At 31.7% G+C, this 57,671-nt stretch carries 54 protein-coding genes and 2 pseudogenes (1 of these 56 cut by a window edge); 49 read left to right on the forward strand and 7 right to left on the reverse strand.

The genetic code is table 11. From position 1 onward, the window contains the following. The 13 genes from pnp to rny form a co-directional block, all read left to right on the forward strand. A protein-coding gene (pnp, locus tag AC1RRU_RS00955) for a polyribonucleotide nucleotidyltransferase (protein WP_016930685.1) crosses the window boundary here: on the forward strand, positions 1–613 show its 3' portion. Its footprint begins 1,490 nt before the window's first position; 613 of the gene's 2,103 nt are visible here — the last part of the coding sequence; the start codon falls outside the window, past its left edge; its stop codon occupies positions 611–613. A gap of 207 nt (positions 614–820) precedes the next feature. Beyond that, positions 821–2,494 (forward strand): ribonuclease J2, encoded by a 1,674-nt coding sequence (gene rnjB, locus AC1RRU_RS00960; protein ID WP_016930684.1) that lies wholly within the window; start codon positions 821–823, stop codon positions 2,492–2,494. Between the two features lie 235 nt (positions 2,495–2,729). Then, on the forward strand, positions 2,730–5,147 hold the full coding sequence (locus tag AC1RRU_RS00965) for a DNA translocase FtsK (RefSeq protein WP_011275923.1): 2,418 nt from the start codon (positions 2,730–2,732) through the stop codon (positions 5,145–5,147). Positions 5,148–5,150: 3 nt separating this feature from the next. Next, positions 5,151–5,867, forward strand: coding sequence for a GntR family transcriptional regulator (locus tag AC1RRU_RS00970; RefSeq protein ID WP_011275922.1), 717 nt, complete (start codon positions 5,151–5,153; stop codon positions 5,865–5,867). A 25-nt stretch (positions 5,868–5,892) separates the two neighbouring features. Further along, on the forward strand, positions 5,893–7,167 hold the full coding sequence (gene yfmF, locus AC1RRU_RS00975) for an EF-P 5-aminopentanol modification-associated protein YfmF (RefSeq protein WP_011275921.1): 1,275 nt from the start codon (positions 5,893–5,895) through the stop codon (positions 7,165–7,167). Next, positions 7,167–8,456 carry an EF-P 5-aminopentanol modification-associated protein YfmH gene (gene yfmH, locus AC1RRU_RS00980; RefSeq protein WP_016930682.1) on the forward strand — a complete coding sequence of 430 codons (1,290 nt, stop codon included), beginning with the start codon at positions 7,167–7,169 and terminating at the stop codon, positions 8,454–8,456. Before yfmF ends, yfmH begins: the two co-directional genes overlap by 1 nt. Next, entirely contained in the window at positions 8,456–9,160 is a 705-nt protein-coding gene (gene ymfI / locus AC1RRU_RS00985; RefSeq protein ID WP_011275919.1) for an elongation factor P 5-aminopentanone reductase, read from the forward strand. Before yfmH ends, ymfI begins: the two co-directional genes overlap by 1 nt. 173 nt (positions 9,161–9,333) lie before the next feature. After that, positions 9,334–10,164 carry a YmfK family protein gene (locus tag AC1RRU_RS00990; RefSeq protein ID WP_016930681.1) on the forward strand — a complete coding sequence of 277 codons (831 nt, stop codon included), beginning with the start codon at positions 9,334–9,336 and terminating at the stop codon, positions 10,162–10,164. A gap of 21 nt (positions 10,165–10,185) precedes the next feature. Further along, on the forward strand, positions 10,186–10,578 hold the full coding sequence (locus AC1RRU_RS00995; protein ID WP_016930680.1) for a helix-turn-helix domain-containing protein: 393 nt from the start codon (positions 10,186–10,188) through the stop codon (positions 10,576–10,578). Positions 10,579–10,611: 33 nt separating this feature from the next. Next, positions 10,612–11,187, forward strand: coding sequence for a CDP-diacylglycerol--glycerol-3-phosphate 3-phosphatidyltransferase (gene pgsA, locus AC1RRU_RS01000; RefSeq protein ID WP_011275916.1), 576 nt, complete (start codon positions 10,612–10,614; stop codon positions 11,185–11,187). 154 nt (positions 11,188–11,341) lie between these two features. Continuing rightward, entirely contained in the window at positions 11,342–12,484 is a 1,143-nt protein-coding gene (locus tag AC1RRU_RS01005) for a CinA family nicotinamide mononucleotide deamidase-related protein (protein WP_011275915.1), read from the forward strand. A gap of 175 nt (positions 12,485–12,659) precedes the next feature. Then, complete coding sequence (gene recA, locus AC1RRU_RS01010) at positions 12,660–13,706, forward strand: recombinase RecA (protein ID WP_011275914.1); 1,047 nt, start codon at positions 12,660–12,662, stop codon at positions 13,704–13,706. A 386-nt stretch (positions 13,707–14,092) separates the two neighbouring features. Next, a complete protein-coding gene (rny, locus tag AC1RRU_RS01015; RefSeq protein ID WP_011275913.1) occupies positions 14,093–15,652 on the forward strand; it encodes a ribonuclease Y in 1,560 nt (519 codons plus the stop codon). Positions 15,653–15,923: 271 nt separating this feature from the next. On the opposite strand, the gene AC1RRU_RS01020 is transcribed toward rny, so the two are convergent. Next, positions 15,924–16,139 carry a hypothetical protein gene (locus tag AC1RRU_RS01020; RefSeq protein WP_011275912.1) on the reverse strand — a complete coding sequence of 72 codons (216 nt, stop codon included), beginning with the start codon at positions 16,137–16,139 and terminating at the stop codon, positions 15,924–15,926. Between the two features lie 158 nt (positions 16,140–16,297). On the opposite strand from AC1RRU_RS01020, the gene AC1RRU_RS01025 reads away from it, so the two are divergent. The 17 genes from AC1RRU_RS01025 (at position 16,298) to hfq (ending at position 36,205) form a co-directional block, all read left to right on the forward strand. Next, on the forward strand, positions 16,298–17,092 hold the full coding sequence (locus AC1RRU_RS01025; RefSeq protein WP_011275911.1) for a TIGR00282 family metallophosphoesterase: 795 nt from the start codon (positions 16,298–16,300) through the stop codon (positions 17,090–17,092). A 134-nt stretch (positions 17,093–17,226) separates the two neighbouring features. Then, positions 17,227–18,987 (forward strand): 2-oxoacid:acceptor oxidoreductase subunit alpha, encoded by a 1,761-nt coding sequence (locus AC1RRU_RS01030; protein WP_016930678.1) that lies wholly within the window; start codon positions 17,227–17,229, stop codon positions 18,985–18,987. Continuing rightward, positions 18,988–19,854: a 2-oxoacid:ferredoxin oxidoreductase subunit beta gene (locus AC1RRU_RS01035; protein WP_011275909.1), complete on the forward strand. Its 867-nt coding sequence runs from the start codon at positions 18,988–18,990 to the stop codon at positions 19,852–19,854. A gap of 226 nt (positions 19,855–20,080) precedes the next feature. Further along, positions 20,081–20,692 carry a poly-gamma-glutamate hydrolase family protein gene (locus AC1RRU_RS01040; RefSeq protein WP_011275908.1) on the forward strand — a complete coding sequence of 204 codons (612 nt, stop codon included), beginning with the start codon at positions 20,081–20,083 and terminating at the stop codon, positions 20,690–20,692. 60 nt (positions 20,693–20,752) lie between these two features. After that, the gene (locus AC1RRU_RS01045; RefSeq protein WP_493196417.1) at positions 20,753–21,049 is read left to right on the forward strand and encodes a thiamine-binding protein; all 297 of its coding nucleotides are present in this window, start codon (positions 20,753–20,755) and stop codon (positions 21,047–21,049) included. A 298-nt stretch (positions 21,050–21,347) separates the two neighbouring features. After that, positions 21,348–22,892, forward strand: coding sequence for a tRNA (N6-isopentenyl adenosine(37)-C2)-methylthiotransferase MiaB (gene miaB, locus AC1RRU_RS01050; RefSeq protein WP_011275906.1), 1,545 nt, complete (start codon positions 21,348–21,350; stop codon positions 22,890–22,892). Then, the gene (locus tag AC1RRU_RS01055; protein ID WP_011275905.1) at positions 22,893–23,258 is read left to right on the forward strand and encodes a YlbF/YmcA family competence regulator; all 366 of its coding nucleotides are present in this window, start codon (positions 22,893–22,895) and stop codon (positions 23,256–23,258) included. It abuts the gene before it with no gap. A gap of 21 nt (positions 23,259–23,279) precedes the next feature. Continuing rightward, positions 23,280–23,771, forward strand: a complete 492-nt coding sequence (thiW, locus tag AC1RRU_RS01060; protein WP_011275904.1) for an energy coupling factor transporter S component ThiW — start codon at positions 23,280–23,282, stop codon at positions 23,769–23,771. A gap of 266 nt (positions 23,772–24,037) precedes the next feature. Beyond that, on the forward strand, positions 24,038–26,689 hold the full coding sequence (mutS, locus tag AC1RRU_RS01065; protein WP_011275903.1) for a DNA mismatch repair protein MutS: 2,652 nt from the start codon (positions 24,038–24,040) through the stop codon (positions 26,687–26,689). A 12-nt stretch (positions 26,690–26,701) separates the two neighbouring features. Beyond that, complete coding sequence (mutL, locus tag AC1RRU_RS01070; protein ID WP_016930677.1) at positions 26,702–28,729, forward strand: DNA mismatch repair endonuclease MutL; 2,028 nt, start codon at positions 26,702–26,704, stop codon at positions 28,727–28,729. A gap of 15 nt (positions 28,730–28,744) precedes the next feature. Then, positions 28,745–29,278, forward strand: a complete 534-nt coding sequence (locus AC1RRU_RS01075; protein ID WP_011275901.1) for a glycerol-3-phosphate responsive antiterminator — start codon at positions 28,745–28,747, stop codon at positions 29,276–29,278. Positions 29,279–29,504: 226 nt separating this feature from the next. Continuing rightward, the gene (locus AC1RRU_RS01080; protein ID WP_011275900.1) at positions 29,505–30,323 is read left to right on the forward strand and encodes an MIP/aquaporin family protein; all 819 of its coding nucleotides are present in this window, start codon (positions 29,505–29,507) and stop codon (positions 30,321–30,323) included. Between the two features lie 130 nt (positions 30,324–30,453). Continuing rightward, the gene (gene glpK / locus AC1RRU_RS01085; RefSeq protein ID WP_011275899.1) at positions 30,454–31,953 is read left to right on the forward strand and encodes a glycerol kinase GlpK; all 1,500 of its coding nucleotides are present in this window, start codon (positions 30,454–30,456) and stop codon (positions 31,951–31,953) included. A 152-nt stretch (positions 31,954–32,105) separates the two neighbouring features. Continuing rightward, positions 32,106–33,779 (forward strand): glycerol-3-phosphate dehydrogenase/oxidase, encoded by a 1,674-nt coding sequence (locus AC1RRU_RS01090; protein ID WP_016930676.1) that lies wholly within the window; start codon positions 32,106–32,108, stop codon positions 33,777–33,779. A 292-nt stretch (positions 33,780–34,071) separates the two neighbouring features. Then, on the forward strand, positions 34,072–34,995 hold the full coding sequence (locus AC1RRU_RS01095; RefSeq protein ID WP_011275897.1) for an alpha/beta fold hydrolase: 924 nt from the start codon (positions 34,072–34,074) through the stop codon (positions 34,993–34,995). Positions 34,996–35,010: 15 nt separating this feature from the next. Next, positions 35,011–36,009 carry a tRNA (adenosine(37)-N6)-dimethylallyltransferase MiaA gene (gene miaA / locus AC1RRU_RS01100; protein ID WP_011275896.1) on the forward strand — a complete coding sequence of 333 codons (999 nt, stop codon included), beginning with the start codon at positions 35,011–35,013 and terminating at the stop codon, positions 36,007–36,009. Further along, positions 35,963–36,205 carry an RNA chaperone Hfq gene (hfq, locus tag AC1RRU_RS01105; protein WP_011275895.1) on the forward strand — a complete coding sequence of 81 codons (243 nt, stop codon included), beginning with the start codon at positions 35,963–35,965 and terminating at the stop codon, positions 36,203–36,205. Before miaA ends, hfq begins: the two co-directional genes overlap by 47 nt. Before the next feature lie 192 nt (positions 36,206–36,397). Here hfq and AC1RRU_RS01110 read toward each other — a convergent pair whose 3' ends face one another. Further along, the gene (locus tag AC1RRU_RS01110; RefSeq protein ID WP_033079986.1) at positions 36,398–36,874 is read right to left on the reverse strand and encodes a glutathione peroxidase; all 477 of its coding nucleotides are present in this window, start codon (positions 36,872–36,874) and stop codon (positions 36,398–36,400) included. A 109-nt stretch (positions 36,875–36,983) separates the two neighbouring features. Between AC1RRU_RS01110 and hflX the strand changes: the two genes are divergently transcribed. From hflX to AC1RRU_RS01160, 10 genes and pseudogenes are all read left to right on the forward strand, one after another. Further along, the gene (gene hflX, locus AC1RRU_RS01115; RefSeq protein WP_033079987.1) at positions 36,984–38,222 is read left to right on the forward strand and encodes a GTPase HflX; all 1,239 of its coding nucleotides are present in this window, start codon (positions 36,984–36,986) and stop codon (positions 38,220–38,222) included. A 19-nt stretch (positions 38,223–38,241) separates the two neighbouring features. Beyond that, complete coding sequence (locus AC1RRU_RS01120; protein WP_011275892.1) at positions 38,242–39,480, forward strand: methionine gamma-lyase family protein; 1,239 nt, start codon at positions 38,242–38,244, stop codon at positions 39,478–39,480. A gap of 202 nt (positions 39,481–39,682) precedes the next feature. Beyond that, entirely contained in the window at positions 39,683–40,048 is a 366-nt protein-coding gene (locus tag AC1RRU_RS01125; RefSeq protein WP_011275891.1) for a MerR family transcriptional regulator, read from the forward strand. A 20-nt stretch (positions 40,049–40,068) separates the two neighbouring features. Next, a complete protein-coding gene (gene glnA / locus AC1RRU_RS01130) occupies positions 40,069–41,409 on the forward strand; it encodes a type I glutamate--ammonia ligase (protein ID WP_011275890.1) in 1,341 nt (446 codons plus the stop codon). A 291-nt stretch (positions 41,410–41,700) separates the two neighbouring features. Continuing rightward, positions 41,701–42,992 (forward strand): annotated as a pseudogene (locus tag AC1RRU_RS01135) (minor capsid protein). Beyond that, on the forward strand, positions 42,989–43,183 hold the full coding sequence (locus tag AC1RRU_RS01140) for a hypothetical protein (protein ID WP_011275887.1): 195 nt from the start codon (positions 42,989–42,991) through the stop codon (positions 43,181–43,183). Before AC1RRU_RS01135 ends, AC1RRU_RS01140 begins: the two are co-directional and overlap by 4 nt. A 76-nt stretch (positions 43,184–43,259) precedes the next feature. Continuing rightward, a pseudogene (locus tag AC1RRU_RS01145) lies at positions 43,260–43,353 on the forward strand (hypothetical protein); the annotation flags it as partial. After that, on the forward strand, positions 43,344–43,562 hold the full coding sequence (locus tag AC1RRU_RS01150; RefSeq protein ID WP_011275886.1) for a hypothetical protein: 219 nt from the start codon (positions 43,344–43,346) through the stop codon (positions 43,560–43,562). The pseudogene AC1RRU_RS01145 and the gene AC1RRU_RS01150, both read left to right, overlap by 10 nt. A 118-nt stretch (positions 43,563–43,680) precedes the next feature. Further along, a complete protein-coding gene (locus AC1RRU_RS01155; RefSeq protein ID WP_080366936.1) occupies positions 43,681–43,854 on the forward strand; it encodes a capsid assembly scaffolding protein Gp46 family protein in 174 nt (57 codons plus the stop codon). Between the two features lie 383 nt (positions 43,855–44,237). Beyond that, on the forward strand, positions 44,238–44,480 hold the full coding sequence (locus tag AC1RRU_RS01160; RefSeq protein WP_041615161.1) for a hypothetical protein: 243 nt from the start codon (positions 44,238–44,240) through the stop codon (positions 44,478–44,480). A 563-nt stretch (positions 44,481–45,043) separates the two neighbouring features. On the opposite strand, the gene AC1RRU_RS01165 is transcribed toward AC1RRU_RS01160, so the two are convergent. Continuing rightward, positions 45,044–46,069 (reverse strand): threonine aldolase family protein, encoded by a 1,026-nt coding sequence (locus AC1RRU_RS01165; RefSeq protein WP_493196418.1) that lies wholly within the window; start codon positions 46,067–46,069, stop codon positions 45,044–45,046. 212 nt (positions 46,070–46,281) lie between these two features. Here AC1RRU_RS01165 and AC1RRU_RS01170 point away from each other — a divergent pair, with 212 nt between their 5' ends. The 6 genes from AC1RRU_RS01170 (at position 46,282) to AC1RRU_RS01195 (ending at position 51,489) form a co-directional block, all read left to right on the forward strand. Next, the gene (locus AC1RRU_RS01170; protein ID WP_011275881.1) at positions 46,282–46,476 is read left to right on the forward strand and encodes a hypothetical protein; all 195 of its coding nucleotides are present in this window, start codon (positions 46,282–46,284) and stop codon (positions 46,474–46,476) included. A 38-nt stretch (positions 46,477–46,514) separates the two neighbouring features. Continuing rightward, positions 46,515–47,996 (forward strand): cardiolipin synthase, encoded by a 1,482-nt coding sequence (gene cls, locus AC1RRU_RS01175; protein ID WP_011275880.1) that lies wholly within the window; start codon positions 46,515–46,517, stop codon positions 47,994–47,996. Positions 47,997–48,184: 188 nt separating this feature from the next. Next, positions 48,185–49,051, forward strand: coding sequence for an ABC transporter ATP-binding protein (locus AC1RRU_RS01180; protein ID WP_011275879.1), 867 nt, complete (start codon positions 48,185–48,187; stop codon positions 49,049–49,051). A gap of 3 nt (positions 49,052–49,054) precedes the next feature. After that, positions 49,055–49,792, forward strand: coding sequence for an ABC transporter permease (locus AC1RRU_RS01185; RefSeq protein ID WP_011275878.1), 738 nt, complete (start codon positions 49,055–49,057; stop codon positions 49,790–49,792). Beyond that, positions 49,793–50,890, forward strand: coding sequence for a sensor histidine kinase (locus AC1RRU_RS01190; RefSeq protein ID WP_011275877.1), 1,098 nt, complete (start codon positions 49,793–49,795; stop codon positions 50,888–50,890). Continuing rightward, positions 50,887–51,489: a response regulator transcription factor gene (locus AC1RRU_RS01195; protein WP_011275876.1), complete on the forward strand. Its 603-nt coding sequence runs from the start codon at positions 50,887–50,889 to the stop codon at positions 51,487–51,489. The genes AC1RRU_RS01190 and AC1RRU_RS01195 overlap by 4 nt, the downstream gene beginning before the upstream one ends. Before the next feature lie 153 nt (positions 51,490–51,642). Here AC1RRU_RS01195 and AC1RRU_RS01200 read toward each other — a convergent pair whose 3' ends face one another. Both AC1RRU_RS01200 and AC1RRU_RS01205 read right to left on the reverse strand, forming a co-directional pair. After that, on the reverse strand, positions 51,643–51,822 hold the full coding sequence (locus AC1RRU_RS01200) for a hypothetical protein (RefSeq protein WP_011275875.1): 180 nt from the start codon (positions 51,820–51,822) through the stop codon (positions 51,643–51,645). Positions 51,823–52,061: 239 nt separating this feature from the next. Further along, complete coding sequence (locus AC1RRU_RS01205) at positions 52,062–52,253, reverse strand: hypothetical protein (RefSeq protein ID WP_037558044.1); 192 nt, start codon at positions 52,251–52,253, stop codon at positions 52,062–52,064. Between the two features lie 167 nt (positions 52,254–52,420). Between AC1RRU_RS01205 and nucI the strand changes: the two genes are divergently transcribed. Continuing rightward, complete coding sequence (gene nucI / locus AC1RRU_RS01210) at positions 52,421–52,957, forward strand: thermonuclease NucI (RefSeq protein WP_011275873.1); 537 nt, start codon at positions 52,421–52,423, stop codon at positions 52,955–52,957. A gap of 61 nt (positions 52,958–53,018) precedes the next feature. Here the strand turns inward: nucI and AC1RRU_RS01215 are convergent, their stop codons facing one another. Further along, positions 53,019–53,876, reverse strand: coding sequence for a hypothetical protein (locus AC1RRU_RS01215; RefSeq protein ID WP_011275872.1), 858 nt, complete (start codon positions 53,874–53,876; stop codon positions 53,019–53,021). 285 nt (positions 53,877–54,161) lie between these two features. Between AC1RRU_RS01215 and AC1RRU_RS01220 the strand changes: the two genes are divergently transcribed. Then, positions 54,162–54,743 (forward strand): hypothetical protein, encoded by a 582-nt coding sequence (locus AC1RRU_RS01220; protein ID WP_011275871.1) that lies wholly within the window; start codon positions 54,162–54,164, stop codon positions 54,741–54,743. A gap of 65 nt (positions 54,744–54,808) precedes the next feature. On the opposite strand, the gene AC1RRU_RS01225 is transcribed toward AC1RRU_RS01220, so the two are convergent. Then, positions 54,809–56,191 carry an aspartate kinase gene (locus AC1RRU_RS01225; RefSeq protein WP_053021263.1) on the reverse strand — a complete coding sequence of 461 codons (1,383 nt, stop codon included), beginning with the start codon at positions 56,189–56,191 and terminating at the stop codon, positions 54,809–54,811. A gap of 198 nt (positions 56,192–56,389) precedes the next feature. On the opposite strand from AC1RRU_RS01225, the gene AC1RRU_RS01230 reads away from it, so the two are divergent. Then, on the forward strand, positions 56,390–57,667 hold the full coding sequence (locus AC1RRU_RS01230; RefSeq protein ID WP_053023101.1) for a homoserine dehydrogenase: 1,278 nt from the start codon (positions 56,390–56,392) through the stop codon (positions 57,665–57,667). Positions 57,668–57,671 lie beyond the last annotated feature (4 nt).

The following is a 57,671-nucleotide window of genomic DNA, read 5'->3' on the forward strand; positions in this document are numbered from 1 at the left end:
TAAAGTTGCAGGTACAAAAGAAGGTATCACTGCGATACAAATGGACATTAAAATTGATGGTTTAACACGTGAAGTCATTGAAGAAGCTCTAGAACAAGCTCGACAAGGTCGATTAGCGATAATGGATCACATGTTACAAACAATTGATCAACCTCGTAAAGAATTAAGTGCTTATGCTCCTAAAGTGGAAATAATGCATATTAAACCTGAAAAAATTAGAGACGTAATTGGACCAGGTGGTAAGAAAATTAATGAAATCATTGATGAAACTGGGGTTAAATTAGATATTGAACAAGATGGTACAATCTTCATAGGTGCAATCGATCAAGACATGATTAACCGTGCTCGTGAAATTATTGAAGATATCACACGTGAAGCGGAAGTAGGCCAAGTTTACAATGCAAAAGTTAAACGTATTGAAAAGTATGGTGCTTTTGTTGAATTGTTTGCCGGTAAAGATGCTTTATTACACATCTCTCAAATTTCAAAAGAGCGTATTAATAAAGTAGAGGATGTATTAAGTATAGGCGATTCAATTGAAGTGAAAATAACTGAAATTGACAAACAAGGTCGCGTAAATGCTTCTCATAAAGCATTAGATGAAAATAAATAATAATTTTAAGACTAGGAGATTATCATCCTAGTCTTTTATTAGTTTACAGAAATCATTAAAATTAAGAATTATATAATATCTAATACTAAATTCGATTGTTACTATAATGCCTTAAGAAATACTTTAATAGTGTACATCCAACATAAATTAAACTATAATAAATTATGAGTTTATATGGACGGGGATTTTATAATAGGAGGTAACATTTTGAGTTTAGTGAAAAAAAAGAATGACGATATTCGCATCATTCCACTTGGTGGTGTCGGCGAAATCGCAAAAAATATGTATATCGTTGAAGTAGACGATGAAATGTTTATGTTAGATGCGGGGTTAATGTTCCCAGAAGATGAAATGTTAGGTGTAGATATTGTAATTCCTGACATTCAATATGTCATTGAAAATAAAGAAAAACTAAAAGGTATCTTTCTAAGCCATGGTCATGAACATGCTATTGGTGCAGTTAGCTACATTTTAGAACAAATTGATGCACCAGTATATGGCTCTAAATTAACGTTAGCACTTGTTAAAGAAAATATGAAGTCACGTAATGTTAAAAAGAAAGTACGTTATTATACTGTAAATCATGATTCAGTAATGAGATTTAAAAATGTTAATATTACTTTCTTTAACACTACACACAGCATTCCTGATAGTTTAGGAATTTGCATTCATACTTCATACGGTTCAATCGTTTATACAGGTGAATTTAAATTTGATCAAAGTTTACAAGGACACTACACGCCAGATATCAAACGTATGGCTGAAATAGGTGAAGAAGGTGTCTTCGCATTAATCAGTGACTCTACAGAAGCTGAGAAACCAGGATATAATACACCTGAGAATGTTATAGAATCACACATTTACGATGCTTTTGCGAAAGTAAAAGGACGCTTAATTGTGTCATGCTATGCTTCAAACTTTATTAGAATTCAACAAGTTTTGAACACTGCAAGTAAACTAAATCGTAAAGTTTCCTTTTTAGGTCGTTCGCTTGAAAGTTCGTTTAATATTGCACGTAAAATGGGATATTTTGACATTCCTAAAGACTTGTTAATCCCTATTAACGAAGTTGGAAATTATCCTAAAAATGAAGTCGTAATTATTGCCACTGGTATGGAAGGCGAACCTATCGAAGCATTGAGCCAAATGGCCCAACAGAAACACAAAATAATGAATATTGAAGAAGGCGATTCAGTATATTTAGCAATCACAGCATCAGCTAATATGGAAGTTATCATTGCTGATACACTAAATGAATTAGTGCGCGCAGGTGCATATATTATTCCTAACAATAAAAAGATTCATGCATCTAGTCATGGTTGCATGGAAGAATTAAAAATGATGATTAATATTATGAAACCTGAATACTTTATCCCTGTTCAAGGTGAATTTAAAATGCAAATTGCGCATGCTAAATTGGCTAACGAATCTGGTGTGGCGCCGGAGAAAATTTTCTTAGTCGAAAAGGGAGACGTTATTCATTACGATGGTAAAGATATGGTATTAAACGAGAAAGTTAATTCTGGCAATATTCTTATCGATGGTATTGGTGTAGGAGATGTCGGTAATATCGTATTGAGAGATCGTCATTTACTTGCAGAAGATGGTATTTTTATTGCAGTTGTTACATTGGATCCGAAAAATAGACGAATTGCTGCTGGTCCTGAAATTCAATCACGTGGCTTTGTATACGTCCGTGAAAGTGAAGAACTAATGAAGGAAGCAGAAGATAAGGTTCGTGAAATTGTTGAAGCAGGTCTTCAAGAGAAACGTATTGAATGGTCTGACATCAAACAGAATATGCGAGATCAAATCAGTAAATTACTATTTGAAAGTACAAAACGTCGTCCAATGATTATTCCAGTTATTTCAGAAATTTAAGATATATACAATCAAAAAGAGGTCGGGACAACATCACAGTTGTGTAATAATTTAAAAGGTTATGTAAACTCATTACTTAAATTATTCACTTTAGTTTATGACGATAAGTCTAAATGTGGTTGGTATTGTTCCAACCTCTTTCATACTTTTAAAAATACTATTAATACATATCGGAATACTATAAATATTTGTATTTGAAGAAATATTAAGTGAGAAATAAAGAAGGTGTACTATTTTGCCACAAACTAAGAAAAAAACAACAACTCGTAAAAAGGGTGCAATAGCTCGTAAATCGACTAAGAAAAAGCAACAGAAAAAAGATAGCTCAATTCGCTATATCGTTGCAATCATTATAGTCATTTTGTCGGTTTTGGGAATGTTCCAATTAGGAATTGTTGGTCGAATGATTGATAGCTTTTTCAATTATTTGTTTGGAATGAGTCGCTATTTAACATACATATTACTAAGTTTGATTACAGTCTATATTGCAATGCAGAAGAAATTTCCTAAAACAAGACGGACTTTTGGGTTAATATCATTACAATTTGTCTTATTGATTACAACACAAATTATTTATCATTTTCAAAAAGGTGCAGCATCTGAAAGAGAACCTGTTTTATCCTATGTGTATAAGGCTTATGAACATAGTCATTTTCCGAATTTTGGTGGGGGATTAATAGGATTTTATTTACTTAAAATATTTATTCCACTCATTTCAATTGCCGGTGTCATAATCCTTACATTAATTTTATTAAGTTCTAGTATTATTTTATTGCTTAAACTTAGACATAGAGATGTTGTTAAAGCATCAATTGATAAAATGAGAAACTCAAGTCAAAGTGCATCATCTAATTTCAAAGTAAAAAGAGAGCAAAACAGACTTAAAAAAGAAGAACGTCAACGTGAAAAAGAAGAAGAGCGTGAACGCCTAAGACAACATCAATTAGAACAAGAACAACTTGAGTCAGAACAAATCAAAGATGTTAGTGACTTCCCTGAAGTTAGTACTGAACCAGAAGATATTCCTATATATGGACCTAGTGAATCGCAAGAAAGTAAACAAACAACTACTAATAAACGTAAGAAAAGACGTTTTGGTTTAAATAGTGAAGATATTGATAAAGAGAATAGTAGTAACGATGGAACAAATCTAGAGGATGAAAATTTACCAGAGTCGAATTCAAATGATAATCATCAAATGAATGGAACAATTTCCGAAGCTGGTGAAGAGTCAAATGTGGCATATCACATTCCTCCATTATCATTACTTAATCAGCCAGCTAAGCAGCAATCTACATCTAAGTCTGAAGTTCAACGTAAAGGCCAGATACTCGAATCAACAATGAAAAATTTTGGTGTAAATGCAAAAGTTAAGCAAATTAAAATTGGTCCAGCTGTTACACAATATGAAATCCAACCAGCCCAAGGGGTTAAGGTTAGTAAAATTGTTAATTTGCATAATGATATTGCACTCGCTTTGGCAGCAAAAGATGTACGAATTGAAGCACCAATTCCAGGTCGCTCAGCTGTTGGTATAGAGGTACCAAATGATAAGATTTCTTTAGTTACGCTTAAAGAAGTTCTTGAATCTAAATTCCCAGCGAGTAATAAGCTGGAAGTTGGACTTGGTAGAGATATTTCTGGTGAACCAATGACAATTCAATTAAATGAAATGCCCCACCTATTAGTTGCAGGATCAACTGGTAGTGGTAAATCAGTATGTATCAATGGCATTATTACTAGTATTCTTTTAAATGCAAAACCTCATGAAGTTAAACTTATGTTAATTGATCCTAAAATGGTGGAATTAAATGTTTATAATGGGGTGCCACATTTATTAATACCGGTAGTTACAAATCCACACAAAGCTTCTCAAGCATTAGAGAAGGTAGTTGCTGAAATGGAACGACGATATGATTTATTCCAGCATTCATCTACACGTAATATTGAAGGGTATAATAAATTTATACGCCGTCAGAATGAAGAACTTGATGAAAAACAAGCAGAATTACCTTATATAGTAGTCATTGTAGATGAGTTAGCTGATTTAATGATGGTTGCAGGAAAAGAAGTAGAGAACGCAATTCAACGTATCACTCAAATGGCTAGAGCAGCAGGTATTCATTTAATTGTTGCTACTCAAAGACCATCTGTAGATGTAATCACTGGTATAATCAAAAATAATATACCATCACGTATTGCGTTCGCAGTAAGTTCTCAAACTGACTCTAGAACAATTATAGGCTCTGGTGGAGCTGAGAAATTACTTGGTAAAGGTGATATGCTATATGTAGGAAATGGTGAATCAGCTCAAACGCGTGTACAAGGTGCTTTCTTAAGTGATCAAGAAGTGCAAGATGTAGTTAACTATGTTGTTGAACAACAAAAAGCAAATTATGTGAAAGAAATGGAACCAGATGCGCCAGTAGATAAATCAGAAATGAAGAGTGAAGATGCTTTATATGAAGATGCATATATATTTGTAATTGAACAACAGAAAGCTAGTACTTCACTATTGCAACGACAATTTAGGATTGGCTATAATCGTGCTTCTAGATTAATGGACGATTTGGAACGTAACCAAGTTATCGGACCACAAAAGGGCAGTAAACCTAGACAAGTATTAGTAAATTTAGATGATGAAGAGGTGTAAATGATGACAGAGTTAAACTCAGCTTTTAAAGTGAAAGAATATATTCTTAAGCAGATTAAAGAACAATCTTTAAAACCTGGTGATAAACTACCTAGCAATTTATCGATTGCTAGAGAATTAAATGTAAAAACTGATGATGTCTATGAAGCGATTGGTGAACTCATAACTGAACAAGTTTTGACAGATAACTTTGAAGAAGGACCAAGCGTAAAAACATTGCACCCTTTCTTCTATCCATTGAATAAATTATTTAGCATCAACGATATGATCAAAGAAGCTGGCTACCACTCAGGTACGGAATATTTAAGTTTAGAGCAACAGCCTGCCTCCATACTGGATGCACAAATGTTAGGTATCAATGATAAACAACCTATTACAATCATTGAACGATTGCGTACTGCCAATCATCAACCAGTAATTTATTGTTTAGATAAAATCGCAGAAGATTATCTAACATGTTCAGATTATCAAGTGAGCGATGGTTCTATGTTAAATGCAATAGAGACTAATACGGGACATAAAGTCGCTTCAGCTGAAACAGAGGTTGAAGCCATTAGTTATGAACCACATATTTCTGATATTCTAAACGCATATCCACATGAAGGTTTAATGCTATTAAAGGTTGTACATTATGACGAAATGGGTAAACCTATTTTATACTCATTAAATTATGTGAAAAGCAGTCTAGTTAAATTTAAACTGACGCGCACAAAAATATAGAAACAATATTAAGGAGTGTGGATGAATGATAGAACAACAAACCAATAATGAGCATCAAATACATATTGATGTGTTACCTACAGATAAATTTAAGACAACTATGATTACCTTTAAATTTATGGCACCTTTAGAATATGAAACTATTACAGCGCGATCATTGTTAAGCAAGTTGTTAATACGTGCTACAAAAAAATGGTCCACGGATAAAGCATTTAGTAAACATCTATCTGAACTATATGGTGCATACATACATAGTTTTGTCTCAAAATTTAAAGATAAACACGTTATCACTATCTCGTTAGAAATAGTTAATGAACGCTATTTAAAAGATTCAACACCTCTATTTGAAAAAGGGCTAAATGTACTATATGAAGTGATAATGAATCCACTTATAGAGAATAATGCCTTTAACACAACGTTTGTAAATCAAGAAAAATCATTATTATCAAAGAAAATTGAAGCTGTAATTGATAATAAAGCACAATATTCTTTCTTGAATTTATTAAAATATATGTTTAAAGATGAACCTTATCGTCACTTAGCGACAGGTCAGATTGAAAAAATAAGTACAATCACACCTGAAAATTTGTATGATACATATCAAAACATGATTAGTAATGACCTATGTTCCGTTTATGTAGTAGGTAACGTAAATAAACAAGAAGTTGAACAATTAATTCAATTTAAATTTACGATTAATCCATTTAAAATGGCGAAAACTAATCAACTTAATTTAAAAGATACAAGTTCTGAAACACAATATATAGTTGAAGAAGATGAAGTCGATCAAGCTAAATTAAATATGGGTTATCGTTTTCCAACACGATTCGGGTCAAATGATTATTATGCATTGGTTGTATTAAACACGATGTTCGGTGGCGATCCATCATCTGTATTATTTAATGAAGTGCGTGAAAAGCAAAGTCTAGCATATTCAATACACTCTCAATTAGATGGTAAAAACGGTTATCTTTTTGTATTAAGCGGTGTTTCAGCAGATAAATATGAACTTGCTAAAGATACAATTTTAGAGGAGTTTGATAAGTTTAAACGTGGTGAATTTGACGTGGATAAATTAGAACTTGCTAAAAAAATTATTATTTCACATAGACATGAAATTGCTGATCGACCGAAAAGTATTATCGAGGTCATGCAGAATCAATTGCTTTTAGATTATGAGCAAACAGATGAAAACTACATAGATCACATTCAAAAAGTAACAAAGGATGATGTGATATCAATGGCTAATAAAGCAGAACTAGATACCATATATGTACTTACAAAGGGGGATCATTCTTAATGAGGGAAACATACTATGAACTGATTGATGAACGTGTTTTTGAACATGAATTAACTAATGGTTTACGTTTATTTGTTATCCCCAAAAATGGATTCCAAAAGACATTTGTAACGTATACTACTCAATTTGGCTCTCTTGATAATACTTTCAAACCTCATAATCAAAATGATTTTGTGACCGTACCAGACGGTGTCGCTCACTTTTTAGAGCATAAGTTATTTGAGAAAGATGATACTGAAGATTTATTCACTGCATTTGCCAATGACAATGCTCAAGTAAACGCATTTACTAGTTTTGATCGCACTAGCTATCTGTTCAGTGCAACAGATAATGTTGAAAGGAATATTTTAAGATTACTAGAAATGGTTGAAACGCCTTTCTTTTCTAAGGAAACGGTAGATAAAGAAAAAGGTATTATTGCTGAAGAAATAAAGATGTATCAGGAGCAACCTGGTTATAAAATTATGTTTAATACTTTACGTGCTATGTATCAAAAGCACCCTATTAAAGTTGATATAGCAGGAAGCGTTGAAAGCATTTATAACATTACTAAAGATGATTTATATTTATGTTATGAAACATTTTATCATCCATCAAATATGGTGTTATTTGTCGTCGGAGATGTCAATCCTGAAAACATACGTGACATAGTTGAAACTCATGAAAATAAAAGGGATAAGACGAACCAGCCTAGCATTGAACGAGCAACTGTTGATGAACCAACAAATGTTATAACACCTTTTGTTTCAGAAGAAATGAAATTACAATCTCCTAGATTAATGTTAGGTTTTAAAAATGAACCAACTGAAGCGTCACCACATGAATATGTACAACATGATTTAGAAATGACACTATTTTTCGAATTAATATTTGGTGAGGAAACTGAATTTTATCAGACTTTATTAAATGAAGATTTGATAGACGAAACTTTTGGATATCAATTTGTACTCGAACCTACATATTGTTTTTCAATTATTACAAGTGCAACGCAATATCCAGATAAGTTAAAAGAAGTGTTGTTAAGTGAGCTAAACAAGTATTGTGGTAATCTTGATGATCAAGAAGCATTTGAATTGTTGAAAAAACAATTTATTGGGGAATTTATTTCAAGTTTGAATTCACCTGAATATATTGCAAACCAATATTCTAAATTATACTTTGAGGGCGTCAGTGTATTCGATATGTTAGATATTATAGATAATATAACATTAGATAGTATTAACGAAACTGCCACTAAATTTTTAAATATCAATAATATGGTTGATAGTCGATTGGAGCCTAAAGCTTAATGAGAGCGTTAGTACTTGGTGGGTCAGGCACTATTGGAACAGCAATTGTAGAGCGTTTATTAGAAGAAGGTAATGAAGTAATTATTCAATATTTTCAATCAGATTTAAAAGCATTACAAGATAAGTACAAAGGGGAAGCAGTCGAATTTATACAAGCTGATTTGACGCAAAATATTGATTTGGAAACTACCTTTGCTCATATCAAATATTTAGATTGTTTGATATACAGTAGTGGTACAGCTTTGTATGGCTTATTGCAAGATATGTCAGATATAGATATTGATCTTAGTTATAACATTCATGTTAAGCAGTTAATTAGATGTTGTCGTTATTTTATAGACTTAATACGTCAAAGTGAGTTTGGTCGAATTATTGTTATTTCATCCATTTGGGGTGAAACAGGTGCGAGTATGGAAACAATTTACTCGGCAATGAAAAGTGCACAAATCGGTTTCGTCAAAGCGTTAAGTCAAGAATTAGCGATGACTAATGTCACTGTTAATGCTATCACGCCTGGTTTTGTAAGTGGGAATATGTCACAAGTTTTTAATTCAGATGAATTGAAAGCTATATTAGAAGAATTACCTCAGCAAAGAATGATCAATCCTTGTGAAATTGCGCATACGTGTGCTTATCTATGGAATCCTTTGGCGAAAAGTATTACTGGAACTGTTCAAAAAGTAAACGGCGCTTGGTACATTTAAGTTGTGACAATTGAGGATGTGATAGCATTTAACGTCACTATTCTATTAGCTATAGTAAATTTCCCTTACACATTAAAAAAAGATTTTTGAACCAAGTTCTAAATGCTATAATATGATTACTAATTTTAATATTCCGATGGTAGGTTACCATTTAAAACAAGGGGCGGATATTGATGACAGTAGCCGAAAAGAAAGAATGGTATCTTGAATATGAAATCACAGTTAACCGAGCAGGTTTACTGGGTGATATTTCGAGTTTACTTGGTATGTTAGGTATAAGTATCGTTACGATTAACGGGGTTGATCAAGGTCGACGAGGGTTATTAATTAAAACGGACAGTCTTGAGAAAGTTAATCGCTTTGAACATATAATCAATGAGCTTAGTGAGATAGAAATTACTAAATTAAGAGTACCTGAATTACGTGATAGATTGGCTGTTAGACATGGACGTTATATTGAACAAGACGCCGATGATAAAAAAACTTTTCGTTTTGAACGTGAAGATTTAGGTTTATTGGTAGATTTTTTGGCAGAACTTTTTAAAGAGGAAGGTCATAAATTAATTGGTATCAGAGGTATGCCACGTGTCGGAAAAACGGAATCAATCGTAGCAGGAAGTGTATGTGCGCATAAGCGATGGCTATTTATTAGTTCTACATTGATTAAGCAAACTGTACGAAGCTCTCTTATTAAAGGAGAATATGATTCTAACCATGTTTATATTATTGATGGCGCTGTCACTGCTAGAGAATCAAACCCTAAGCATCAAGAATTAGTGCGTGAAGTAATGACCTTACCATCAATCAAAGTGGTTGAACATCCAGATTTATTTGTGGAATCGGGTAATTATAGCATGGATGATTTTGATTATATTATTGAATTAAGAGAAAATGAAAATCAAGAAATTGAATATGATCAAATGAAACAACAAACAGTTAAAAGTAAAAACTCGCTAGACTTTGGAGAAGACATGTTTGGCGGAGGATTTGGATTTTTTGAATAGTGGTTGTGGAGGCTTTTAAAAGTGAAGACAATTGGTGAAACATTAAAAGGTAGACGTGAAAGGCTAGGAATGACGTTAGCAGAATTAGAAGAGCGCACTCAAATTAAACGTGATACGTTGAAATTAATCGAACAAAATCAGTTTGATAAATTAGCTAAAGTTGATTACGCAGAGGGTTTTATTCGACGTTATGCGAGTGTGGTAAATATTGATTCACAACAACTGATTCAAGCGCATCAAGAGGAAATACCAGATAGTCAACATCAATTGAATGAACTTTTATATAGATATCATAATGATGACGCGCCTACATATCGTACTAAGAGTAAAGAATATTTACAATTAATGATAATTATTGGTGGCATTATTATAATAACTTTTATCTTATGGGTCTTAGCTGTGTTACTATTATAAAATGAGAGATAAATTTAGAAATGAGGCTTTAACATGAATATTCCAAATCAAATTACGGTTTTCAGAGTAATATTAATTCCGCTTTTCATATTATTTGCTCTAGTAAACTTTGGATTTGGCAATGTATCTATTTTAGGTGGATTTGAAATCCGTATTGAACAACTTATTGCTGCTATCATTTTCATTGTAGCTTCTTTAAGTGATTTCCTAGATGGGTACTTAGCTAGAAAATGGCAACTTGTAACTAATATGGGTAAATTCTTAGATCCCCTAGCTGACAAATTATTAGTTTCCAGTGCATTAATTGTTATGGTTCAATTAGGACTTACAAATTCAGTAGTAGCAATCATTATAATTGCACGTGAATTTGCTGTTACAGGATTACGTCTATTACAGATTGAACAAGGGTTTGTTAGTGCTGCTGGTCAATTAGGTAAAATTAAAACTGCTGTAACTATGGTTGCAATTATTTGGATTTTATTAGGTGATTTGTTAGCAACATGGATAGGCATTCAAATTGGACAAGTATTACTTTATATTGGTGTTTTATTCACGATTTTATCTGGTATTGAATACTTTTATAAAGGTAGAGATGTTTTCAAACATTAAATTAGTGAAATATAACCAAGAATGATAATGATAGAAAGATAATTCTATTCCTATTTATTCTTGGTTTTTTAGTTCAATTTTTAGAATAAATGTCATACTTTGCATTATAATGATAGATGTTGTGCAAGAATTATCGTTAGGGGGATAAATGGACATGAATATTTCAATAATAGCTGTTGGATCTGAGTTATTATTAGGACAAATTGCTAATACGAATGGACAATATTTATCAAGATTATTTAATAGTATTGGTAAAAGCGTAGTCGAACATACTGTGATTGGCGATAATCCTCAAAGATTAGAGTATGTTATCAAAGAGGGGTTAAAACGTTTTGATACACTCGTGTTTACTGGGGGATTAGGACCTACAAAAGATGACTTAACAAAGCATACTGTTGCGAAGGTGCTTGGTAAAAATCTTGTGACAGATACGAATGCATTAGAATATATTGAGAATTATTTTAAAGAACAAGGACAAGAAATGACGCCCAATAATAAGCAACAAGCTTTGGTTATTGAAGGTGCAAAAGTATTACAAAACAATTATGGGATGGCACCTGGTATGTTGGTGGAATATGAAGATAAGAAAGTCATTTTGTTACCTGGCCCACCAAGTGAAATGCAACCAATGGCAAAGAATGAGTTATTACCTTATTTAATGGATGAAGATAGAGTTATACACTCAGAACAATTAAGATTCGCTGGAATTGGAGAATCTAAAGTTGAAACAGAGTTAATGGATTTAATTGATAGTCAAGAAAATCCAACTATTGCTCCATTAGCTGGTACGCATGAAGTTTATATTAGATTAACTGCTAATGCCAATACAGAAAATGAATGCAAAAAGTTAATTGAACCTACTAAAGAGAAGATTCTTGCAAGAATAGGTGACTATTATTACGGTTCGGATGATATCGTTATAGAACAAGCTTTGATGAATATTATAAATAAAAGTTTCAGTATATATGATGGTGTGACAAATGGTGCACTATATACACGTTTGAAAAACCAAGATTTAAATCATTTATTGAAAGGACAACTACCTGATTCATCAGTCTTTGTTTCTGATTTTGATGATATTCTAGATAAATTAAAATATGTATCTCAATATGTAAAAGATTTATATAAAACTGATTGGGGTATAGCGTTATTACACAATCAAGAACAAGTTTATCTTGGGTACTATGATGACAGTGTGTTTAAATATGAGACATTTAAAATGCCTCTAAAACGAAATATTTTAAAAAGCAGAAGTCAAAATTATGCCATGATAAATTTAATAAATTGGTTTAAATAGTTAATATTTTTGAAAACTAGAGCACTTATTTAGTACGTTTGTTCGATTTTGTCTTGTATTTTATCGTTAAAAGCGAACAAATATTCGCAAAATACTTGTAATTAGATTCAATTAAATGTATAGTATTAATTAAGATATTAATACGATGATTAACTCGTTAATAGGAGGTTTCGCTTTGGATAATGATCGTCAAAAAGCTTTAGATACAGTTATAAAAAATATGGAAAAATCATTCGGTAAAGGTGCCGTTATGAAACTAGGCGATAATAAAGGACGCCGTGTTTCAAGTGTTTCAAGTGGTTCAGTTACATTAGATAACGCATTAGGTGTAGGTGGCTATCCTAAAGGTAGAATTATAGAGATTTATGGACCTGAAAGTTCTGGTAAAACAACAGTAGCTTTACATGCTATTGCAGAGGTACAAAAGAACGGTGGCGTTGCTGCATTTATCGACGCTGAACACGCGCTTGATCCGGTATATGCAGAAGCATTAGGTGTAGATATTGATAATTTATATCTATCACAACCAGACCATGGTGAACAAGGTTTAGAGATTGCTGAAGCTTTCGTTCGAAGTGGTGCGGTTGATATTGTAGTAGTTGACTCTGTTGCCGCATTAACACCTAAAGCGGAAATTGAAGGTGAAATGGGCGATACGCATGTAGGACTTCAAGCTCGCTTAATGTCACAGGCGTTACGTAAATTATCTGGTGCAATTTCAAAATCAAATACAACAGCTATTTTCATTAACCAAATTCGTGAAAAAGTTGGTGTAATGTTTGGTAACCCAGAAACTACACCTGGTGGACGTGCATTAAAATTCTATAGTTCTGTTCGTTTAGAAGTTCGTCGTGCTGAGCAGTTAAAACAAGGCCAAGAAATTGTTGGTAACAGAACTAAAATTAAAGTTGTCAAAAACAAAGTTGCACCGCCTTTTAGAGTCGCTGAAGTAGATATTATGTATGGTCAAGGTATCTCTAAAGAAGGTGAAGTGATTGATCTTGGTGTTGAAAATGACATCGTAGATAAATCAGGTGCATGGTACTCATATAATGGTGATCGAATGGGTCAAGGTAAAGAGAATGTAAAAACATATCTCAAAGAAAATCCTCAAGTTAAAGAAGAAATCGATCGTAAGTTACGAGAAAAACTAGGTATTTTCGATGGAGATGTTGATGAAAAAGAAGAAGATGCACCTCAAACATTATTCGTTGAAGAATAGTATGTACAATTTTAATTATTGAAGTGAATATTTCGCTAACTATATAGCGATAAAGTTTTAGTAAAATACATCAGTTCACTAAAATTCACTTTTAGTATATGAAATAAGCCTGCTACATTTGATAAGCTACTCCAGTATTAAGCATTGAATAAATGAAATACTAGGAGTCAGTTTTTATCACTTAACATTGTAGTAGGCTTTTTGTTTTTATATAAACTTACATAAAATAAGTAATGTATGTAAATTCGAAATACAGTGCAATTTCATATCTTGACACTAACAAGTTAATAAACGTACAATTAATATGTATAATTATTATACATTTATAAAAATCATGAAGAGATTTTGATATACAAAGCAAATACCTAGAAAAAGGAGGTGTTTATGTGAATTTATTAAACCTCCTACTCATTTTGCTGGGGATTATTCTAGGGGTTGTTGTGGGGTATTTTGTAGCCCGAAATTTATTGCATCAAAAGCAATTACAAGCTAGACAAACTGCTGATGATATTATTAAGCAAGGTCAAAAAGAAGCAGATAATATCAAAAAGGAAAAATTATTAGAGGCAAAAGAAGAAAACCAAATCATAAGAGAACAAACTGAATCAGAACTACGTGAAAGACGTGGTGAGCTTCAAAGACAAGAAGCCCGACTTCTTCAAAAAGAGGAAAATTTAGATCGAAAATCTGATCTTCTCGATAAAAAAGATGAGATTTTAGAACAAAAAGAATCTAAACTTGAAGAAAGACAACAACAAGTAGATGCAAAAGAGAGTAGTGTTCAGACATTAATAATGAAGCATGAACAAGAATTAGAACGCATCTCCGGTCTCACTCAAGAAGAAGCTGTAAATGAACAACTTCAAAGGGTTGAAGAAGAACTGTCACAAGATATTGCAGTACTTGTTAAAGAAAAAGAGAAAGAAGCTAAAGAAAAAGTTGATAAAAAAGCAAAAGAATTATTAGCTACTACCGTTCAAAGATTAGCTGCTGACCATACAACTGAATCAACAGTTTCAGTAGTTAATTTACCAAATGATGAGATGAAAGGTCGTATCATTGGTAGAGAAGGTAGAAATATTAGAACTTTAGAAACATTAACAGGTATTGATTTAATCATTGATGATACACCAGAAGCGGTTATTTTATCTGGTTTTGATCCAATTAGACGTGAAATCGCGCGTACAGCATTAGTTAATTTAGTCTCAGATGGACGCATCCATCCAGGCAGAATTGAAGAAATGGTAGATAAAGCTAGAAAAGAAGTAGATGACATTATTAGAGATGCTGGTGAACAAGCAACATTCGAAATCAATGTTCATAATATGCACCCAGACTTAGTTAAAGTCTTAGGTCGTCTAAATTATAGAACTAGTTATGGTCAAAACGTCTTGAAACATTCTATTGAAGTGGCGCATTTATCTGGAATGCTAGCTGCTGAACTAGGAGAAGATGTTAGCTTGGCCAAACGTGCTGGATTACTTCACGATGTTGGTAAAGCGATAGATCATGAGGTTGAAGGTAGCCACGTAGAAATAGGTGTTGAATTAGCTAAAAAATATGCAGAAAATGAAACTGTAATTAATGCTATTCACTCTCATCATGGTGATGTTGAACCTACTTCTATTATTTCAATTCTGGTAGCAGCTGCTGACGCATTATCTGCGGCTAGACCAGGTGCTCGTAAAGAAACGCTTGAAAACTATATACGTAGATTAGAACGCTTAGAAACACTTTCTGAAGGTTATGATGGTGTAGAAAAAGCATTCGCTATTCAAGCAGGTCGAGAAATTAGAGTTATTGTTTCCCCTGATGAAATAGATGACTTGAAGTCATACAGACTGGCTAGAGACATCAAAACGCAAATAGAAGATGAATTACAATATCCTGGTCACATCAAAGTGACAGTTGTAAGAGAGACAAGAGCAGTAGAGTATGCGAAATAATTTTTAACAGATCCAAATTTTGGGTCTGTTTTTTCTTTTCAGTTAAAATTCAATTATTAATTGATAATAATAAAGTAGGTGAAATGTTGTCATTAAAAAAGAGTGAGATTGAATTCATTACGAATTCATAGTCTCACTCCAAATAGATGATTAGAACCAAAGTACAAACTAATTGAGGACATACTCAAAGTTCAATCATTTGATATAAATTTTCATTGTAAACTTAAACTATTTGATGTTTATGCTTATCCTTAATTGATAGTCTTATAAATTATTTAAGTTGTAAATCTGTTTTTCTTAATTCAGAAATTATTTCTGCTGTATCATAGCAATTAGTAGCAATATTTGAATATCTTTCAGCTAAACGATAAGCGTTGATGTATAATTCAAGACTTTCTTTAGCGATATCTTCTGCATCTTTAGATTTAGATGGATTAGATTTTACCACTAATTCTGCAAACTTCTCTGGATCAATATTAATTGACATGTAAATTTTACAACTCCTATTACTTTGATAAACATATCTTAACATATGTTGTATACATGCTAAAGCAAATAGATATCAAATTTAAAAAGAGTATGAATATCCTCTTTTAATATAGACCTATATGAATTAAACTATTTTTATGAGAGGATGAACATTCAATGAGGATATTATTTATTGGAGATATCGTAGGTAAAGTTGGAAGAAATGCAATTGCTGAATATTTACCTAAAATAAAACAATCATATAGACCTACTGTAAGTATAGTTAATGCTGAAAATGCAGCGCACGGTAAGGGTCTAACTGAAAAGTTATATAAACAATTATTAAGAGATGGCGTAGATTTCATGACGATGGGTAATCATACATACGGTCAACGTGAAATATATGACTTTATTGATGATGCGAACAGAATGGTAAGACCTGCTAATTTTCCAAGTGAAGCGCCTGGTGTAGGCATGAGATTTATTCAAATTAATGATATTAAATTAGCAATTATTAATTTGCAAGGCCGTTCATTTATGCAAGATATCGACGACCCTTTTAAAAAAGCTGATCAACTTATTGAAGAGGCTAAAAAAGAGACTAATTTTATATTTGTTGACTTTCATGCAGAAACGACATCAGAAAAAAATGCAATGGGATGGTATTTAGATGGTAGAGTAAGTGCGGTAGTTGGTACGCATACACACATTCAGACTTCAGATGAACGAGTACTACCGAATGGCACAGGGTATATTACTGATGTTGGTATGACAGGATATTACGATGGTATATTAGGTATTAATCGTGATGAAGTAATAGAGAGATTTATCACAAGCTTACCACAACGTCATGTTGTGCCGGATGATGGAAGAAGTGTTCTATCTGGTGTTATTATAGATTTAGATAAAGATGGAAAAACAAAACAAATTGAAAGAATTTTAATTAATGACGATCATCCATTTAATAAATAATTTAAAAGAAATTTGTAGAAGAACGAATATAGTCCATTAGTATGAATTTAAATAATTGCCACTGTTGTCATAGTAAGACGGTGGTTATTTTTGTTATGATTTATTATGAATTAATTCCACAGGAGGCATATGATATGAAATCACAAATATCATGGAAAGTGGGCGGACAACAAGGTGAAGGTATCGAATCGACTGGAGAAATCTTTGCCACAGCAATGAACCGTAAAGGTTATTATTTATATGGATATAGACATTTCTCAAGTCGTATAAAAGGTGGACATACTAATAACAAAATTAGAGTATCTACTGCGCCTGTACATGCAATCAGTGATGATTTAGACATTTTAGTGGCTTTTGATCAAGAAACGATTGAATTGAATCATCATGAAATGCGTGAAGATAGCATTATTATTGCTGATGCAAAAGCTAAACCGACAAAACCTGAACAATGTCGTGCTCAACTTATTGAATTACCTTTTACTAGCACAGCTAAAGAATTAGGTACTGCATTAATGAAAAATATGGTTGCTGTAGGAGCAACATGTGCAATCATGGATTTAGATACTGCAACATTTGAAACCCTTATAACTAATATGTTTACTAAAAAAGGTGAAAAAGTTGTAGAAATGAACATTGAAGCTCTAAATCAAGGTTATACATTGATGAAAGAACAATTAAATGATTTACAAGGAGACTTCAAACTACAAACGACTGAAGAGAATCCACATTTATATATGATTGGTAATGATGCTATTGGATTAGGTGCGATTTCAGCTGGTTCTCGTTTTATGGCTGCTTATCCAATTACACCGGCATCTGAAATTATGGAATATATGATTGCAAACGTCACAAAAGTAGGTGGCACAGTAGTACAAACTGAAGATGAAATTGCTGCAGCCAATATGGCAATTGGTGCTAATTATGCAGGTGTCAGAGCATTCACTGCTAGTGCTGGCCCAGGTTTATCACTTATGATGGAAGCCATAGGCCTATCAGGTATGACTGAAACACCTTTAGTCATTATTAATACTCAACGTGGTGGTCCATCTACAGGTTTACCAACCAAGCAAGAACAATCAGATTTAATGCAAATGATTTATGGTACGCATGGAGATATACCTAAAATAGTAGTTGCTCCTACAGATGCTGAAGATGCATTTTATTTAACTATTGAGGCTTTTAATTTAGCCGAAGAATATCAGTGCCCAGTAATTATATTGAGTGACTTACAATTATCGTTAGGTAAACAAACAGTTGAACGCTTAGATTATAATAAAATTCAAATACGCCGTGGCGAGTTATTACAATCTGATATTGAACGTGAAGAAGATGATAAACAATACTTTAGAAGATATGCATTAACAGGAAATGGAGTATCACCTAGACCAATTCCGGGCGTTAAAGGTGGCATACACCATGTAACTGGCGTTGAACATAATGAAGAAGGTAAACCGAGTGAAGCGGCTGAAAATAGACGTCAACAAATGGAAAAAAGAATGCGTAAAACATCAAATTTACTAATTGAAAAGCCTGTTGAGTTAGATGAGCATCATGAAGAAGCAGATATTCTATTTATAGGGTTCATATCTAGTAAAGGTGCTATTCAAGAAGGTGCTGAAAGATTAAACGCTCAAGGTATAAAAGTAAATACAATGCAGATTCGACAACTACATCCTATGCCGAAAGATGTCATTCAAGCAGCTATCGATAAAGCATCTAGAGTTATTATTGTTGAACATAATTATCAAGGTCAACTTTCAAATATCCTTAAAATGAATACAACTATTCAAGATAAAATGATTAATCAAACTAAGTATGATGGAACACCTTTCTTACCTCATGAAATTGAATCTAAAGGACAAAAAGTAGTAAGCGAAAGTAAGGAGTTGGTATAATTGGCTACATTTAAAGATTTTCGAAATAATGTGAAGCCAAATTGGTGCCCCGGTTGTGGTGATTTCTCAGTTCAAGCAGCTATTCAAAAGGCGGCAGCTAATGTAGGGTTAGAGCCAGAGGAAGTAGCAATCATTACTGGTATTGGCTGTTCAGGCCGATTATCTGGTTATATTAATTCATACGGCGTACATGGTATACATGGACGCGCATTACCACTAGCACAAGGGGTTAAAATGGCGAACAAGGATTTAACTGTCATTGCCTCTGGTGGTGATGGTGATGGATACGCTATTGGTATGGGTCATACCATACACGCATTAAGACGAAATATGAATATGACTTATATTGTTATGGATAATCAAATTTATGGCTTAACTAAAGGTCAAACGTCGCCTTCATCTGCGGTTGGTTTTGTTACTAAATCTACCCCTAAAGGTAATATCGAGAAGAATGTTGCACCACTCGAATTAGCTTTATCATCAGGCGCTACTTTTGTAGCACAAGGCTTTTCTAGTGATATTAAAGCATTAACTAAACTAATTGAGGATGCGATTAACCATGATGGTTTTTCTTTTGTAAATGTCTTTTCACCATGTGTAACATACAACAAAGTAAACACATATGATTGGTTTAAAGAACATTTAACTAGTTTAGAAGATATCGAAGGCTATGATACTTCAGATAAACAATTAGCAATGAAGACTGTTCTAGATTATGAATCACTAGTTAAAGGTATTGTATATCAAGATACTGAAACACCATCATATGAGTCTCAAATTGAAGAATTAAATGAAAGTGCATTATCTAAACGCGATATTCATATAACAGAAGAAGATTTTAATAACTTAACTGCTCAATTTGTATAGAAATTGTAGGAGCTCACTTTAAAACGCTTTAAGTTTTGAAGTGAGTTTTTTTTATAACTTAAGAGTTTTTTTATTGAAAATAATAACACCATTGCTTAATGATGTATAGAAAATATTAAAATATTTTAGTTTAAGTAATCATTGTTAAAAATCATTTAAATACTTTTTAGAACCTATAAAATGGGAAAGAATAATAATAACACTATACCTAAGAGAGGTTTTTAAAATGGATAAATATCATTCTATGAAAGAATTACAAAATGAGACAATTGAGAATGAGGATTGGGAGATAATTACTGAAGATAGAGATAGTAACGTAACGATTTTGGCAATACATGGTGGTGGAATTGAACCTGCTACTACTGAACTTGCGCGTGTTATTGCTAATGATGGACAATTTAATTATTTTGCATTTAATGGTATGCGAACAAAAGGAAACAATGAGTTGCACGTAACATCTATTAATTATGATAATGACATTGCTATGGATTTAGTAAAAACAAGTGAAAGTGCAATCACAATTCATGGATGTCTTGGTGAAGATGAAATTGCTTATATCGGTGGTAAAGATAATCTTTTAAAAGAGCGTATTGTTGAAGAATTAAGTCAAATTGGTATAGAAGTAAAAGAAGCACCTAGTCATATGTCTGGTACTCAAGATAATAATATCGTGAATTGTACAAAAAATGGTGTAGGTGTGCAAATAGAGTTAACGTCTAGTTTAAGAAAGTCTTTATTTAAAAATAATAAGTTTAATCGTAAAAGTAGAATGGATGAATCAAATTGGGATGATAAAATGTATGATTTTGGCCAAGCAATTAATTCGGCAATTAATTAAGGCAAGTTAAATAAGGGCGTGGTAAAATTAAGGTAATAATATTGAATGAGGTGATTGTTAATGCAAGACACATTAATGAGTTTTCAAATCGTTCCGAAAACGCCAAACAATGAAGACGTTATACCTTATGTAGATGAGGCAATAAAAATTATTGATGATTCTGGTCTTCATTTTAGAGTGGGTCCTCTTGAAACGACAGTTCAAGGCGATATGAGTGAATGTTTAATCCTAATTCAGAAATTACATGAACGAATGGTTGAATTAGAATGTCCAAGTATTATTAGTCAAGTTAAGTTTTATCATGTACCAGCTGGTATCACAATTGAAACGTTAACAGGAAAATATGATAACGAGTAAGTAAAGTTTAAATGAGATAAGTCTGGGACATAAATCTGTGTCTTAGGCTATATTTTTTATAATGGCAGTAGTTGACTGATCTAAAAATATACTTATAACAAGCTTTTATAATGCTAGTCAATCTTTCTTTGCTGGCATTACATCTAAATAAATATTGTAAAAATATTATTTCTATCCCACCCCATTCCATTTTTTTAATGACAAATTTATTAACTATTTCAACTCTTTTTGCACTTTATTATTAATTTTAATATAATGAACTAATGATATAAGGGCATATAGAAAGGAATTTTTTAAAGTGAACGAAGAACAAAGAAAAGCTGGTACGATAAATATCCTTGATGAACGCGATAGAAAAGTAGAAAAAGATTATAGTAAATATTTCGAAAATATTTATCAACCACCTAGTTTAAAAGAAGCACGCAAACGTGGGAAACAAGATATAAATTATAATCGTGACTTTCATATAGAAGACAAGTTTGAAGGGATGGGCAAAGGTCGCACATTCTTAATAAAAACATATGGCTGCCAAATGAATGCACATGATACTGAGGTAATGGCTGGAATATTACAGGCCTTAGGATATACTGCAACAGAAGATATTAATGAAGCGGACGTTATTTTGATAAATACATGTGCGATTCGTGAGAATGCTGAAAATAAAGTGTTTAGTGAAATCGGTAACTTAAAACATTTAAAAAAGAATAGACCAGAAGCATTAATTGGCGTATGTGGATGTATGTCACAAGAAGAGTCAGTAGTAAATAAAATACTTAAATCATACCAAAATGTGGATATGATTTTTGGAACTCATAATATTCACAAATTACCTGAAATTTTAGAAGAAGCATACCTTTCTAAAGCAATGGTTGTCGAAGTTTGGTCTAAAGAAGGCGACATCATTGAAAATCTTCCTAAAGTACGTGAAGGCAGTACAAAAGCATGGGTTAACATTATGTATGGCTGTGATAAATTCTGTACATATTGCATTGTACCCTTTACTAGGGGTAAAGAACGTAGTCGTAGACCAGAAGATATTATTGAAGAAGTTCGCGGTTTAGCGAGAGATGGTTATAAAGAAATAACTTTACTTGGTCAAAATGTAAATTCATATGGTAAAGATATTAAAGATTTAGAATATGGATTAGGAGATTTATTAGAAGACATTTCCAAAATTGATATTCCAAGAGTACGTTTTACAACTAGTCACCCATGGGACTTTACAGATAGAATGATTGAAGTAATAGCTAAAGGTGGCAATATTGTACCTCATATCCATCTACCCGTACAATCAGGAAATAATGCTGTATTGAAAATTATGGGACGTAAATATACTAGAGAAAGTTATTTAGATCTAGTTAATAGAATAAAAAAATCAATACCTAATGTAGCTTTAACTACTGATATTATTGTTGGATATCCAAACGAAACTGAAGAACAATTTGAAGAGACATTATCACTATATGACGAAGTTCAATTTGAGCATGCTTATACGTATTTATACTCTCAAAGGGATGGTACACCTGCCGCAAAAATGAAAGATAATGTACCTGAAGACGTTAAAAAAGCACGATTACAACGTTTAAATAAAAAAGTAGGACATTATTCAGAAAAAGCCATGAATCAATATGAAGGCAAAACTGTAACTGTTTTATGTGAAGGTTCAAGTAAAAAAGATGATACGGTTTTAGCAGGTTATACCGAAAAGAATAAGTTAGTTAACTTTAAAGGTCCACGTGAGGCAATCGGTAAGTTAGTAAATGTTGAAATTGATGAAACAAAACAATATTCATTAAATGGTACATTCAAAGAATTTAACGATGCACCATTGGTGACAAATTAAATGTATAGTAAAGATGATATTTTAAAACAAGCCGATCAACTCACGAGTAAAATTCAAGATTTAGATCTTATAAAATCTTATCAAAATATAGAGAAACAAATTCATGAAAATCGTAATATTGAAAGTAAAATGAATCGCTTGAAAAAACAACAAAAGCAATCTGTTAATTTTCAAAATTATGGGAAACAACATGCTTATCAACAATCAGAAGATGAAATTGAAGCGCTAGAAGATGAAATTAATGAATTACCAATAGTTGAAGAATTTCGTTCTGCTCAGTATGAAGCAAATGATTTATTACAACTAATGATAAGCACAATGGAAGATCGTTTAAATGAACATAATGAAGAAGAACATAAGGATTAATGGAAGAAAGGGATAAGCACTATGAACAATAGAAAATTGACACTTACTGCACTGTTAATTGCCACTAATGTTGTATTAAGCAGTATCATTATCATACCATTAGGTCCTGTCAAAGCAGCACCTGTTCAACATTTCATCAATGTGTTATGTGCAGTATTTGTAGGACCATGGTACGGTTTAGCCCAAGCATTAATTTCATCAATCATAAGAAATTTATTTGGTACTGGTAGTTTTTTTGCATTTCCTGGAAGTATGATTGGCGTGCTATTGGCTAGTGTGTTCTATATGTATAGAAAACATATCTTTATGGCTGCTGTTGGTGAAGTGATTGGTACAGGCATTATAGGAAGTCTTTTATGTATACCAATGGCCTGGGTTTTAGGTATGCAAGATTTCTTCGTCAAACCCTTAATGATAGCGTTTATTATTTCAAGTTTTATCGGAGCTGCAATTAGTTATTTCTTACTTATAATGTTGAAAAAGAGAGGATTACTAGATAGATTTAAAAAATAATAGTTTGGAAATAAGAGATTGTTTTAGTTGATTTGAGGTTATCATTGTAAAATAAAGTTCAGTCGTTTATGAAACGTATGTGTTCTTTATTTTGTTGTGATAATCTTTTTTATTTGTAAATTAAGATGAATCATTTTTTAACTTAACTCTAAAAAATAAATAAAATCAATAAAATGAACTCACGAGCGTTGTAACATTTCATATGTTAAAATATATGAGTTAAAAGCATGTAATAAATCGGAAAAAATTAGTAAGGTTGTGAAAATATGTCTAACACGACACCGATGATGCAACAATATTTAAAAATTAAATCGCAATATCAAGATTGCTTATTATTCTTCAGATTAGGCGATTTTTATGAAATGTTTTTTGAAGATGCTAAAGAAGCTTCAAGGGTATTAGAAATTACATTAACTAAAAGAGATGCTAAAAAAGAGAATCCAATACCTATGTGTGGCGTTCCGTATCATTCCGCTAATAGCTATATTGAGACATTGATAAATAATGGTTATAAAGTAGCAATTTGTGAACAAATGGAAGATCCTAAACAAACTAAAGGTATGGTAAAACGTGAAGTAGTTAGAGTTGTAACACCTGGAACAGTTATGGAACAAGGTGGTATGGATGAAAATCAAAATAACTACATTTTAAGTTTTATTAAACAAGATAGTAACTACGCCCTTAGTTATTGTGATATTTCTACAGGAGAGTTAAAAGCCACTCAAATTGAAGATGAAGATACATTGATTAATGAAATTGTAACTATTAATCCTAATGAAATCGTTGTTAACCAAGAAATTGATGAAAATCTTAAAAAGCAAATCTATTTAACTACAGAAACTATAACAATTAGAGAATCTATTTCCGATGCAAGCTATGAAGTGAATCAATTAACTAATAATCATATGTATCTAGCAACACAACTATTACTCGATTATGTTTATCATACTCAAAAACGAGATTTGTCTCACTTAGAAACTGCAATAACGTATGCTGCAGTGGATTTTATGAAGATGGACTACTATGCTAAAAGAAATTTAGAATTAACCGAAAGTATTAGACTAAAATCTAAAAAAGGAACACTTTTATGGTTAATGGATGAAACTAAAACGCCGATGGGAGCACGTCGCCTTAAGCAATGGATAGACAGACCATTAATCAATAAAGAAAGAATTGAAGAAAGACTAAGTATAGTAGAATCATTCATGAATCACTTTATTGAGAGAGACACATTACGAGGATATTTAAATCAAGTATATGATATAGAAAGACTTGTTGGCCGTGTCAGTTATGGCAATGTCAATGCGCGTGATTTAATTCAACTTAAACATTCAATTTCAGAGATACCTAATATTAAATCTTTACTTGAAAGTATGAATGACGTAGCATCAAATCAATTTAGTTCCCTTGAACCATTAGAAGACTTATTACAAGTGTTAGAAGATAGTTTAATCGAAGAACCGCCTATTTCCATTAAAGATGGTGGTCTATTTAAACAAGGCTTTAGTAAACAATTAGATGAATACCTAGAAGCTTCTAAAAATGGAAAAGATTGGTTAGCACAATTACAAGCTAAAGAAAGAGAACGTACAGGTATTAAATCTCTTAAAATTAGTTTTAACAAAGTGTTTGGTTATTTTATAGAAATTACAAGAGCAAATTTACAAGGATTTGAACCTAGTAAATTTGGCTATCACCGTAAACAAACATTGTCCAATGCCGAACGCTTCATTACAGATGAATTGAAAGAAAAAGAAGATATTATTTTAGGTGCAGAAGATAAAGCGGTAGATCTTGAATATCAACTGTTTGTTCGACTAAGAGAACACATTAAAACATATACTGAAAGACTACAAAAACAGGCTAAAATCATTTCTGAACTTGACTGCCTACAAAGTTTTGCTGAAATTGCACAAAAATACAACTATGTTAAACCTGAATTTAGTGATAATAAAACGCTAAGCTTAGAGAACTCTCGCCATCCTGTTGTTGAACGTGTGATGGACTACAATGACTATGTACCTAATGACTGTAAATTAGATAAAGATAACTTTATATATCTAATAACTGGTCCTAACATGTCTGGTAAGTCAACTTACATGAGGCAAGTAGCAATCATAAGCATCATGGCTCAAATGGGGGCTTATGTTCCTTGTAATAAAGCAGAATTACCAATATTTGATCAAATATTCACTCGTATAGGTGCTGCAGATGATTTAGTATCAGGAAAAAGTACATTTATGGTAGAGATGTTAGAAGCACAAAAAGCATTAACTTACGCAACAGAAGATAGTTTAATAATCTTCGATGAAATTGGTAGAGGAACTTCAACATATGATGGGCTAGCGTTAGCTCAAGCAATGATTGAATATGTTGCTCAAACATCTCATGCGAAAACTTTATTCTCAACACACTATCATGAACTTACGACTTTAGATCAAGAACTACCAAGTCTTAAAAATGTTCATGTGGCTGCAGATGAATATCAAGGTGAATTAATCTTTTTACATAAAGTAAAAGATGGCGCTGTAGATGATAGTTATGGTATTCAAGTAGCGAAACTAGCTAATTTGCCAGATGAAGTTATTAACCGTGCACAAGTTATATTAGATGCTTTTGAACAAAGTCAAAATACTTCCGATAATGAAGAGCATTCTAACATTACTGTTCTTAAAGATTCAGCCTCAGTCGAAGGGTTTACAGATGATGACGCACAAAATGCAAACAACTCTGATAAAAAGTCTCAAACAACAAAGAATGCAATTGAGAATGAATTTGAGCAAGCGTCTTTCAATTTATTTGATTCTGAAGCAATGACTAGTGAAATTGAGGAACAGATTAAAAATCTTAATATATCAAACATGACGCCTATTGAAGCATTACTTAAGCTAAGTGAATTACAAAATCAATTGAGATAGAGGTGATTGAAAATGGGCAAAATTAAAGAACTACAAACCTCTTTAGCTAATAAAATAGCAGCAGGTGAAGTAGTAGAGCGTCCAAGCTCAGTTGTGAAAGAATTACTAGAAAATGCAATCGATGCTAAATCGACAGAAATTAATATTGAGGTAGAACAATCAGGTATATCCTCAATTAGAGTAGTAGATAACGGTACTGGAATAGAACAAGATGATTTAGATTTAGTGTTTCATAGACATGCCACGAGTAAATTGGATGCCGATGACGATTTATTTCATATCAGAACGTTAGGATTTCGTGGTGAGGCATTAGCAAGTATATCTTCAGTTGCTAAAGTCACACTTAAAACTTGCACTGATAGTGAAAATGGACATGAAATCTATGCAGAAAACGGAGAGATTTTAAGTCGTAAACCTGCTAAAGCTAAAAAAGGTACAGATATAACTGTTTCATCACTTTTCTACAATACACCAGCTCGCTTAAAATATATTAAAAGCTTATACACAGAGTTAGGTAAAATTACAGATATTGTGAATCGAATGGCAATGAGTCATCCTTATATACGAATTTCTTTAATATCTGATGGTAAAACGTTATTAAAAACTAATGGTTCAGGTAAAACAAATGAAGTTATGTCAGAGATTTATGGTATAAAAGTAGCAAAAGATTTAGTGCATATTCAAGGTGATACAAGTGATTATCACCTTGAAGGCTTTGTGGCTAAGCCAGAACACTCAAGAAGTAATAAACATTATATTTCAATTTTTATCAATGGACGATATATTAAGAATTTTGTACTTAATAAAGCTATTATTGAAGGGTATCATACATTACTGACAATAGGACGCTACCCGATATGCTATTTAAACATAGAAATGGATCCTATATTAGTAGATGTGAATGTCCATCCAACTAAACTAGAAGTAAGATTATCTAAAGAAGAGCAATTATATCAATTAATCGTTGAGAAAATTCGATATGCTTTCAAGGATAGAATTTTAATTCCTCAGAACGATTTGGATAGAACACCTAAAAAAAATAAAGTCTTAAATCAATTTGAACAACAAAAATTAGACTTTGAAAGAAGACAACAGAATTCAAATCAAGACAAAACAAATTCTCATTATTATGGTATGAGTGAATCTAAATTACAAAATCCAAATTTAGAAAAAAACGATTTAGATAATAATGAGTTAATTAATGAAAGTACGGAAAATTTCGTACATAATAATAAACGTTCAGATGACAAAGATTACTTCCAAATTCAAAAAGAAATTTTGAATGACTTAGACAATGGTGATGCATCATTATTAAATGACGAATCTACAAACGATTCAGAAGAAGTTGTAACTGAACAAAGCAATAATGATGAAGCGTCATCAAAAACTTATCAAACATTATACAGTAAGCAAGATAATAATGATATTAAAGGTAAAGTAAGTAACACACCATCTCGACGAGTTCCATATATGGAAGTCGTAGGACAAGTGCATGGCACTTATATCATTGCTCAAAATGAGAATGGCATGTTTATGATAGATCAGCATGCTGCACAAGAACGTATCAAATATGAATATTTTAGAGAAAAAATTGGCGAAGTGACTAATGAAGTTCAAGATTTATTAATACCACTGACATTCCACTTTTCAAAAGATGAACAAATGATTATTGATCAATATCAAGATGAATTAGATAAAGTGGGTGTTCATTTAGAGCACTTTGGCGGTCATGATTATATCGTTAATAGTTACCCAGTTTGGTTCCCAAAAGCTGAAGCTGAAGAAATTATTCAAGATATGGTTGAGTTAGTATTAAACGATAAAAAAGTAAATGTTAAAAAAATGCGTGAAGATGCTGCCATCATGATGAGTTGCAAAAAATCTATAAAGGCAAATCACTATTTAAAAAATAATGAAATGGCGGATTTGATTGATCAGTTACGTGAAGCAGAAGATCCATTCACTTGTCCTCATGGCAGACCTATAATCATCAATTTCTCAAATTATGAACTTGAAAAACTATTTAAACGTGTAATGTAGAGAGGAAAATGACGTATGAAGGAATATGTTTTACCAGCGATACGCAACATGAAAGATTTAGAGAAATTAATAAAAACAGATTATAAGATATGCGTATTATTAGATATGCATATCGGCCATTTAAAAAGTGTTATGGCATTACTTAAAGCGAATCAAATTGAAACTTATATTCATATTGATTTAATTAAAGGGATGGCTGTTGATGAATTTGCTTGTGAGTATATAATTCAAACTTATAAACCTAAAGGGATCGTTTCTACCAAATCTAAAGTAATTCAGAAGGCTAAATCGTTAAATAAGTTAACGATTTTTAGGGTGTTTATTATAGATAGCCAAGCATTAAGTAGAAGCATCAACTTAATTAAGAAGGTTGAACCAGATTTCGTTGAAGTATTACCTGGGATTGCACATAAAGTAGTTAAAATTATTGATGAAGAGACTCCTTCAAAAGTTATAGCAGGTGGTTTAATTAATGAAGAAAGTGAAATTGTACAAGCACTTGATAGCGGTGCTAGTTACGTTACAACAAGCAATCGCTTGTTATGGTAGTTAGCATCCTTAACAATTTTGCTATAATTAAAAAGCATAAAAAAAGATCAAAACAATTTTTCAAACAATTTAAATGTGACAATTTTTTAACGAAAGTATTGACAACGCTTACAAACTTTCTGTATGATTTAAATAAGTTAATATTAGATTAAGAGACGAAGAGATTTCTGCAATGCCTTTATTAGCGCTTTTGTAGGAATCTTTTTGTCTTATAGGAGGATTCGTCATGAATGTATATTTAGCAGAATTTATTGGTACTGCTATTCTAATCCTTTTCGGTGGTGGCGTTTGTGCTAACGTCAATTTAAAGCGAAGTGCTGGACAGGATTCTGATTGGATAGTAATTGCAGCAGGTTGGGGATTAGCCGTGTCAATGGGCGCATACGCAGTTGGTAAGTTTTCAGGCGCACATTTAAATCCAGCGGTTTCAATTGCTTTAGCGATGGATGGAAGTTTTAGTTGGGCTCAAGTACCTGGCTATATTATCTGTCAAATGCTTGGAGGTATCTTTGGCGGTGTATTAGTTTGGTTAATGTATTTACCACATTGGAAGGCAACTGAAGATCAGGGGGCAAAGTTAGGTGTATTCTCTACAGCACCTGCAATTAAGAATTATTTTGCAAACTTTTTAAGTGAGATTATTGGGACAGCAATCTTATGTTTAGGTATCTTATTTATTGGCGTAAATAAAATTGCGGATGGAATGAATCCACTTATTGTTGGTGGTTTAATCGTAGCTATTGGATTGAGTTTAGGTGGTCCGACTGGATATGCAATTAATCCAGCACGTGATTTAGGACCAAGAATCGCTCATGCAATATTACCAATTGCAGGCAAAGGTGGTTCTAATTGGGGATACGCGATCGTACCTGTATTAGGACCTATTGCTGGAGGTATGCTCGGAGCAGTTATATATAAAGTCTTTTATAAAGGACAATTTGATTTAATTTGTGCTGTAGGTATTTTACTAGTAATAGCAACATTAGTATTAGGTTTAGTATTAAACAAATCTAATAAATCAAATGATATTGAGTCTATATATTAATTAATTTAATAAATATCTTAAATTTGTGGTTAATTTTTTTGGAAAAGTGCTATACATATAGTACGCTTTCTTATTATTCAAAATTAAAAAATAAATGTTTTTATTCACATAGCAGAAAGGGAGAAAATTTATGGAAAAATACATCATGTCGATTGACCAAGGAACAACAAGTTCAAGAGCCATTCTATTTGATAAAGAAGGCGATATTAAAGGTGTTGCACAAAGAGAATTTAAGCAATATTTCCCTAAATCAGGGTGGGTAGAGCACGATGCTAATGAAATTTGGACTTCGGTATTAGCAGTTATGACTGAAGTATTAAATGAAAATGAAATTAACGCTGACCAAATTGAGGGTATTGGAATTACCAACCAGCGTGAAACGACAGTCATTTGGGATAAAAATACTGGACGTCCAATATACCATGCAATTGTTTGGCAATCCCGTCAAACACAATCAATTTGTCATGAATTGAAGGAACAAGGTCATGAAGAAACATTCCGTAATAAAACTGGATTATTGTTAGATCCTTACTTCGCTGGTACAAAAGTTAAATGGATTCTTGATAATGTTGATGGAGCTAGAGAAAAAGCTGAAAATGGTGATTTATTATTCGGTACAATTGATACATGGCTAGTTTGGAAGTTATCTGGTGGAGAAGCACATATTACAGATTATTCAAATGCTAGTCGTACTTTAATGTATAATATTTACGATTTACAATGGGATGATGAGCTACTTGATTTATTAAATGTACCTAAACAATTATTACCGGAAGTTAAAGAATCTAGTGAAATTTACGCTCACACTAAAGATTATCATTTCTTTGGTCAAGAGGTACCGATTTCAGGTATCGCTGGTGACCAACAAGCTGCACTATTTGGACAAGCTTGTTTCGAACGTGGAGATGTTAAAAATACTTACGGTACAGGCGGCTTTATGTTAATGAATACTGGTGAAGAACCAGTTAAATCTGAAAGTGGATTGTTAACTACTATTGCATACGGCTTAGACGGTAAAGTCAATTATGCACTTGAGGGTTCTATCTTTGTTTCAGGTTCAGCAATTCAATGGTTACGTGATGGACTAAGAATTATAAATTCTGCACCTCAATCAGAGAATTATGCTACACGTGTTGATTCTACAGATAATGTTTACTTCGTACCAGCATTTGTAGGATTAGGTACACCTTATTGGGATTCAGAGGCCAGAGGTGCTATATTTGGTCTAAGTCGCGGTACTGAAAAAGAACACTTTATTCGTGCGACTTTAGAATCTTTATGCTACCAAACTCGTGATGTTATGGAAGCTATGTCTAAGGACTCTAAGATTGAAGTGAACAATTTACGTGTTGACGGTGGCGCAGTTAAAAATAACTTTATCATGCAATTCCAAGCTGATATTGTAAATACTGCTGTAGAACGCCCTGAAATACAAGAAACAACAGCATTAGGTGCAGCTTATTTAGCAGGATTAGCTGTCGGTTTCTGGGATAGTAAAGATGAAATAGCAAATAGATGGCAATTAGAAACAGAATTTACACCACAGATGTCTGAAGAAGACAGAACTAAGTTATATAAAGGTTGGAAAAAAGCAGTTGAAGCTACTCAGGTCTTTAAATTGGAAGATTAATCTCTAAACATGGCTTAGTTTATTGAAGTGTGATATGATTAAATTAAGTTAATACATCAGTCGAGATTTGAGAGACCTGTTACATACAGTTTGATTCTGTATGGATAGGTCTCTCTTTTTTCGCATAAATAAAATATCGGAGGGGTATATTTATGGCTTTATCAACATTAAACAGAGAAGTAATTAAGAAAAATTTACAAAATGAAGAATACGATGTCGTTATTATCGGTGGTGGTATTACAGGTGCAGGTATTGCATTAGATGCGTCTCAACGAGGAATGAAAGTAGCTTTAGTAGAAATGCAAGATTTTGCTCAAGGTACAAGTTCCCGTTCTACTAAACTTGTTCACGGTGGTTTAAGATATTTAAAACAAGCTCAAATCAAAGTTGTAGCTGAAACGGGTAAAGAACGTGCGATTGTTTATGAAAATGGCCCTCATGTAACTACTCCTGAATGGATGTTATTACCAATGCACAAAGGCGGAACGTTTGGTAAATTCACAACTAACTTAGGTTTAACTGCTTATGACCGTTTAGCAGGCGTAAAAAAATATGAACGCAAGAAAATGTTAAGCAAAAAACAAACATTAAACAAAGAGCCATTGGTTAAAAAAGATGGACTTAAAGGTGGCGGTTATTACGTTGAATACCGTACTGATGATGCACGTTTAACAATTGAAGTTATGAAACGTGCTGAAGAAAATGGTGCAGAAATTTTAAATCACACGAAATCTACAGATTTCATTTACGATTCTAAATCAAAAGTAAGAGGTATTGAAGTTCAAGATCTACTTACTGGTGAAATGTATGAAATTAACGCTAAAAAAGTTATTAATGCAGCAGGCCCTTGGGTAGATGAAGTTCGTAAAAAAGATTATACACGTAACAATAAACAATTACGTTTAACTAAAGGTGTCCATGTAGTCATTGATCAATCTAAGTTTCCATTAAGACAAGCTGTTTATTTTGACACTGAAAAAGATGGTAGAATGATCTTTGCAATTCCACGTGAAGGTAAAGCATACGTTGGAACTACAGATACTTTCTATGATAATGACAAAACAAAACCTTTAACAACACAGGAAGATAGAGATTATCTAATTGATGCGATTAACTATATGTTCCCAGATGTTAATGTGAAAGATGAAGATATCGAATCAACTTGGGCAGGAGTTAGACCTTTAATTTTAGAAGATGGAAAAGACCCTTCTGAAATTTCACGTAAAGATGAAATTTGGGAAGGTAAATCAGGCTTATTAACAATCGCTGGTGGTAAATTAACAGGTTATCGTCATATGGCGCTTGAAATCGTAGATTTATTAGCTAAGCGCTTGAAACAAGAATATAAATTGACATTTGCTGAATGTAAAACAAAACATACACCAATTTCTGGTGGTGATGTAGGTGGTAGCGCTAACTTTGAAAGTTTCGTGGAACGCAAAGTTGAAGAAGGTAAAGCGATCGGACTTCAAGCCGATGTTGCCAAACGTTTAGCTTCTAAATATGGTTCTAACGTAGATAAACTATATAACATCGCACAAATTGCACAAGATAAAGATTTAAAATTACCTTTAGAATTGTACGTTGAGTTAGTATATAGTGTACAAAATGAAATGGTGTTTAAACCAACTGATTTCTTAATTCGTAGATCTGGTAAACTTTATTTCAATATCAATGAAGTTAAACAATATAAATATGCAGTCGTTGAAGAACTTGCTAAATTACTAAACTATACACAAAGTCAACAAAACGAATTCACTAAAGAAATTAATATTGCAATTGAAGAAGCGACTCGTGGAAATGAACAACTTGCAGTATTAAAATAAAATTAGTATTTATGTTTTGAAATTTAACATTTTTGATTAAATTCAAATATGACACTGATAACTAACTAGTAAATTAATTTTAAACTTCAAATTCGCAGTTAATATCTGAACTGAGAGAGCTTTAATATGAAGCTCATCTCAGTTCATTTTTTATAAAATAAAGTAATTTTATGTTATAAAGCATTAGTTGTTAAAATGAGTCTAACAATTTGATAACATTAAGAATGAAAGGTATATTTAAAGGAATATAAGCTTTATTGATTAAGTTATAATTTCACAAGGAGGCATATGCGTGAGTCAACAATCATTCAAAATTACCGTTGAAGACGGCACTATGATTGAAGTAAAAGTAGATAAGGCTAAGATTGCAACATTTGGTGTCGTCCATATCTTTCACGGGATGGCTGAGCATATGGATCGATATGAAGCACTTGTGCAAGCTTTAACACATCAAGGATATGATGTTATTCGACATAATCATCGAGGGCATGGTATTGATATTGATGAAAATGAAAGAGGTCATTACGATGATATGAATATCATTGCACAAGATGCATATGAAATAGCTCAAACACTTCACGGTTCAAATAACAATATTCCATATATCGTTTTGGGACATTCAATGGGCTCAATTATTGCGCGTTTATTTGTAGAGAAATATCCAGACATTGCGCAAGGTTTGATTCTCACTGGTACTGGTCAATATCCAAAATATAAAGGGATACCAGCCATCATCGTTTTAAAATTAATAACTTTAATTTTTGGGAAGCGTAGTCGCCTAGAATGGGTAAATCAATTTGTTTATAAATCGTTTAATAAAAAGATAGACCAACCTGAAACAAGTAGTGATTGGCTATCATCTAAACGCGATGAAATTAATAAATTTGTTAAGGATGATTACACTGGTTTCTTAGTGTCAAATCAATTAATTTACCAAACCGTTAAGAATATGATACGTACGGCAAATAATAATCAACTAAAAAAAATGAATGAACAATTACCAATACTTCTTATTTCTGGTAAGGATGATCCATTTGGAGATTATGGTAAAGGTATACGTAAATTAGGAAAGAAATTCAAACGTGCTGGAATAAATCATATAACAGTCCAACTTTATGCAAATAGAAGACATGAAATTTTATTTGAAGATGAAAAAGAAATGATTTGGAGTCATATGTTTGAATGGATCCAAAAACAAGTGTTAAAGAAAAAATAAAGTGAGGGATAACTATTGAGTGACATCAATAAACCGTTTTTGGTAGTTATAGTAGGTCCAACTGCATCAGGTAAAACAGAGTTAAGTATTGAACTTGCTAAACAAATTAACGGTGAAATCATTAGTGGGGATTCCATGCAAGTTTATAAACAAATGGACATTGGTACAGCTAAAGTTACTAATGAAGAGATGGATGGAATTCCTCATTATATGATTGATATTTTAAATCCAGATGACTCATTTTCTGTGTACGATTTCAAATTACGAGCTCAAGCACTAATAGAAGATATAACTTCAAGAGGAAAGATACCGATCATAGCAGGAGGAACAGGGTTATATATACAATCGTTAATATATGATTATCCTTTTGATGATGAGACAGTTTCAAAAGAAGTCGAACAGAAAACACAGTTACAATTACAAAAATTAGAACCATTAACTAATCAAGAAGTGCATGACTATTTAGCTACATTTGATCCACAATCTGCTAAAGACATACATCCAAATAATAGAAAAAGAGTGCTTAGAGCTATTGAATATTACTTAAATACAAAAAAACTTATAAGTTCTCGCAAGAAAGTACAACAATTTACAGAAAATTATGATACATTATTAATAGGGATTGAAATGTCGCGCAAAACATTATATTCAAGAATAAATAAACGTGTAGATATTATGTTGGGCCACGGATTATTTAATGAAGTGAAGAACCTAGTAGAACAGGGTTATGAATCTACTCAAAGTATGCAAGCAATTGGTTATAAAGAGCTGGTACCTGTTGTGAATGGTGAGTTATCAATAGACCAAGCAGTTGAAACGTTAAAACAACATTCTAGACAATATGCTAAGCGACAATTGACATGGTTCAAGAATAAATTGACTGTTCAATGGTTTAATAGAGAGACAATGTCACTTCAAATGATGTTAGATGAGATTACAACCCAAATAAATAAAAGGAGTTCTAAACATGATTGCAAACCACAACATCCAAGATCAAGCACTAGAGAACTTTAAATCACAACAAACAGAAGTTACAGTTTTCTTTTTAAATGGCTTTCAAATGAAAGGTGTTATTGAAGACTTTGACAAATATGTTGTAAGTTTAGTTTCTCAAGGTAAACAACATTTGATATACAAACATGCGATCAGCACATTTACTGTAGAGACTGAAGTTTCAGATTCTGAAGAATCAGTAAATAGTGAAGAATAAGTTGTAATTAAAGTGCAACGTTGCAAGTTCTTAAGAGCGTAGACAACGGTCTTAATGACAGTGTAACTTGTAATAAACTCATCAAATTTTAGCACTTTTGACAAATAGAGGAATGTTTGTAATATAAAAAGCTTCATTATAGAGTTGCTATTTCACTCTATAATGAAGCTTTTTATTGTATTAAAACAATATCTATAATAATTTTTCAATATCTTTTTCGATTTGAGCTGGTTTCTTTTGAGGTGAGAAACGACTTACAACGTTACCATCACGATCAACTAAGAATTTAGTGAAGTTCCATTTGATTTTTTCACTTAACATTCCTTTAGCTGCATCAGTTAAGTAGCGGAATAAAGGATGTTGATTTTCACCTTTGACATCTACTTTTTCATGGATAGGGAAAGTCACACCGTAATTAATTTTACAGTTTTGATTAGCTTCTGCACCTGAACCAGGTTCTTGGCCACCAAATTGATTACATGGAAAACCTAATATCACAAAACCTTGGTCTTTGTATTTTTCATACAATGCTTGTAAGCCTTCAAATTGTGGCGTGAAACCACATTCACTAGCAGTATTAACGATTAGCATTACTTTGCCTTTGTATTCTTCTAATTTATAATCTTCACCATTGGACTTTTGTACAACAAAATCATATATATTTTCCATAGTATCACCCTTTCGATATAAGTTTAATGTAACATAATTTTAGTGGATAGTCTTTGCATAGACACTATGATAGAATATTTGAGAAACATATAAGAAGGAGATGTATAACATGACTCAGCAAATTACTCATGAAACAAAGAAAAAATTGGAAACTGCTGTATTAGTCGGTGTACATGCTCAAAATGATAACGAATTTAATTTTGATTCAACAATGGAAGAATTAAAAGCCCTATCTTTGACTTGTCAGCTAGATGTTAAAGGACAAGTTACTCAAAATAGAGAACAAGTCGATCATAAATATTACGTTGGTAAAGGTAAGATTGATGAACTTAAAGCTTTTATTGAATTCCATGATATAGACGTCGTAGTAACGAATGATGAGTTAACTACCGCTCAATCAAAAACATTAAATGATAATTTGGGCATTAAAATTATCGATAGAACACAATTGATTTTAGAAATATTTGCCTTAAGAGCTAGCAGTCGCGAAGGTAAATTACAAGTCGAATTAGCGCAATTAGATTATTTATTGCCAAGACTTCAAGGACATGGTAAGAGTTTATCAAGACTAGGTGGTGGCATAGGTACACGTGGTCCTGGTGAAACGAAGTTAGAAATGGACAGACGTCACATTCGAACACGTATGAATGAAATTAAACATCAATTAAAAACTGTAGTGGAACACAGGGAACGTTATCGTAGCAAACGTGAACAAAATCAAGTCTTTCAGATTGCACTCGTAGGCTATACAAATGCGGGGAAATCGTCATGGTTCAATGTATTATCTGGCGAAGAAACCTTTGAAAAGGATTTACTTTTTGCAACATTAGATCCTAAAACACGTCAAATTCAAATAAATGAAGGATTTAATTTAATTATTTCAGATACTGTAGGTTTCATTCAAAAGTTACCAACGACCTTGATTGCAGCCTTTAAATCAACTTTAGAAGAAGCAAAAGGTGCAGATTTATTATTACATGTTGTTGATGCGAGTCATCCAGAATATCGTTCTCAATATGATACAGTAAATCAATTGATTAATGATTTAGATATGAATCAAATACCACAAGAGGTTATATTTAATAAGAAGGATCAATGTGGTGATAGTGATGATAAACCATTATCTGCGTCTCCATCCATCTTTGTCTCTAGCCGTGATGAAGAAGATAAATTAAAAGTAAAGGCACTTTTAATAGATCAAGTTAAATCAACACTAAGTTTCTATGAAGAGATTGTCCCTAGTACAAACGCAGATAGACTTTATTTCTTAAAGCAGCATACACTCATTGAAGAAATGAATTTTAATCCTGAAAATGAAACTTACATCATTACTGGATATAAAAAATGATAAAAGGAAGTATATGAAAATGTCAGATATTACATCAATGGTTAAAGACGTAGAGAAGACGTTGGCACCATATTTTAAAGAAATAGAAGAAATTGCATATAGTAATCAAGAAAAAGTTCTGAATGCTTTTCATTACGTTAAAGCTACTGAGAGTGATTTAGTTGGAAGTACAGGATATGGATATGATGATTTTGGTCGGGACCATTTGGAAGAAATCTATGCACATACATTTAAAGCTGAAGATGCTATTGTGCGCCCGCAAATCATTTCTGGTACACATGCGATTACTCTAGCACTTCAAAGTACACTTAAATACGGAGATGAACTATTATATATTACTGGAAGTCCATATGATACGTTGCTTGAAGTTATAGGGGTAAATGGAAATGGCATTGAAAGCTTGAAAGAACACGGTGTCGAATTTAAAGAGGTCCCTTTAAAAGATGGACAAATAGATATTCAATCCTCAATTGAAGCCATTTCAGAAAAGACGAAAGTAGTAGCCATTCAACGTTCAAAAGGGTATGACCAAAGACCTTCAATTACTATCGATGAAATTGAATCTGCTATCCATGCAATTAAATCACAATACCCCAATGTCATTGTCTTTGTGGATAATTGTTATGGAGAATTTGTAGAGCAACGTGAACCTATTGAAGTTGGTGCAGATTTGATAGCAGGTTCATTAATTAAGAACCCAGGTGGCGGCCTAGCTAAAATTGGTGGCTATATCGCTGGACGTAAAGATTTAATCGAACGTTGTGGCTATCGATTAACAGCGCCTGGAATTGGTAAAGAGGCAGGCGCATCATTGTATTCGTTACAAGAGATGTATCAAGGCTTCTTCTTAGCACCACATGTAGTTAGTCAGAGTTTGAAAGGTGCATTATTTACAAGCTTACTCCTTGAAAAAATGAAAATGAAAACAGTTCCTAAATACAATGTTAAACGTACCGATTTAATACAGACTGTTCAATTTGATGCAAAAGAACAAATGATAGCATTTTGCCAAAGTATTCAACATGCTTCACCAATTAATGCTCATTTTAGTCCAGAACCAAGCTATATGCCTGGTTATGAAGATGATGTCATTATGGCAGCCGGTACTTTTGTTCAAGGGTCTTCAATTGAATTGTCTGCAGATGGACCTATTAGACCACCGTATGAAGCTTATGTACAAGGCGGATTAACATATGAACATGTTAAATTAGCTGTTACACGTGCAGTTACTTATTTAAAAGAACAAAATTTGATATAGAAAATGTATCCCTACTTGAGTTGAGTAGGGATTTTTTGAAAAAAGTTATAATTCAATATAAATTACTTGTTATAAAAGACATTGTAATTACTATCAAATATAGCTTTTATAAATCTATGTAAGAAAACCTAACATATTTTTGTAATACGCTTTAAACTATGCTAAATTAGTATCAAGTTCAAAAGTAGAGGTGAGGTTATTAATGTCTAACGATAAAATCAGACGTAATATGGCCGTGTTCTCTATGAGTGTTGTTTGTAAATTAACAGAACTCACTGCAAGACAAATCCGCTACTATGAAACACATGAACTTGTCATGCCCGAGCGTACAGAAGGAAATAAGCGATTATTCTCGTTAAATGATTTAGAAAGACTCCTTGAAATTAAATCTTTGATTGAAAAGGGATTTAACCTTAAAGGAATTAAACAAATCATAACTAATAATCAAGGGCATTTAACATCAGATGAACAAGAGATTAGAAAAAGAATGATTGTAGACGCAACGCAGAAACCACCTGGTGAAGCTTTGCCAATAAATCGTGGGGATTTATCACGGTTTATTAAATAAATTTTTGGAGGATTTCTACCATGCCTAAACGTACATTTAGTAAAGATGACATTCGTAAGTTTGCAAAAGAAGAAAACGTTAGATACTTAAGATTACAATTCACAGATATCTTAGGAACAATCAAGAACGTTGAAGTACCAGTTAGCCAATTAGAAAAAGTATTAGATAACGAAATGATGTTTGATGGTTCATCAATCGAAGGTTTCGTACGTATCGAAGAATCTGACATGTATTTATGCCCAGATTTAGATACTTGGGTTATCTTCCCATGGACTGCCGGTCAAGGTAAAGTAGCTCGTTTAATTTGTGATGTTTATACTACTGACGGTGAACCATTTGCTGGTGACCCACGTAACAACTTAAAACGTGTGTTGAAAGAAATGGAAGATATGGGCTATACAGATTTCAACTTAGGGCCTGAACCAGAGTTCTTCTTATTCAAATTAGATGAAAAAGGTGAACCAACATTAGAATTAAATGACAATGGTGGTTACTTCGATTTAGCACCAACAGACTTAGGTGAAAATTGCCGTCGTGACATTGTGTTAGAACTTGAAGATATGGGATTTGATATCGAAGCAAGTCACCACGAAGTTGCGCCAGGACAACATGAAATTGACTTTAAATACGCAGATGCGATTACTGCTTGTGATAACATCCAAACATTTAAATTAGTTGTTAAAACAATTGCACGTAAGCATAATTTACATGCAACATTCATGCCAAAACCATTATTCGGTGTTAACGGAAGCGGAATGCACTTCAACGTATCATTATTTAAAGGTAAAGAAAATGCATTCTTCGATCCAAATGGTGAAATGCAATTAACTGAAGATGCTTATCACTTTACTGCAGGTATCTTAAATAATGCACGTGGATTCACAGCTGTGTGTAACCCATTAGTAAACTCTTATAAACGTTTAGTTCCTGGTTACGAAGCACCTTGTTATATCGCTTGGAGTGGTAAAAACCGTTCACCATTAGTACGTGTGCCATCTTCAAGAGGATTATCAACTCGTATTGAAGTACGTTCAGTAGACCCAGCTGCTAACCCTTACATGGCATTAGCAACAATCCTACAAGCTGGTTTAGATGGTATTAAGAACAAAACTAAAGTTCCAGAACCAGTCAACCAAAATATTTATGAAATGAACCGTGAAGAACGTGAAGCTGTAGGTATCCAAGACTTACCTTCAACACTTTACACTGCTTTAAAAGCTATGCGTGAAAATGACACAGTTAAAAAAGCGTTAGGTAATCACATTTACAATCAATTTATAAACTCTAAATCAATTGAATGGGATTATTATAGAACTCAAGTTTCTGAGTGGGAACGCGATCAATATATGAAACAATACTAATCGCTAAGCAAAAAGGGGAAAGACTTAGTGGTACAAGGAGTTAAGGCATCTTGCCTTAGCTTCTTTTTTGTGTTGGAAAAGCTAAATTTACTTGACCATTTTTGTGAAGAAATTGAAATTGGTCAAGTTTTGGTCAAGTACACTTTAAAAAACATTCTTAATATACTTCTCAAAATTTTCTTTATCATTATCATGCATTTTTGTTAGATGACTATACTTTTCATTAATAATACTTTTAGATTTGTGGATTAACCTCTTCAATCAATTTCATAGGTATATTACTAATCATTAATTTGTGATGCCCAAGCTACTTCAGAAATAGAACTCATTATTATGTTAATGTATGCAGAAATAATGAGAGAACTACTCGCTTTTTATGAAAAATATGCAACGAATACTGGGTTTAACCATTCAAGAAGTCGTGAAAAAAGCAGATGACTTTGATGTATATGTGTTTCGAAACAAAGCTAAAAAATATGTGAAGCGTATAGATTTTAGCGATGAAGCAAACAAAGCACTTAAACTGTATAACTTGACTATGAAAGTATCTAGAGAAAAATTATTAAAGCAACAATTAGATTTGATGGTCAAAGATTCTACTTTGGATATTCAAGATAAGCTAGAAAATAAGTTAGTTGAGGCAGTGGATAGAGAAGTTGAAAGACAGGCACACATTCTTGGTGAACATGTAAAAATTGATGACAATGAAGTAAAAGCAGTTGTGAATAGTAACTTCAAAGGCGTTAACTGGTCAACTAGATTATGGCAAGATATGGCTTTAGTTCAAAAAGAAGTGGAAACAACGACGAGCAATGTATTACTTAGAGGGAGACATCCTAATGAGTATGTATCTGAGTTTAAAAAGCAAACAAATTCCACTACTTATAATGCTAGTAGATTATTAGTTACTGAATCAGCACGTGTGCAGGCTGAATCACAGAAGCTAACTTATCTTAAAGAATTAGGTAAAGATGGGGAATATAAATATGTGGCTAAAATTGATAAAAAAACATCTAAAATTTGTCACTCATTAAATGGCAATGTATTTAAATTTAAAGATATGATACCTGGAGTTAATGCTCTACCGCAGAAGTACTACAGTACCACATGTGGGAAACTGGCGGAATAAATTCTTTAATGAGCGTAAAGGTAAGTATCAGACAGAGAATAAAGTAATTGAAAAAGAAAAATTACAAGAACAGGCAAAAAAAGAAATGCTTGATATGATACATAGTGGTAAAATAAGAATAGATATAAATCCTGAAAAACAAAATAGACATTGTAAAAATCATAGACTTTTTGAAGAAAGTAAATCGAAAGCCATTAAAAATAATTATATGCTTCCAAGCTACACTACTATACCTAATCGAGAATTGAATAAATTACTTATGGAAAAATCAAATACTGGTATAATGTTATTAGTTAACAATAAATTTAATAAAAAAGAAATTATAGACTTTGGTGTTGTAATTGGAAAAGCTTTTGTAAATGGTCGTTATATTAATACTAAATTAGGGAAAGTACATTATTCTAAGACAGGTACACATGTAGTTCCTTATATTAAGAAGGAGATGAAAAAATGAGAATAGCTAGGTCTTACGGACATAAAGTAAACGTAGTTTTAAATGATGATAATAAACTTTTTGGAGATGTAATAAATTTTGAAAATCCATATGAAAGTGATTCAGCAAATTTTGTAATGGATTTAGAAACTGAATTAGGTATTTACTCTATTGATGACTCTGAAATTAAAGAAATAAGAATAATATCTTAATGGCATCCTTTCTACCCATATAAATAGAAAGTGGTGCTATTTTTATACACTTTTTCAACCTTCTACGGAAGGTTATTTTTTATGTCCAAAACGTGCTGATGACGTTATAAAAGCAAGTATGGAATGAAAAGTCGACAGACTATAAACGGAGGTATATCTCATGGAAAACAACCAAAGTAATATTACTGAAGAAGCAAAAAGCAATGAGAATTTAGAAACACCTAATGAACAAATCCAACAAAATGAGAAAACATTTTCCCAAGAAGAAGTATCTCAAATGATTAAAGACCGTCTAGCTAGAGAAAGAAGAAAATCTGATGAAGTCTGGGACATAAATAATATAATAATGCTATCTAGCAAATTCACAGTAGCTGACTGAACTGAGAAGGCGCTTAAATCAAGCTTTTCTCAGTTCTAGTCATCCTTGCAGGGTTGAGACGACGAATTTAAAAGAATTCTGTCCCACTCCCATTCAAGAAGCTGAAAAACTGGCCAAGATGAATAAAGACCAAAAAAGTCAATATGAGATAGAAAAACTTTTGAAAGAGAATGAAGCATTAAAAGCTGAAAAGGCATTATCTCAAATGAGAAATGAAACGCGTTCAATGCTTAGTGAATCAGGTGTAGAAAACTTTGATGATCAAATTGTAGACATAATAGGAAAACCCTAATTTAATTGCTGAACTAAAATGCGTTTTTAATATCTTGCGATAAAATTTAAATTTATACTTTTTCGTTATATTATAAAATTAATATAATATAATTAAATTAAAGGATGATCTTGAAGTCTGAGAGTAATCGACGCAGGTAAGAAGTATGTAATAGTTAATAATTTATAAGGGGATGAGTTTTATGAGTAGAGAATTGAGAAGAAAGTTAACTTTTTATATTAATGTAGTTACTTTATTGTTAGCTATGGTTAACTTCTTTAAGAAATAAAAGGAGTGTTTAACATTATGAAAATCAACAGGGATCAAATATCTCTATATTTAACAATAGGGATTTTTATATTAGTATTACTTGCTTTAATATCTAGCTTTATAAATTAATATTTATGAATAAATTGATTGAATATAAACTAGAAAACTTACTGAAAAATTATAAGAGGCAATATGTTTCAGTAGGTATTAAAGATTTAGCAACTTTAACAGGGTTAAGTAAATCAACCCTTCAAAATAAAATAGTTTGTAAACCTGAAATAGTCGAAGTAACTCGCCGGATGGGATTTAGAGTAATATATCTTTATCCAGAAGTGCTTGATGCTTATCAAAAAGTTATTAATAGAATAGGCATTTAATAAATGAGCAGAGATTTTTAAAAGAGTTGACTACTTGAATTTTTTGCATTTTCACTATGAACAAGCAATTCTAGTTTTAATTTCTTTTATGATTGAGTACCAATGCTATTTTATATTTTAGTTTTTGCGGTTACGTTTAGAACTTTTATTTTACCCCAATGTGCTATAAGAATTATGAATTACATGTTTTTGTGTTTAGTCATAAAATTCTCCACCTTATTTTTCACTTTTATAGCAATTACTTATTAAATTAGTAGTTTAAATTATAAAAATTTAATAAACTTTTAGATGACGAATATAAAAAACAAAGTATAATATTCTGGTATGCAACCTAAAATGTAAATATTAATAGGGGCAACTAATAAAATTAGCAGTATTACAAAATACTTTTTAAAGGGGAATAAACATGGAATTTAATTTTGAAATTACTGTTGAAAATGGTAAAACAACTAAAAAAGACAAGATAATAGCGTTCATCAGTTTAATTGTATTAATATGCTGTATTTATTATAAACTACATTAAAAAACAGGATTTCCTTTTAGGAAGTCCTGTTTTTCAGATGTTAAATTAACTCTAATAACTTATCTACATTTTCTTCGGTAGTAGCCCAACTTGTCGCAAATCTAACAACACGATGATTATCATCATATTTCTCCCAAATCGCGAACTTTACTTTTTGTTTCAACGCTTTAATCTTTTCTTCACTAAGTACAAAAAATTGTTGATTAGTAGGTGAATCAAAGTAAAGTTGATAGCCTTTTTCAAGAAATCCTTTTTTCATTTTATTAGCCATATTAATGGCATGACGGCTAATATCTAAATATAAATTATTAGTGAATAATTCCAGAAATTGTACACCTACTAAACGACCTTTAGCAAGTAAAGCACCATGTTGTTTGATTCGAGTGGTAAAGTGTTTTGGCTCATTATTTTTAGTGAATACGATGGCTTCACCACATAACGCACCTATTTTAGTACCACCTATATAAAAGATATCACAGTTTTTAGCAATGTCTTCAAATGTTAAATCACTTTGATCACTCATTAAACCATAGCCTAAACGCGCACCATCCATAAATAAAGGTACATTATGTTCTTTACACACGTCAGCAAGATTCTTCAATTCTTTTTTACTATACAAAGTACCGTATTCTGTAGGGTGTGAAATATAAACCATTCCTGGAAAGACCATGTGTTCACGTTTAAAATCATTGTAAAACGTATCTAGAGATGCATTAACTTCTTTTGGTCTAATTTTACCTTCGTGAGATGGGACAGTTAAAACTTTATGACCACTAAATTCAATAGCACCGCCCTCATGTACAGCTACGTGACCAGTGTCAGCTGAAATCACACCTTCATATGGCTCTAGTACCGAATTAATAACAACTTGATTGGTTTGCGTACCACCAACTAAGAATCGTACAGTCGCTTCTGGACAATTGATAACAGATTTTATTTGTTCTGCTGCTTGCTTTGAAAATTGATCATCACCATAGCCAGAGGCCTGGATTAAATTGGTATCAAATAATCGTTGTAATACGTTTTCATGTGCACCTTCAAGGTAGTCATTTTCAAAAGAAATCATATAATACCCCACAATCTAAATAATTTAATTATTCTGAAAATTTAATAGAATGACTTTAGTATACAATAATTTATCTCTTATGTGAATTTAATATTTTAAATATATAATTGTAAGCGTTTTAATAAAATATAAGTTATAGAATGAATTAATTTGCGATTTAAATGTAAAAAGACTATGATTTAATCAAATAAGTTGAAATGGAGTGTTGTAGAATGAGTAAAATCAAATTTAAAAAGATTCAAGAAAAAACACTGGATGAGTTAGAAAAAGAAATTAATATGTATCTTGAAAGTGATGAAGGAAGTCAATTTGAAGTTCTAAATATTTCAATAGACAAAATAGAAGAACGTAAATTTCCAAATAATGAAGAAGTGCTAAATGCCATCTTGATCTTAAATGCTAAGTAAATAATTTAAATTATAAAATTAAATAGGAGTATTATTTTATGAAATTCATGTTCGGCCCAGATTTGGGAACTGTTTTTACGATTTTATTAGCACTAGGCTTTGTGATAAATCTAGTATTAGCTTTTATTATCATCTTTTTAGAAAGAAATAGAAGAAGTGCGTCTTCTACATGGGCGTGGCTCTTTGTATTGTTTGTTTTACCATTAATCGGGTTTATTCTTTATTTATTTTTTGGCAGAACTGTTTCAAAAAGAAAAATGGAGAAAAATAATGGTAAGGAATTAGATACATTTAAAAGTGTTATAAAGGATCAAGTTAAACAATTTGATGCACACAATTATCAAACTGATAATCAACAAGTAACAAAACACAGAGATTTAATTAGAATGTTATTAAACAAACAAGATGCATTTTTAACCGAAGATAATCACATTGACTTATTTACAGATGGTAATAAGCTATATGAGAAAGTCATTGAAGACATTTATAACGCTAAGAACTACATACATTTAGAGTATTATACATTTGAACTTGATGGCTTAGGTCATCGTATTCTAGATGCATTAGAAACGAAACTCAAAGAAGGGCTAGAAGTAAAAATATTATATGATGATGTAGGCTCTAAAAAAGTAAGAATGTCGAAATTTCATCATTTTGAATCATTAGGTGGCGAAGTTGAAGCTTTTTTTGCATCTAAGTTTCCACTTATCAATTTTAGAATGAATAACCGTAATCATAGAAAAATTATAGTGATTGATGGTCAAGTTGGTTACATCGGAGGGTTTAATATTGGCGATGATTATTTAGGACTTGGTAAACTAGGATATTGGAGAGATACACATATACGTGTTGAAGGTGACGTTATAGACGCATTACAAATACGTTTTATATTAGATTGGAATTCACAAGCGCACCGCCCACAATTTGAATATGATGATAAATACTTCCCTAAAAAAAGACAGCATAAAGGGAAATCAGCGATTCAAATTGCTTCAAGTGGTCCAGCATTTGATTTACATCAGATTGAATATGGATATACTAAAATGATTATGAGTGCAAAAAAATCTATATATATGCAAAGCCCTTACTTTATTCCAGATCAATCGTATATCAATGCACTTAAAATGGCAGCGAATGCTGGCGTTGATGTACACTTGATGATTCCATGTAAACCAGATCATCCGTTTGTATATTGGGCGACATTTTCATATGCTGCTGAATTGTTAAATAGTGGTGTGAAAATCTATACATATCAAAATGGATTTATCCACTCTAAAGTTATGATGATTGATGATGAAATTTGTAGTGTCGGTTCAGCTAATATGGATTATCGTAGTTTCGCGTTAAACTTTGAAGTGAATGCTTTTATTTATGATGAAGAAATCGCTAAAGAAATCAGAGTTGCATATGAAGATGACATTAAAAAATCAAAATTATTAACTTTAGAAAAATACAATAACCGTTCGCTTTCAATTAAAGTTAAAGAAGATATTGCTAAATTAGTATCACCAATTTTATAGCATATAGAATCTATTATAATAGTTAAAAATTATGAGATTAAGCAATTTAATGTTGCTTAATCTCTTTTTTGCTACCTCGTCGTAGTTAATATGACAAATGTCATATTAAAATCGTGACAATTTGAACTAATTTTAAATTCGATTAAAAGATAAAGTAGATATATAAATTAAAAGGATGTGAGGTCGTTATGATATATATTAATCAATTAAAGAAATCGTTTGGTAAAAAGACAGTTTTGAATAATATCTCATTAGATATCGAGGAAGGAAAGTGTACTGCATTAATCGGAAAAAATGGTGCAGGAAAGTCCACTTTAATAGATATACTTATTGGTCATAAGCATGCGAATAGTGGAACAGTCGAAGATAAACTTAATTTAATATCCTCACATAATATGGGCATATTATTTCAAACTACGAATTTACCTAAGCTCATTAAAGTAAAAGAACTATATCATTTATATCAACAATTATATACCAATCCTATGACATTTAATGAGTTTCAAAAATTAACTCAATTTTCTAATCTTCAATTGGAACAATATGCTAATAAATTATCAGGAGGTCAAAAGAGATTACTAGACTTTGTTCTAACTTTAATAGGCAAACCTCAATTTTTAATATTAGATGAACCAACAACATCAATGGATATTGAAACAAGAGAACACTTTTGGAATCTAATTGAACAACTTAAAGAAGATGGTATAACTATACTTTACACCTCTCATTATATTGAAGAAGTCGAAAGAATGGCTGATAAAGTTGTCTATTTAGAACAAGGAAGTATCAAAATTAATGATACACCACATAATATCTTATTTAGTCAAAATAATTCAATTATTGAAATAATGACCTTTACGGAAGAACAATATCAAATACTTTCAGAAACATATGATATAGAAATTACGAATGGTAACTTAAAAATTCAAACAGAAAATGTTGAAGCAGTTATTACAAATCTAATTAAAATAAATGTAGATTTAAATCAAATCACAATTTATAAAAAATCTTTATTGGAACTCATGTTTTCAAAAGAAGAAAGAGTGGTGCAATAGACTATGACGAACATTATAACGTTACTTGATATTGAATATAAATTATTATTTCGACGCAAATTATCATCATTTATGGCTTTCATCTTCCCTTTGGCATTCTATTTATTGTTTACATCATTAATTGATATGCCAGCAGATGCGAAAAAAGTATTTTACAAAGAGTATATGTATAGTATGACGGTATTCAGTTTAATGGGATTTTGCCTGATGCAATTTCCATTAGAAATAATCGAGGAAAGAAACAGTGGTTGGTATAAAAGATTAATTTCTACACCGATCACAGTGTTAAATTATTATTTAGCTAAGATTATTAAAACTATGACTTTATTTTTAGCTTCAATATTGCTTTTATTCTGCGTAGCACACTTCTATAAAGGGGTAGATCTAAGTGTAAGTGAATGGATTTTATCTGGTGTCTCTTTATGGTTAGGTGCTAGCATGTTTTTGACATTAGGTTTAATCATTACGCAATTTACTGAAACACAGAAAGCAAGCAGCGTAGCTAATCTATGTAATATTGTATTAGCCATTATTGGTGGATTGTGGTTCCCTGTTAGTACATTTCCTGATTGGATGCAAACAATTGCTAAACTAACACCAACGTATCATTTACGTCATTTGGCACTTGAATTTGGTAAAGGTAATGGCTTTAATGTACAATCATTCATAATTTTAGGTATTTATAGCATTATTTTCTTAATTATTGCATTATTAATTAATAAGAGCAAAGAGGTGGAATAAATGAAGCGTAGTTTAGGAGCTAAAATGGGAGAGATTTCATCTTTAATTTACTTAATATTTCCATATTATGGTTTGTATTTAACATGGCAAGATGATAGCTTTTTATTAAATTTATTTATTGTAATCATTTTTACATTTGCATATGCTAGTTTAATTCTTTTTCATGAAGCATTAAGCCATCGTATCAATTTAATGTTATTTTTTATTCATTTTCTAGCGATTATTTACTTTGTATATGCATACAATCCAACATTGAGTTTATTTTTCTTCTTTAGTGCATTTGCTATACCATTTTTATTTAAAAGGGGAGTAAAATCAATAGAGTTTATGTTATTAATAAGCTCAATGATTACATGTATCATCATAACGATTATACAAACGAATCACTTTTATGTCGTGAGTATTATTATTTATTATATTGTTATTTTAGCAATATTATTTGGTAATTTTAAAATAATGAAAGAGAGACAATATCGTCAACAAATTGAAGAAAAAAATAAATATATTAATATTTTGATTGCGGAACAAGAACGTAATCGAATAGGTCAAGACTTACATGACACGTTAGGACATGTATTTGCAAGTTTGAGTGTTAAATCAGAATTAGCTGCAAAACTAATCGATAAAGATCCGATAGCAGCTAAGAAAGAAATACTAAATATAAACGAAATTTCGAAAGATACATTAGAGAAAGTAAGACATATTATTGAAAATTTAAAAGTTCAAACTTTTGAAGAAGAAATTCAATCTATAGAACAATTCTTAAAGGATGCAAATATTCACTTTAACTTTGAAAATATAAGAGGTGCGAGTTCCCTCAACCCAACTAAACAGACGATATTATCAATGATACTTAGAGAAGCGGTTAACAATGTAATTAAGCACGCGGAAGCCTCTGAAATTAATGGGAAAATAGAAAGTTACGACAATGGTATTAAATTAATCATTAGTGACAACGGTATAGGTCTGAAACAACCTAGCGAAGTAAAATTAAAGAGTATTAACGATAGGGTAGCGTTATTGAGCGGGACAGTTAATATCACTTCTAAACAGGGTACGACTATCGATATTATGATTCCGAGAGAAGGTGTAAAATGATTTCAATCGTAATTGCAGAAGATCAAAATATGTTGCGTAAAGCAATGATACAATTAATTGAATTTCACGACGATTTAAAAGTGATAGATGATTTTGATAATGGTATTGACGCATTACAATCTATTAATAGTCAACAGCCTGACATTGCTATTTTAGATATTGAGATACCAGGAATGACGGGTTTAGAAGTATTATCGCAATTAAGAGAAAATAAAATTAATACAAAAGTGATTATTGTCACGACTTTTAAAAGGCCTGGTTATTTTGAAAGAGCTGTTGCAAACGATGTTGATGCCTATGTGTTAAAAGAACGATCGGTAGATGATTTAGTTGCAACCATTCATAAAGTTTTAAATGGCGAAAAAGAATATAGTACGTCTTTAATGACATCTTTGTTTAAAGAGGCTAATCCATTAACGCATAAAGAACAAGTCGTGTTACGTGAAATAGGAGAAGGATTAAGTAATAAAGAAGTCGCTGATAAACTCTATCTTTCAAACGGTACTGTAAGAAATTACACTTCTAATATAATTGATAAACTTGAAGCGGAGAATCGTTTTGATGCATGGAAAAAAGCAAATGAAAAAGGTTGGATATAAAATTTAATGGTTGTAGTTAAATATGAAGAAAAGAGTCAGTACATAAGTTTGCTCTTAAGAGAATGGTTTCCAAGAACCAAAACACTTTATGTCCTGACTTTTGTGAAATATAATACTATAATTTAAAATTTGAGATTTGGCTTGGTAAATTCATTAATTATCTCTTTTTTGAGTTTCTAGATTGTCAACATGAGTGGCTAATAACCTTAACACTTGAGCAACCTTATCTGGAGGTGTATCTTTCGCCAAAGTATGTTCGAATACATGGCCATTTTGTGTTTGTACTTTATAAATTAGACCGTGATTATCTATAATTACGTCTAGAATTTCCATAATAACACCTCGCTAATTGTTTAATGATGAGGCTTTTTGTTAGTTAAAATTGTGATAAATTAATCATTTTTTAAAATTAATTTTATACATTTAAGGTGTTCCTTATAAATACCACAATATTAAGAAGTTAACCTTAAATATAAAAAAAGTTGGGAGTAAGATAAAAAATTCAGTTTGAATTCTTTGTCTTACTCCCATTATTTTTGCAAGTAAAATTTCATTTAATGTTTTATATCAAGCTACTTGTTCTTTCTTTTGCGTATTATAGATTGAATGATATAAGCAATAAATCCTACTAAGACGCCTAATAATACAGCTACTACGACAGAAACAATAATAGGTAACTTATAGACAATTTGAAGTATTACACCGACTATTATAGCTATAATTACAGCTACGGTTGTCAATAAATTTTCATTTTTCTCAGACATTGATGTCACTCCTAACGCATTTATTATAGCATGATAGCTCTAATTTTTTCACTTTTTGCGATAAAAGTAGATACTATCATCGTCTAACTAAAATAAGAAGTCATTGACGACTAATTTTAATTTATATATTATATTTATTATTGAAATTAAAAGCGTAGGTGACATCTTTGAATTCGAAAAAATCATTAAGTATCATAGTTTTAGCTGTTTTAGTGGTAGGCGTATTAGCCTTTCAATTTATTAATCACACTGGGCCTTTTAAAAATAATGGTTCACAGTCATCAAACAGTACTAACATTAAAGACAAAGAAAAAGTACATGTAGATCGAGTCGTAGATGGTGATACATTTGTTGCAACAAATAGCGAAGGGAAAGAAATTAAAGTTAGACTTATAGGTATAGATACTCCAGAAACAGTCAAACCTAACACACCAGTTCAACCATATGGTAAAGAAGCATCTAATTATAGTAAACAACACTTAAATGGGAAAGATGTATATTTAGAATATGACAAAGAAAAAGAAGATAGATATGGTCGGACACTTGCTTATGTGTGGTTAGATGAGAACATTATGTACAACGAAGAATTAGTTAAAAATGGATTAGCACGTGAAAAGTACTTCTCACCGAATGGCAAATATCGTTCTCTCTTTGAAAAAGATGAGCAACAAGCTAAAAAGGATAAAGTGAATTTATGGAGTTAAAAATAAGCGATTGACACGTGTATCAGTATGTAGATTCACTGTCAATCGCTTACTTAATGAATTAATTATTAAAGCTATTTACGATTTTGTTAACTTGGTCTTCAGAAAGTGGGTGTTTAGATAAATCAATTGCATTTTTGATTACCGCTTCAAGTGATGATTTAGTTGAAACGGTGTCTACATATTGAGCTCTTTCCTCAGATCCCTCAATGATATTTACGCTACCATCGCTAAAGTAAACGACACCGATGCTTTGTACTTTATGATTGAAATGATTTTCAATACCATCTTTTAAAACTTTAGAATTAATCGCCGCTTGTTCATACGGATCATGATCATAAAATTCATAAATTACGCGATTGTTTTGGATTTTTTCAACGAAAGTATAAATTTCACTACGTGGTGAATCAAACTGACTGTGATATTGTTTGCTTACATAATGACCGACAATCTGATTAACATCACTTGTATCAATTTGCATATCGTCATCTACCGGTGCATCAAAATGGTAGAACGTTTTTTGTTTCCAGTTTTTGACGTCAATATTGATTAAGCCAACATCTGAAACGACAATATAATCAAATGTTCTAGCGTACTCAAAGAAAGGGTGTTTCGTAGCTAAATTACTTGTCGTTATAATATCGTAATACTTTAACTTGCCTTCGTCTTTATACTTATCAAGAATGCTAGTTAAAACGTGTTTTGCGTTGCGCTTTGCATGTGAACTAACATCATTATTAGAACTAAGCATTTGATTTTTAAGTTCTAAATTTTCATTGCTAAGCGTCGCATTCTTAGTTACCATCTGATTTCTTGCGTACACTTCTGTATCAACTCTATCTTGCATGTAACGTTGATTTAAGATGAACGCCAAAATAAGTATAACGATGATAACAATTAAGATAATTGTTAATGTCATAATTCATCACCTATGTTCGAATTTTAATTTTATATCACTCTTTTATATAAATAGTAATAATGTGAGCGATATGAAATAACATATAAATTATATCTATTATAATTGCGTAGTTCAACAAAATGTAAATTAAGTTAAATTATTAAAATAATAAATATTACCTAATTTTAGCAATATTATTATTTTGTTTATTATCAAATTTACAATCCTTCACAATTCGTAAATTGAAATCAGAAATAAGGATATGTATAATTAATGTATGAAAGCGTTTCCTTTGGAGGTAGTAATATGGAACATCAACAACATGTAGAAGAGCTAGTTAAAATATTAAAAAATGAATGTCGTACTTCATTCAAATTTCATGGGGAAGTCGCAATGCAGCTATTTTTAAGTGATAATTTTATTCTACCTTCTAGAGTCGACATATGCGTAGAGCGTAAACAACTAGTTGAAGTATTAAAAGTAATTTCGTCCACGTATCATTTAAATTATTATGATAAAAATAATAATTTAATGAATCGAGACCAATTAAGTGTACCCGAAATTGCACACATAGATATTACTTTTAACGGAGAATTATTAATGAATATCTTTATTTATGATGTCGTAAATGAAGAGTGGATATTTAGATTAGATAGTAATATTAGAATTCCTAAGAATAGTATTTATTTTCATTCGCTGACATGGGGAGTAGATTATATTAAACCAGAAATCGTGCTAATGTACGACTTATTGGATAATCAAAATTACCATCAATTACCTAATTATAAAATGGTTTTAGACTCATTAAGTTATTATCAATTTGTTATATTAAAAGTTGTCGTAGGGGAGCAACGTATCAATGAGGCATTAGCTCATAACAAATTATAAAGAAGCATCTAATATTTAAGTGGAATGTACAAAACATGACTACTTAAATACTAGATGCTTTTTAACTATGCTTGCTTATTTAGATTTTTCAAACAAATGCCATGATAACAATATTCATATGTAGATAAAACAGCCTTATCTGCATCTTCAATTGAAATACCGAACATCATTGATATTTCAGACGAGCCTTGGTTGATCATTTTCAAATTGATATTAGACTCTGCTAACGCATGGGTAATAGTGTTAGCAGTACCGATTGCTTTATTCATTCCTTCACCAACAATCATTAAAATCGCTAAGTCGTGTTCAATACTTAATTCATCAACATCGCAACGTTTACGTATAGCGTTAAGTACATCTTTTTCTTTACCTTTTAATTGATGTGTTCGAAGGATGATACTAATACTATCAATACCTGAAGGCATATGGTCGAAAGAAATATTGTAATCTTCTAATATTTCAAGAATTTTACGTGTGAAGCCGACCTGTCTATTCATTAGATATTTTTTAATATTAATAACACTAAATCCTTTATCACAACTTATACCTATAATGACATTTTTATCACTTACATCTCTATCATGGCGTATAAATGTACCTTTATCTTGAGGGCGATTAGTATTTTTAATAACCACTGGAATTCTGTGTTTATAGAGTGGCTGCAATGCTTCATCATGGAAGACGCTAAACCCAGCATATGAAAGTTCTCGCATTTCACGATACGTAATTTCTTCAATAAGATCCGGATTGTTAATTATATTAGGGTTTGCCTTATAAATACCTGATACATCAGTGAAGTTTTCATATAAAGATGCTCTAATTCCTCTAGCAATGATTGCACCTGTAATGTCAGAACCACCTCTTGGGAACGTAACGACATAATCATTTTTAGAAACACCAAAGAATCCTGGGATAATAATTTTACCTTCAATATCTTTTAATTTACTAATCTTCTCATAAGCTTCTTCCAAGATTTGAGCTTGTTGCGGTAAATCTGTAACTAGAATACCTGCATCTTTTGGAGAAAGGTATGTCGTTTTAAAACCTTGCGAATCATTATAAGATGCAATTAATTGCGCATTAAAATTTTCACCACAAGAAAGAATTGCATCGTATAATCTTAAAGGCTTATCTTTTAAAGTTGAAATAATCTCTTCTAATGTGTCATCAATTACTTTTAATAATGAATCATCCATATCAAGATCATGTAAAATATCTGCATAACGTTGAATAATTTCTTTCCTTTTATCTTGATAATTAAGATTATTCATTACTTTTTCATATAATCGAACTAGAAGATCGGTCGTTTTAACATCATCTTTGTGTCTTTTGCCTGGTGCAGAAACAATAATAATTTTACGATCTGAATCGCTATTAACGATATCTAGGACTTTTTTGATTTGTGTTGCATTTGAAACTGAACTACCGCCGAATTTTGCCACTTTCATATACCTAATCAACCTTTCTAAAAAATCAGAAAATTCTATTTAATTTTCTGATACCACATGATAATATAAAGCTAAGTATTTACATTTTATGCTAAAAAGTCCTATTAATTTAATATGGTTTAATAGTATACTAAAATAAAGTATATTTCAATAAAACAATTGTATTTCTCAGTTATACAAATGGGGGAAGATAAAAATATGAAAGAATTAAATATTGCTTTGCTTGGTCTAGGAACAGTGGGATCGGGTGTAGTTAAAATAATTGAAGAGAATCGACAACAAATTATAGATACGTTAAACAAAGATATTGTTATAAAGCATATTTTAGTGCGTGATAAATCTAAGAAAAGACCTATAAATATTAGTCGATATCATTTAACTGAAGATGTTAATGAAATTTTAAATGATGATTCTATCGATATCGTCATTGAAGTAATGGGGGGCATTGAACCTACTGTTGATTGGTTAAGAGATGCTTTGAAAAGCGGTAAACATGTAATTACTGCAAACAAAGATTTATTAGCCGTACATTTGAAGCTACTAGAAGATTTAGCTGAGGAAAAGGGACTTGCGTTGAAATTCGAAGCGAGTGTTGCCGGTGGTATCCCTATAGTAAATGCTATTAATAATGGATTGAATGCTAATAACATTTCTAAATTTATGGGAATACTAAATGGTACATCTAACTTCATCTTATCTAAAATGACACGTGAACAAACAACGTTTGAAGATGCTCTTGATGAAGCGCAAAGGCTAGGTTTTGCTGAAGCAGATCCGACTGATGACGTAGAAGGTATTGATGCAGCACGTAAAGTTGTTATCACTTCTTATTTATCATTTAACCAAGTCATTAAACTAAATGATGTTAAAGTTCGTGGTATAAGTCAGACAACTTTATCTGATATCAATGTCGCGGACAAATTAGGTTATAAAATTAAATTGATTGGTAAGGGAACTTATCAAAATAGTAAAGTAAACGCATCAGTTGAACCAACATTAATACATAAATCCCATCAACTAGCTACAGTTGAAGATGAATATAATGCAATCTATGTCGTAGGCGATGCAGTGGGCGATACAATGTTCTATGGGAAAGGTGCAGGTAGCTTAGCTACTGGAAGTGCTGTTGTAAGTGATTTACTAAATGTGGCATTATTCTTTGAATCAAATACGCATACATTACCACCTCATTTTGAATTGAAAACCGATGCAACTCGCGAAATTATGGATACGGAAGATGTCGTAGCTATTCAAGAGAAGTTAAACTATTATATTGTTCTTAATAGTGACTTATCAAAAGAAAAATTTAAATCATTATTGAAAGAAACGTTACCTTTCCATAAATCACTACAAGTTGAACAACGTGATGAACAAACGTATGGTGTAGTTATTATAAGTTTAGATCAGTCACCAGAGGACGTTTTAAGTAAAGCTGATTTTAATATCGAGAAAATTTATCCAGTTGAAGGGGTTTAATGTT

It is taken from the genome of Staphylococcus sp. GW821-FHT11H10 (assembly GCF_058807855.1).

Bases quoted from the DNA above. Each gene is read 5' to 3' on its own strand.
- AC1RRU_RS01030 (WP_016930678.1), top strand. From the start codon at position 17,227: ATGAAATCACAAATATCATGGAAAGTGGGCGGACAACAAGGTGAAGGT.
- yfmF (WP_011275921.1), top strand. From the start codon at position 5,893: ATGATAGAACAACAAACCAATAATGAGCATCAAATACATATTGATGTG.
- AC1RRU_RS01160 (WP_041615161.1), top strand. From the start codon at position 44,238: ATGAATAAATTGATTGAATATAAACTAGAAAACTTACTGAAAAATTAT.
- AC1RRU_RS01220 (WP_011275871.1), top strand. From the start codon at position 54,162: ATGGAACATCAACAACATGTAGAAGAGCTAGTTAAAATATTAAAAAAT.
- AC1RRU_RS01020 (WP_011275912.1), bottom strand. From the start codon at position 16,139: ATGTCAATTAATATTGATCCAGAGAAGTTTGCAGAATTAGTGGTAAAA.
- AC1RRU_RS01025 (WP_011275911.1), top strand. From the start codon at position 16,298: ATGAGGATATTATTTATTGGAGATATCGTAGGTAAAGTTGGAAGAAAT.
- AC1RRU_RS01215 (WP_011275872.1), bottom strand. From the start codon at position 53,876: ATGACATTAACAATTATCTTAATTGTTATCATCGTTATACTTATTTTG.
- AC1RRU_RS01165 (WP_493196418.1), bottom strand. From the start codon at position 46,069: ATGATTTCTTTTGAAAATGACTACCTTGAAGGTGCACATGAAAACGTA.
- mutS (WP_011275903.1), top strand. From the start codon at position 24,038: ATGTCTAACACGACACCGATGATGCAACAATATTTAAAAATTAAATCG.
- AC1RRU_RS01090 (WP_016930676.1), top strand. From the start codon at position 32,106: ATGGCTTTATCAACATTAAACAGAGAAGTAATTAAGAAAAATTTACAA.
- AC1RRU_RS01080 (WP_011275900.1), top strand. From the start codon at position 29,505: ATGAATGTATATTTAGCAGAATTTATTGGTACTGCTATTCTAATCCTT.
- glpK (WP_011275899.1), top strand. From the start codon at position 30,454: ATGGAAAAATACATCATGTCGATTGACCAAGGAACAACAAGTTCAAGA.
- AC1RRU_RS01120 (WP_011275892.1), top strand. From the start codon at position 38,242: ATGTCAGATATTACATCAATGGTTAAAGACGTAGAGAAGACGTTGGCA.
- ymfI (WP_011275919.1), top strand. From the start codon at position 8,456: ATGAGAGCGTTAGTACTTGGTGGGTCAGGCACTATTGGAACAGCAATT.
- AC1RRU_RS01170 (WP_011275881.1), top strand. From the start codon at position 46,282: ATGAGTAAAATCAAATTTAAAAAGATTCAAGAAAAAACACTGGATGAG.
- AC1RRU_RS01075 (WP_011275901.1), top strand. From the start codon at position 28,745: ATGAAGGAATATGTTTTACCAGCGATACGCAACATGAAAGATTTAGAG.
- AC1RRU_RS01155 (WP_080366936.1), top strand. From the start codon at position 43,681: ATGAATAAAGACCAAAAAAGTCAATATGAGATAGAAAAACTTTTGAAA.
- AC1RRU_RS00990 (WP_016930681.1), top strand. From the start codon at position 9,334: ATGACAGTAGCCGAAAAGAAAGAATGGTATCTTGAATATGAAATCACA.
- yfmH (WP_016930682.1), top strand. From the start codon at position 7,167: ATGAGGGAAACATACTATGAACTGATTGATGAACGTGTTTTTGAACAT.
- hflX (WP_033079987.1), top strand. From the start codon at position 36,984: ATGACTCAGCAAATTACTCATGAAACAAAGAAAAAATTGGAAACTGCT.
- AC1RRU_RS01040 (WP_011275908.1), top strand. From the start codon at position 20,081: ATGGATAAATATCATTCTATGAAAGAATTACAAAATGAGACAATTGAG.
- mutL (WP_016930677.1), top strand. From the start codon at position 26,702: ATGGGCAAAATTAAAGAACTACAAACCTCTTTAGCTAATAAAATAGCA.
- AC1RRU_RS01005 (WP_011275915.1), top strand. From the start codon at position 11,342: ATGAATATTTCAATAATAGCTGTTGGATCTGAGTTATTATTAGGACAA.
- AC1RRU_RS01045 (WP_493196417.1), top strand. From the start codon at position 20,753: ATGCAAGACACATTAATGAGTTTTCAAATCGTTCCGAAAACGCCAAAC.
- AC1RRU_RS01195 (WP_011275876.1), top strand. From the start codon at position 50,887: ATGATTTCAATCGTAATTGCAGAAGATCAAAATATGTTGCGTAAAGCA.
- AC1RRU_RS00970 (WP_011275922.1), top strand. From the start codon at position 5,151: ATGACAGAGTTAAACTCAGCTTTTAAAGTGAAAGAATATATTCTTAAG.
- AC1RRU_RS01205 (WP_037558044.1), bottom strand. From the start codon at position 52,253: ATGTCTGAGAAAAATGAAAATTTATTGACAACCGTAGCTGTAATTATA.
- AC1RRU_RS01230 (WP_053023101.1), top strand. From the start codon at position 56,390: ATGAAAGAATTAAATATTGCTTTGCTTGGTCTAGGAACAGTGGGATCG.
- pgsA (WP_011275916.1), top strand. From the start codon at position 10,612: ATGAATATTCCAAATCAAATTACGGTTTTCAGAGTAATATTAATTCCG.
- AC1RRU_RS01190 (WP_011275877.1), top strand. From the start codon at position 49,793: ATGAAGCGTAGTTTAGGAGCTAAAATGGGAGAGATTTCATCTTTAATT.
- cls (WP_011275880.1), top strand. From the start codon at position 46,515: ATGAAATTCATGTTCGGCCCAGATTTGGGAACTGTTTTTACGATTTTA.
- AC1RRU_RS01140 (WP_011275887.1), top strand. From the start codon at position 42,989: ATGAGAATAGCTAGGTCTTACGGACATAAAGTAAACGTAGTTTTAAAT.
- AC1RRU_RS01055 (WP_011275905.1), top strand. From the start codon at position 22,893: ATGTATAGTAAAGATGATATTTTAAAACAAGCCGATCAACTCACGAGT.
- AC1RRU_RS01125 (WP_011275891.1), top strand. From the start codon at position 39,683: ATGTCTAACGATAAAATCAGACGTAATATGGCCGTGTTCTCTATGAGT.
- AC1RRU_RS01185 (WP_011275878.1), top strand. From the start codon at position 49,055: ATGACGAACATTATAACGTTACTTGATATTGAATATAAATTATTATTT.
- AC1RRU_RS01110 (WP_033079986.1), bottom strand. From the start codon at position 36,874: ATGGAAAATATATATGATTTTGTTGTACAAAAGTCCAATGGTGAAGAT.
- AC1RRU_RS01150 (WP_011275886.1), top strand. From the start codon at position 43,344: ATGGAAAACAACCAAAGTAATATTACTGAAGAAGCAAAAAGCAATGAG.
- glnA (WP_011275890.1), top strand. From the start codon at position 40,069: ATGCCTAAACGTACATTTAGTAAAGATGACATTCGTAAGTTTGCAAAA.
- thiW (WP_011275904.1), top strand. From the start codon at position 23,280: ATGAACAATAGAAAATTGACACTTACTGCACTGTTAATTGCCACTAAT.
- AC1RRU_RS01200 (WP_011275875.1), bottom strand. From the start codon at position 51,822: ATGGAAATTCTAGACGTAATTATAGATAATCACGGTCTAATTTATAAA.
- AC1RRU_RS01180 (WP_011275879.1), top strand. From the start codon at position 48,185: ATGATATATATTAATCAATTAAAGAAATCGTTTGGTAAAAAGACAGTT.
- AC1RRU_RS01225 (WP_053021263.1), bottom strand. From the start codon at position 56,191: ATGAAAGTGGCAAAATTCGGCGGTAGTTCAGTTTCAAATGCAACACAA.
- hfq (WP_011275895.1), top strand. From the start codon at position 35,963: ATGATTGCAAACCACAACATCCAAGATCAAGCACTAGAGAACTTTAAA.